At 64.8% G+C, this 56,584-nt stretch carries 51 protein-coding genes; 37 read left to right on the top strand and 14 right to left on the bottom strand.

Features of this window, described 5'->3' with window-relative positions; genetic code table 11:
* Window positions 1-302: 302 nt before the first annotated feature.
* The 4 genes from BM125_RS16600 to hemW form a co-directional block, all read right to left on the bottom strand.
* Entirely contained in the window at window positions 303-1,478 is a 1,176-nt protein-coding gene (locus BM125_RS16600) for a vWA domain-containing protein (RefSeq protein ID WP_092410038.1), read from the bottom strand.
* Window positions 1,479-1,485: 7 nt separating this feature from the next.
* On the bottom strand, window positions 1,486-2,334 hold the full coding sequence (locus BM125_RS16595) for an AAA family ATPase (RefSeq protein WP_092410036.1): 849 nt from the start codon (window positions 2,332-2,334) through the stop codon (window positions 1,486-1,488).
* Window positions 2,335-2,617: 283 nt separating this feature from the next.
* Window positions 2,618-2,806, bottom strand: coding sequence for a CPXCG motif-containing cysteine-rich protein (locus tag BM125_RS16590; protein ID WP_092410034.1), 189 nt, complete (start codon window positions 2,804-2,806; stop codon window positions 2,618-2,620).
* A 4-nt stretch (window positions 2,807-2,810) separates the two neighbouring features.
* Entirely contained in the window at window positions 2,811-3,983 is a 1,173-nt protein-coding gene (gene hemW / locus BM125_RS16585) for a radical SAM family heme chaperone HemW (protein ID WP_092410032.1), read from the bottom strand.
* 149 nt (window positions 3,984-4,132) lie between these two features.
* Here hemW and BM125_RS16580 point away from each other — a divergent pair, with 149 nt between their 5' ends.
* A complete protein-coding gene (locus BM125_RS16580) occupies window positions 4,133-4,978 on the top strand; it encodes an arginase family protein (protein ID WP_092410030.1) in 846 nt (281 codons plus the stop codon).
* Between the two features lie 40 nt (window positions 4,979-5,018).
* Here BM125_RS16580 and rdgB read toward each other — a convergent pair whose 3' ends face one another.
* Together rdgB and rph are read right to left on the bottom strand one after the other, a co-directional pair.
* Window positions 5,019-5,624 carry an RdgB/HAM1 family non-canonical purine NTP pyrophosphatase gene (rdgB, locus tag BM125_RS16575; protein ID WP_092410028.1) on the bottom strand — a complete coding sequence of 202 codons (606 nt, stop codon included), beginning with the start codon at window positions 5,622-5,624 and terminating at the stop codon, window positions 5,019-5,021.
* Window positions 5,621-6,346 carry a ribonuclease PH gene (gene rph / locus BM125_RS16570; RefSeq protein WP_092410026.1) on the bottom strand — a complete coding sequence of 242 codons (726 nt, stop codon included), beginning with the start codon at window positions 6,344-6,346 and terminating at the stop codon, window positions 5,621-5,623. Before rph ends, rdgB begins: the two co-directional genes overlap by 4 nt.
* A gap of 72 nt (window positions 6,347-6,418) precedes the next feature.
* Here rph and BM125_RS16565 point away from each other — a divergent pair, with 72 nt between their 5' ends.
* The 7 genes from BM125_RS16565 (at window position 6,419) to BM125_RS16535 (ending at window position 11,132) form a co-directional block, all read left to right on the top strand.
* On the top strand, window positions 6,419-7,282 hold the full coding sequence (locus tag BM125_RS16565; RefSeq protein WP_092410024.1) for a YicC/YloC family endoribonuclease: 864 nt from the start codon (window positions 6,419-6,421) through the stop codon (window positions 7,280-7,282).
* A 2-nt stretch (window positions 7,283-7,284) separates the two neighbouring features.
* On the top strand, window positions 7,285-7,902 hold the full coding sequence (gene gmk / locus BM125_RS16560) for a guanylate kinase (RefSeq protein WP_092410022.1): 618 nt from the start codon (window positions 7,285-7,287) through the stop codon (window positions 7,900-7,902).
* Between the two features lie 113 nt (window positions 7,903-8,015).
* Window positions 8,016-8,870 (top strand): ABC transporter ATP-binding protein, encoded by an 855-nt coding sequence (locus BM125_RS16555; RefSeq protein ID WP_245778962.1) that lies wholly within the window; start codon window positions 8,016-8,018, stop codon window positions 8,868-8,870.
* Window positions 8,867-9,634, top strand: coding sequence for a lipid asymmetry maintenance ABC transporter permease subunit MlaE (mlaE, locus tag BM125_RS16550; RefSeq protein WP_092410018.1), 768 nt, complete (start codon window positions 8,867-8,869; stop codon window positions 9,632-9,634). Before BM125_RS16555 ends, mlaE begins: the two co-directional genes overlap by 4 nt.
* A gap of 13 nt (window positions 9,635-9,647) precedes the next feature.
* On the top strand, window positions 9,648-10,169 hold the full coding sequence (gene mlaD / locus BM125_RS16545) for an outer membrane lipid asymmetry maintenance protein MlaD (RefSeq protein WP_092410016.1): 522 nt from the start codon (window positions 9,648-9,650) through the stop codon (window positions 10,167-10,169).
* A 10-nt stretch (window positions 10,170-10,179) separates the two neighbouring features.
* On the top strand, window positions 10,180-10,821 hold the full coding sequence (locus tag BM125_RS16540) for an MlaC/ttg2D family ABC transporter substrate-binding protein (protein WP_092410014.1): 642 nt from the start codon (window positions 10,180-10,182) through the stop codon (window positions 10,819-10,821).
* Window positions 10,818-11,132, top strand: a complete 315-nt coding sequence (locus BM125_RS16535; protein WP_092410012.1) for an STAS domain-containing protein — start codon at window positions 10,818-10,820, stop codon at window positions 11,130-11,132. Before BM125_RS16540 ends, BM125_RS16535 begins: the two co-directional genes overlap by 4 nt.
* Here the strand turns inward: BM125_RS16535 and BM125_RS16530 are convergent, their stop codons facing one another.
* Window positions 11,133-11,963, bottom strand: a complete 831-nt coding sequence (locus BM125_RS16530) for an MlaA family lipoprotein (RefSeq protein ID WP_245778961.1) — start codon at window positions 11,961-11,963, stop codon at window positions 11,133-11,135. It lies immediately after the preceding gene.
* 222 nt (window positions 11,964-12,185) lie between these two features.
* On the opposite strand from BM125_RS16530, the gene rpoZ reads away from it, so the two are divergent.
* The 7 genes from rpoZ (at window position 12,186) to BM125_RS16495 (ending at window position 20,261) form a co-directional block, all read left to right on the top strand.
* Window positions 12,186-12,479 carry a DNA-directed RNA polymerase subunit omega gene (gene rpoZ / locus BM125_RS16525; protein ID WP_092410010.1) on the top strand — a complete coding sequence of 98 codons (294 nt, stop codon included), beginning with the start codon at window positions 12,186-12,188 and terminating at the stop codon, window positions 12,477-12,479.
* Window positions 12,480-12,548: 69 nt separating this feature from the next.
* Entirely contained in the window at window positions 12,549-14,711 is a 2,163-nt protein-coding gene (locus BM125_RS16520; protein ID WP_092410008.1) for a RelA/SpoT family protein, read from the top strand.
* A gap of 14 nt (window positions 14,712-14,725) precedes the next feature.
* Window positions 14,726-15,112: a RidA family protein gene (locus tag BM125_RS16515; protein ID WP_092410006.1), complete on the top strand. Its 387-nt coding sequence runs from the start codon at window positions 14,726-14,728 to the stop codon at window positions 15,110-15,112.
* A 48-nt stretch (window positions 15,113-15,160) separates the two neighbouring features.
* Window positions 15,161-17,272: an ATP-dependent DNA helicase RecG gene (gene recG / locus BM125_RS16510; RefSeq protein ID WP_092410004.1), complete on the top strand. Its 2,112-nt coding sequence runs from the start codon at window positions 15,161-15,163 to the stop codon at window positions 17,270-17,272.
* A gap of 95 nt (window positions 17,273-17,367) precedes the next feature.
* Entirely contained in the window at window positions 17,368-18,294 is a 927-nt protein-coding gene (locus tag BM125_RS16505; protein WP_092410002.1) for a nucleoside hydrolase, read from the top strand.
* A gap of 196 nt (window positions 18,295-18,490) precedes the next feature.
* Complete coding sequence (locus BM125_RS16500; RefSeq protein WP_092410000.1) at window positions 18,491-18,733, top strand: type B 50S ribosomal protein L31; 243 nt, start codon at window positions 18,491-18,493, stop codon at window positions 18,731-18,733.
* 235 nt (window positions 18,734-18,968) lie between these two features.
* A complete protein-coding gene (locus tag BM125_RS16495; protein ID WP_092409998.1) occupies window positions 18,969-20,261 on the top strand; it encodes a citrate synthase in 1,293 nt (430 codons plus the stop codon).
* A gap of 324 nt (window positions 20,262-20,585) precedes the next feature.
* Here the strand turns inward: BM125_RS16495 and BM125_RS16490 are convergent, their stop codons facing one another.
* Both BM125_RS16490 and BM125_RS16485 read right to left on the bottom strand, forming a co-directional pair.
* Window positions 20,586-21,215 (bottom strand): hypothetical protein, encoded by a 630-nt coding sequence (locus BM125_RS16490; protein ID WP_092409996.1) that lies wholly within the window; start codon window positions 21,213-21,215, stop codon window positions 20,586-20,588.
* On the bottom strand, window positions 21,216-23,687 hold the full coding sequence (locus BM125_RS16485; protein WP_092409994.1) for a penicillin-binding protein 1A: 2,472 nt from the start codon (window positions 23,685-23,687) through the stop codon (window positions 21,216-21,218).
* Window positions 23,688-23,930: 243 nt separating this feature from the next.
* Between BM125_RS16485 and BM125_RS16480 the strand changes: the two genes are divergently transcribed.
* From BM125_RS16480 to BM125_RS16405, 15 genes are all read left to right on the top strand, one after another.
* Window positions 23,931-24,989 (top strand): pilus assembly protein PilM, encoded by a 1,059-nt coding sequence (locus BM125_RS16480; protein ID WP_092409992.1) that lies wholly within the window; start codon window positions 23,931-23,933, stop codon window positions 24,987-24,989.
* Window positions 24,989-25,726: a PilN domain-containing protein gene (locus BM125_RS16475; RefSeq protein ID WP_092409990.1), complete on the top strand. Its 738-nt coding sequence runs from the start codon at window positions 24,989-24,991 to the stop codon at window positions 25,724-25,726. Before BM125_RS16480 ends, BM125_RS16475 begins: the two co-directional genes overlap by 1 nt.
* A complete protein-coding gene (locus BM125_RS16470) occupies window positions 25,723-26,430 on the top strand; it encodes a type IV pilus inner membrane component PilO (RefSeq protein WP_092409988.1) in 708 nt (235 codons plus the stop codon). Before BM125_RS16475 ends, BM125_RS16470 begins: the two co-directional genes overlap by 4 nt.
* Window position 26,431: 1 nt before the next feature.
* Complete coding sequence (locus BM125_RS16465; RefSeq protein ID WP_092409986.1) at window positions 26,432-26,977, top strand: pilus assembly protein PilP; 546 nt, start codon at window positions 26,432-26,434, stop codon at window positions 26,975-26,977.
* Window positions 26,978-27,003: 26 nt separating this feature from the next.
* Window positions 27,004-29,265: a type IV pilus secretin PilQ gene (locus BM125_RS16460; RefSeq protein ID WP_245778960.1), complete on the top strand. Its 2,262-nt coding sequence runs from the start codon at window positions 27,004-27,006 to the stop codon at window positions 29,263-29,265.
* Between the two features lie 82 nt (window positions 29,266-29,347).
* The gene (locus tag BM125_RS16455; protein ID WP_092409983.1) at window positions 29,348-31,630 is read left to right on the top strand and encodes a hypothetical protein; all 2,283 of its coding nucleotides are present in this window, start codon (window positions 29,348-29,350) and stop codon (window positions 31,628-31,630) included.
* 155 nt (window positions 31,631-31,785) lie between these two features.
* Window positions 31,786-32,946, top strand: coding sequence for an EAL domain-containing protein (locus tag BM125_RS16450; RefSeq protein WP_092409981.1), 1,161 nt, complete (start codon window positions 31,786-31,788; stop codon window positions 32,944-32,946).
* A gap of 118 nt (window positions 32,947-33,064) precedes the next feature.
* On the top strand, window positions 33,065-34,051 hold the full coding sequence (locus BM125_RS16445) for an AAA family ATPase (RefSeq protein ID WP_092409979.1): 987 nt from the start codon (window positions 33,065-33,067) through the stop codon (window positions 34,049-34,051).
* A 226-nt stretch (window positions 34,052-34,277) separates the two neighbouring features.
* Window positions 34,278-35,225 (top strand): DUF58 domain-containing protein, encoded by a 948-nt coding sequence (locus BM125_RS16435; protein ID WP_092409975.1) that lies wholly within the window; start codon window positions 34,278-34,280, stop codon window positions 35,223-35,225.
* Window positions 35,222-35,704, top strand: a complete 483-nt coding sequence (locus BM125_RS16430; protein ID WP_092409973.1) for a DUF4381 domain-containing protein — start codon at window positions 35,222-35,224, stop codon at window positions 35,702-35,704. The genes BM125_RS16435 and BM125_RS16430 overlap by 4 nt, the downstream gene beginning before the upstream one ends.
* The gene (locus tag BM125_RS16425; RefSeq protein ID WP_092409971.1) at window positions 35,697-36,701 is read left to right on the top strand and encodes a vWA domain-containing protein; all 1,005 of its coding nucleotides are present in this window, start codon (window positions 35,697-35,699) and stop codon (window positions 36,699-36,701) included. The genes BM125_RS16430 and BM125_RS16425 overlap by 8 nt, the downstream gene beginning before the upstream one ends.
* The gene (locus BM125_RS16420) at window positions 36,698-38,662 is read left to right on the top strand and encodes a tetratricopeptide repeat protein (RefSeq protein ID WP_092409969.1); all 1,965 of its coding nucleotides are present in this window, start codon (window positions 36,698-36,700) and stop codon (window positions 38,660-38,662) included. The genes BM125_RS16425 and BM125_RS16420 overlap by 4 nt, the downstream gene beginning before the upstream one ends.
* Complete coding sequence (locus BM125_RS16415) at window positions 38,659-40,356, top strand: BatD family protein (RefSeq protein WP_092409967.1); 1,698 nt, start codon at window positions 38,659-38,661, stop codon at window positions 40,354-40,356. Before BM125_RS16420 ends, BM125_RS16415 begins: the two co-directional genes overlap by 4 nt.
* Window positions 40,357-40,499: 143 nt before the next feature.
* The gene (locus BM125_RS16410) at window positions 40,500-41,795 is read left to right on the top strand and encodes a dicarboxylate/amino acid:cation symporter (protein ID WP_217647900.1); all 1,296 of its coding nucleotides are present in this window, start codon (window positions 40,500-40,502) and stop codon (window positions 41,793-41,795) included.
* A 25-nt stretch (window positions 41,796-41,820) separates the two neighbouring features.
* Window positions 41,821-44,616, top strand: coding sequence for a serine/threonine-protein kinase (locus tag BM125_RS16405; RefSeq protein ID WP_092409965.1), 2,796 nt, complete (start codon window positions 41,821-41,823; stop codon window positions 44,614-44,616).
* A gap of 133 nt (window positions 44,617-44,749) precedes the next feature.
* On the opposite strand, the gene BM125_RS16400 is transcribed toward BM125_RS16405, so the two are convergent.
* On the bottom strand, window positions 44,750-45,346 hold the full coding sequence (locus BM125_RS16400; protein WP_092409963.1) for an outer membrane protein: 597 nt from the start codon (window positions 45,344-45,346) through the stop codon (window positions 44,750-44,752).
* A 399-nt stretch (window positions 45,347-45,745) separates the two neighbouring features.
* Here BM125_RS16400 and tkt point away from each other — a divergent pair, with 399 nt between their 5' ends.
* Together tkt and BM125_RS16390 are read left to right on the top strand one after the other, a co-directional pair.
* Window positions 45,746-47,743, top strand: a complete 1,998-nt coding sequence (tkt, locus tag BM125_RS16395; RefSeq protein ID WP_092409961.1) for a transketolase — start codon at window positions 45,746-45,748, stop codon at window positions 47,741-47,743.
* Window positions 47,744-47,936: 193 nt separating this feature from the next.
* Entirely contained in the window at window positions 47,937-48,713 is a 777-nt protein-coding gene (locus tag BM125_RS16390; protein WP_092409959.1) for a ferredoxin--NADP reductase, read from the top strand.
* Window positions 48,714-48,763: 50 nt separating this feature from the next.
* On the opposite strand, the gene BM125_RS16385 is transcribed toward BM125_RS16390, so the two are convergent.
* Together BM125_RS16385 and BM125_RS16380 are read right to left on the bottom strand one after the other, a co-directional pair.
* Window positions 48,764-49,528 carry a S1/P1 nuclease gene (locus tag BM125_RS16385; RefSeq protein WP_245778959.1) on the bottom strand — a complete coding sequence of 255 codons (765 nt, stop codon included), beginning with the start codon at window positions 49,526-49,528 and terminating at the stop codon, window positions 48,764-48,766.
* 98 nt (window positions 49,529-49,626) lie between these two features.
* Window positions 49,627-50,514 (bottom strand): MBL fold metallo-hydrolase, encoded by an 888-nt coding sequence (locus tag BM125_RS16380; protein ID WP_092410040.1) that lies wholly within the window; start codon window positions 50,512-50,514, stop codon window positions 49,627-49,629.
* A 342-nt stretch (window positions 50,515-50,856) separates the two neighbouring features.
* Between BM125_RS16380 and gap the strand changes: the two genes are divergently transcribed.
* Complete coding sequence (gene gap / locus BM125_RS16375) at window positions 50,857-51,870, top strand: type I glyceraldehyde-3-phosphate dehydrogenase (RefSeq protein ID WP_092409955.1); 1,014 nt, start codon at window positions 50,857-50,859, stop codon at window positions 51,868-51,870.
* Window positions 51,871-52,074: 204 nt separating this feature from the next.
* Here gap and BM125_RS16370 read toward each other — a convergent pair whose 3' ends face one another.
* Window positions 52,075-52,899 (bottom strand): universal stress protein, encoded by an 825-nt coding sequence (locus tag BM125_RS16370; RefSeq protein WP_092409953.1) that lies wholly within the window; start codon window positions 52,897-52,899, stop codon window positions 52,075-52,077.
* Window positions 52,900-53,079: 180 nt separating this feature from the next.
* Between BM125_RS16370 and BM125_RS16365 the strand changes: the two genes are divergently transcribed.
* Both BM125_RS16365 and trhA read left to right on the top strand, forming a co-directional pair.
* Window positions 53,080-53,514, top strand: coding sequence for a hypothetical protein (locus BM125_RS16365; protein WP_092409951.1), 435 nt, complete (start codon window positions 53,080-53,082; stop codon window positions 53,512-53,514).
* A 47-nt stretch (window positions 53,515-53,561) separates the two neighbouring features.
* Window positions 53,562-54,215, top strand: a complete 654-nt coding sequence (gene trhA / locus BM125_RS16360) for a PAQR family membrane homeostasis protein TrhA (RefSeq protein WP_092409949.1) — start codon at window positions 53,562-53,564, stop codon at window positions 54,213-54,215.
* 18 nt (window positions 54,216-54,233) lie between these two features.
* Here trhA and BM125_RS16355 read toward each other — a convergent pair whose 3' ends face one another.
* Window positions 54,234-54,719, bottom strand: coding sequence for a DUF456 domain-containing protein (locus tag BM125_RS16355; protein WP_092409947.1), 486 nt, complete (start codon window positions 54,717-54,719; stop codon window positions 54,234-54,236).
* 474 nt (window positions 54,720-55,193) lie between these two features.
* Between BM125_RS16355 and BM125_RS16350 the strand changes: the two genes are divergently transcribed.
* Both BM125_RS16350 and BM125_RS16345 read left to right on the top strand, forming a co-directional pair.
* Complete coding sequence (locus tag BM125_RS16350; RefSeq protein ID WP_092409945.1) at window positions 55,194-55,517, top strand: hypothetical protein; 324 nt, start codon at window positions 55,194-55,196, stop codon at window positions 55,515-55,517.
* The coding region (locus BM125_RS16345) for a collagen-like domain-containing protein (protein WP_483862688.1) at window positions 55,514-56,584 on the top strand (1,071 nt) is incomplete at its 3' end. The genes BM125_RS16350 and BM125_RS16345, both read left to right, overlap by 4 nt.

The raw sequence follows: 56,584 nt of genomic DNA, 5'->3' as shown, positions 1-56,584 counted from the left end.
GATCAGGATCGATCGCAAGGACAACGTACCGGCTTCCCGTTTCACCCGATCGAACCGATCAGGCACCTGTGGTGGCGCGCAGTGTAGCTTAAGGGCGCGGGATTCGGGATTCGGGATTGGGGATTCGAAATAGCCCGGTATCCCGCTCCAGTCCGCAAGATTGGATCGGTCGGGTTCCGACGAACGTATTCGCAAAAGCGCGCATGCTCTCCGAATCTCGAATCTCGAATCTCGAATCCCGAATCCCGAATCCCGAATCCCGAATCCCGAATCCCGAATCCCGAATCCCGAATCCCGGCCCGCTAGCGCGCCAGGAAGCGCATCGCGTCGGCCAGTCCATGCGGCGTCAGCGGATACATCCTGTCCTCGACCAGTTCGCGCACGAGATCGGTGGAAGGTGTGTAGCGCCAGCGCTCGATCGGCGTCGGGTTGATCCAGACGAGCTTTCGGAAGTGGTTGCGCAGGCGGTGGAACCAGGCCGAACCGGGTTCCTCGTTCCAGTACTCGACGCTGCCGCCGGCGTGGGCGATCTCGTAGGGGCCCATCGCGGCATCGCCGACGAACACGACCTTGTGATCGGGGTTGTAGCGGCGCAGCAGTTCCGCAGTCGGCGTCGCTTCGTTGCTGCGTCGCAGGTTGTCGCGCCAGACGTGGTCGTAGATGAAATTGTGGAAGTAGAAATGCTCAAGGCGCTTGAACTCGGACCTGGCCGCGCCGAACAGGGCTTCGCAGGCGTAGACGTGCTCGTCCATCGAGCCGCCAACATCGAGGAACAGCAGCACCTTGACCGCGTTGTGCCGTTCTGGGCGCAGGCGGATATCGAGCATGCCGCCTTCGCGCGCGGTAGCCGAGATCGTGCCGTCCAGGTCGAGTTCCTCGGCCGCGCCCTCGCGGGCGAAGCGGCGCAGGCGACGCAGTGCGATCTTGAGGTTGCGCGGACCGAGTTCGGCGTCGCTGTCGAGATTGCGGTAGAGGCGCTGCTCCCAGACCTTGGCCGCCATGCGGCCACCGCCCTTCGACCCGACCCGAATGCCACCCGGGTGGTATCCGCCGGCGCCGAAAGGGCTGGTGCCACCGGTGCCGATCCAGCGGTTGCCGCCACTGTGACGCTCCTTTTGCTCCTCGAGACGCTTGCGGAATTCCTCCATCAGTTTTTCGAGCCCGCCGAGCGCTTCGATCTGCGCCTTCTCCTCGTCCGTGAGCAGGCGCTGCATGCCTTCACGCAGCCAATCCTCCGGGATCGCGGCGAGCTGCTCGGGCAGGATCGTGTCGACTCCGTTGAGGTAGTTGCAGAAGGCGCGATCGAAGCGGTCGAAATGGCGTTCGTCCTTGACCAGGATCGTGCGCGCGAGGCCATGCAGGGCTTCGCGATCGGCAAACGCAAGGTCGGCCTGCAGCGCCGCCATCAGGTCGAGCCATTCGCGCAGGGTCACCGGCACGCGCGCGCTGCGCAGGGCTTCGAACAGGCCGATCAGCATGGCGCCATCAGCTCCGGTTCTGGCGCCGGTGCATGAAGGCCAGGCGCTCGAGCAGCTGCACGTCCTGCTCGTTCTTGATCAGGGCGCCGTACAGCGGCGGAATGGCCTTGGCCACGTCGCGCTCGCGCAGCGCGGCGGCCGGGATCTGGTCGGCCAGCAGCAGCTTGAGCCAGTCGATCAGTTCCGAGGTCGAAGGCTTCTTCTTCAGGCCCGGCACCTCGCGCAACTCGAAGAACATTTCGAGGGCTCGGGCGACCAGGTCCTGGGCGATGCGCGGATAGTGCACGGCGACGATGCTTTCCAGGGTGGCGCGGTCCGGGAAGGCGATGTAGTGGAAGAAGCAGCGGCGCAGGAAGGCGTCCGGCAATTCCTTCTCGTTGTTGGAGGTAATGACGATGATCGGCCGATGGCGGGCGCGCACCGTCTCGCCGGTTTCGTAGACGTGGAATTCCATGCGATCGAGTTCGAGCAGAAGGTCGTTCGGGAATTCGATGTCGGCCTTGTCGATCTCGTCGATCAGGAGCACGGCGCGGCGCTCGCTGGCGAAGGCCTCCCACATCTTGCCGCGCTTGATGTAGTTGCCGACATCCTGCACGCGGGCGTCGCCGAGCTGCGAATCACGCAGGCGGCTGACCGCATCGTATTCGTACAGCCCCTGCTGGGCCTTGGTCGTCGACTTGACGTGCCAAGTGAACAGCGGCGCATCGATCGCGCGCGCCACCTCCTCGGCGAGCAGGGTCTTGCCGGTACCCGGTTCGCCCTTGATCAGCAGCGGGCGTTCTAGCGTGATCGCCGCATTGACCGCGAGCTTGAGTTCGTCGGTGGCGACGTAGCGGTCGGTGCCGGAAAATTTCATGGACAGGTTTCCCTCGTTTGCTTGACGGCAGGAGAATCGATGGAGCCGCACCAACCCGGGTTGCATCGCCATCCCGGTGCAGCACAATCATGCCCGAATCCCGAATCCCGAATCCCGAATCCCGAATCCCGAATCCCGAATCCCGAATCCCGAATCCCGAATCCCGAATCCCGAATGACACGCCGCATCCTGCGGCTTGCCCTGCGGGCCAGCTTCGCTGTTCGTTCCGACATCCTGTCTCCACAGTCCGAATCCCGAATCCCGAATCCCGAATCCCGAATCCCTATTCCCTATCCGTCGCCGTCTGCACGTCGAGCAATTCGCCCGCGTCGTCGACGCGGATGCGCACTTCGATCGGGCGGCAGCAGATTGCGCAGTCCTCGATGTAGGCCTGCGAGCCGGCCGAGCAGTCCACCGGGGATTCGAAGGTTTCGCCGCAGTAGGGGCAGTGCAGGGCGACGAATTCGAGCATGACGTCAGGCAGCCTCGGCAAGGAACAGCGATATCACGTCGTTGAGGAAGCGTTGGCCGGTCTCGGTCGTGCGCAGCATCTGGTCGGACTCGATCAGCCATCCCCTGCTGCGCGCATCGGTCAGTATCGGGGCGATGGCGGCCATTCCAAGACCGGTGCGCTCGGTGAATTCGACTGCCGGTACCCCCTCGACCAGGCGCAGGGCATTCATCATGTACTCGAACGGCAGGTCCAGCGCGGCCAGTGTGGCCTCGCTGGCAATGGCGCGCGGCTGGCCGGCGTTCTCCAGGTAGGCGCGTGGCGTGCGCTGCTTGGCCCGGCGTCGGATGCTGCCGGTGGCGGGGTCGGTGAACTTGCCGTGGGCGCCTGCACCGATGCCGAGATAGTCGCCGAATTGCCAGTAGTTGAGGTTGTGCCGCGATCGTCGCCCGTCCCTGGCGTACGCGGAAATCTCGTACTGCGCATAACCGGCAGCGGCGAGCAGTCGCTGGCAGTGCTCCTGCATGTCCCAGGCGGCGTCGCTGTCCGGCAGGATCGGCGGTTGCGACGCGAATGCGGTATTCGGTTCGATCGTCAGCTGGTAGTGCGAGATGTGGGTCGGACCCAGGGCAATGGCCTGCTCGATATCACGACTGGCGCCGGCCAGGTCCTGTCCTGGTAGCGCGTACATCAGGTCGATGTTGAAGTTGTCGAAGCCGGCATCGCGCGCCTCGCCAACCGCGTGGATCGCGTCGCTGGCCGAATGGATGCGGCCGAGCCGGTGCAGTTTCCCGTCATCGAAACTCTGCACGCCGAAACTGATGCGGTTGACTCCGGCCGCCCGATAGCCATCGAACCGGCCATGCTCGACCGTGCCAGGGTTCGCCTCGAGGGTCGTCTCAATGCCCGCTTCGAACGGCAGACGCTGGCGCACCCCATCGAGGATCCGCGCGATCGAAGCCGGGGAAAACAGGCTCGGCGTGCCGCCGCCGAAGAAAATGCTGTGCAGGGGGCGGGTCCTTGTGGCGTCGCCGAAGTCGGCAAGATCGCGATCGAGATCGGCCAGCAGGGCCGCGACGTAGTCAACTTCGGGCAGGCCACCGACCTGGGCATGCGAGTTGAAGTCGCAGTACGGGCATTTCTTCACGCACCAAGGGATGTGGATGTAAAGCGCAAGGGGAGGAGGAACTAGGGGCATCGGCAGTATTGTAAGCGCTGTCGGCATCTTCGATCGCACGGACACCGCAATTGCCACGGAAACCGCGACGGCGCCCGAGTCGCACGGGTCTCACCCGCTGCGAGGCGTGTCCCAGATCATGGATCTTCTTGGGTAGCAGGGGAGTCTCGATGAAGGTCGTCTACGACGAGCGAATGGTTGCCGATGCACAATCCTTTTCGCCGAGCGCGCGCAAGCCGCGCGAAGTGATGGCCTCGTGGCGGCGGCGGTTTCCCGTGCTCGAAGTGGTCGCACCGGTGCCGGTGACGATCGCGCAGTTGTGTCTTGCCCACGATGCGGAGTATGTCGGCGGCGTGCTCGCCTTGCGCAAGGCCAACGGCTTCGGCAACCATCTGCCGGAGGTGGCGGCCAGTCTGCCGTGGACCAGTGGGGCGATGCTCGGCGCGGCCCGTCTGGCCCTCGAGGACAGCTGCGCAGTGGCGCCGGTCTCGGGCTTCCACCATGCCGGCTATGACGAAGGCGGCGGCTTCTGCACGTTCAATGGGTTGATGGTGGCTGCGCGGGTCCTGCGCGAGGAACGGTCGGTGCGCCGGGTCGGCATCCTCGATTTCGACCAGCACTATGGCAACGGCACCAGCGACATCATTCGCCAGCTCGGCCTGCACTGGGTCGAGCACTACTCCGCCGGGGCCTGGTGGGATCGGCCGGACCAGGCACAGGCGTTTCTCGATGAGATTCCGACCGTTCTGCAGCGCTTTGCCCGCTGCGACCTGCTGCTCTACCAGGCCGGTGCCGACCCACACTTCGATGATCCGCTCGGCGGCTGGCTCGACACGGCACAGCTGCGCGAACGCGACCGGCGTGTCTTCAGCGGCTGCGTTGCGATGGGCCTGCCGGTGGCCTGGAACCTGGCGGGTGGCTACCAGACCCCTCTGCGTCGGGTTCTCGACATTCACGACAACACGATGCTTGAGTGCCTGTCTGCGTTTGCCGATGGCGCGGAAAATTCGAACTGATCCGGCAATGGTCGGGGTCACGAGTCCTGCGGTGGCGCGCCTACAGCGGGGCGATTTCCGTATGGCCAAGTGCTTCGCGCAATCGGGCCAGGGCCTGGCCGCGATGGCTGATGCGGTTCTTTACTGCGGGGTCAAGTTCGGCGGCACTGCATTCGTGCTTGGGGTCGAAGAACACCGGATCGTAGCCGAAGCCGCCGTGGCCGCGCGGGGTTGAAAGGATGCGCCCGTGCCAGCGGCCCTCGGCGACCAGCGGCATCGGATCCTCGGCGTGCAGCAGCAACACGATGACACAGAAGAAGTGCGCGTTGCGGGCGGACTCGGGGATTCCTTCGAGTTCGGCCAGCAGCCTCGCGATATTGGCCGCGCTGTCCCCATGGCGCCCGGCATAACGAGCCGAATAGAGTCCGGGCGCGCCATCGAGCGCGTCCACACAGAGGCCCGAGTCGTCGCCAAGCGCGGGGAGGCCGCTCTGGCGCGACGCATGGCGTGCCTTGAGGATCGCGTTCTCGACGAAGGTCGACGCGGTTTCCTCCGCATCGGCGATGCCGAGCCCGGCTTGGGCGACCAGCTCGATATCGAGGTCGCCGAGCAACTCGCGCATTTCAACGAGCTTGCCGGCGTTGCCGCTGGCGAGGACCAGTTTCATGTCGCCAGGGCTTGCCGCTGCATTTCGCATAGATCGGCCACACCCTTGCTGGCGAGCACGAGCAGGGCATCGAGCTCTTCGCGCCGGAACGCGTGGCCTTCGGCGGTGCCCTGGATCTCGATGAAGCCGCCACCTTCGTTCATGACCACGTTCATGTCGGTATCGCAGGTCGAGTCCTCGGCGTAGTCGAGATCGAGCACAGGGACGCCGTTCCAGACGCCGACCGAGACCGCGGCGACGGCGCCAACGACCGGATCGCGTTTGAGCAGGCGCCGCTGCTTGAGTCCGTTGATGGCGTCGATCAGGGCCACGTAGGCGCCTGTGATCGCCGCCGTACGCGTGCCGCCATCGGCCTGCAGCACGTCGCAATCGAGGGTGATCGTGCGTTCACCGAGTGCCGCACGGTCGATGCAGGCTCGCAGGCTGCGACCGATCAGGCGCTGGATTTCCATGGTCCGGCCACCCTGGCCGCCGCGGGCAGCCTCGCGCTGGGTGCGTTCCTGGGTCGCCCTCGGCAACATGCCGTACTCGGCCGTGATCCAGCCCTCGCCCTTGCCGCGCAGGAAGCCCGGGACCTTCTCCTCGACGCTGGCCGTGCAGAGGACGCGGGTGTCGCCGAACGAGACCAGTACCGAGCCTTCGGCATGGCGGGTGAATCGGCGTTCGAGGGTAATGGGGCGCAACTGATCGGGCGCGCGGCCGCTGGGGCGCTGCAGGTTCATCAACAGAATGGGCTTTGGCAATCGGGCCGCGCAGTTTACCATTGCCGGCCCTGTCACCGATGGACCGGCACCATGATTCGCAGCATGACGGCCTTCGCCAGCGCAGAATGCGAGACCGCGCATGGCAACCTGAGCATCGAACTGCGCTCGGTCAATCATCGCTACCTGGAACTCAGCCCGCGCCTCCCGGACGACCTTCGCGGCTTCGAACCGCAGTTGCGCGAGACCCTTGCCGCCCGGCTTTCCCGCGGCAAGGTCGACATCAACGTGCGCCTGAAGACGACGGCTACGCGCACCGCCACGCTCGATGTCGACGAGGATCTGCTGGGCCGCCTGGCCGAGAAGGCCCAGTCCCTGGCTGGCCGTTTCCCGGCCCTGCGTGTCGATTTTTCCGGCTTGCTCGGCTGGCCCGGCGTGCTACGCGAGCAAACCGCCGACGCCGAAGGCCTGCAGACAGCGGCGGCCGCCGTGCTCAAGCAGGCCCTGGATGGCCTCGTCGCCACGCGCGAGCGCGAAGGTGCGCGTCTGGCCGTGTTCCTGCGCGAACGTCTGGACGGCATCGAAGCGATCGTCGCTGCGGTGCGCGAACACCTGCCCGAAGTGCGGATCGCCGCGCGCGCGCGCCTCGACCAGCGCCTTTCCGAAATCAAGCAACCAGCCGATCCTGGGCGCATCGAGCAGGAGATCGTGCTGCAACTGCAGCGCATGGATGTCGACGAGGAACTCGATCGGCTGGCTTCGCACATCGCCGAAGCGCGGCGCATATTCGGCATGAGCGAAGCGGTCGGGCGGCGCCTGGATTTCCTCATGCAGGAGTTCAATCGCGAAGCCAATACGCTTGGCTCCAAGGCCGCCGACCCGCGCACGACCCAGGCTGCGGTCGAGCTCAAGGTGCTGATCGAGCAAATGCGCGAACAAGTGCAGAACCTGGAATAGCCGTGTCAGGCACCCTGTACATCATCGCTGCACCGTCCGGCGCCGGAAAGACCAGCCTGGTCAAGGCCCTGCTTGAACGCGAACCGGATATCGCGCTGTCCGTGTCCTACACGTCGCGCATGCCACGGGCCAGCGAAATCGATGGCCAGCATTATCATTTCGTCTCGCGCCAGGTTTTCGAGCACATGGCCGAGGCCGGCGCATTTTTTGAGTACGCCAATGTGCACGGCGACTACAAGGGCACCGCGCGCGCGGCCGTCGAGCCACTGCTGGCGGCCGGCCGCGACGTACTGCTCGAAATCGACTGGCAGGGCGCCCAGCAGGTACGTGCGCAGTGGCCGGAGTCGCTGAGCATCTTCATCCTGCCGCCCTCGCGTGCCGAGCTCGAGCGGCGCCTGCGTCATCGTGCTTCCGACAGCGCCGAGCAGATCGCCCGCCGGATTGCCGACTCGAGGATCGAGATCGGCCACGCGGCGGAATTCGACTTCATTGTCATCAACGATGATTTCGCCACCGCGATCAACGATTTGCGCTCGATATTCGCGGCGCGTCGGCTGCGCTGCGAAGCCCAGTTGAATCGCCACGCAAGCCTGCTCGACGATCTGCTGAAGCCGGCCTGAGCAGCCTGGCGGGGCCCGCTGGTGGAGCAAGCATCGCTTCGGATAAGGTAGCCGATTGCCTCGCTGCGCCGGCTCCACCCGAGCTTTCACCAACGACCTCGACATACCATAGCGTGAACGCCAGACCCGACCATAACCCCGACCAGCCCCCGGCGACCGACAGCCCTGCCTACGTGCGCGTGCGTGGCGTCCGAACAGTGCTCGGGGGCAAGACCATCTTCGATGGGCTCGACCTCGACATTCCGCGTGGCAAGATCACGGCCGTGATGGGGCCGAGCGGCACCGGCAAGACCACCTTGTTGCGACACATCACGGGACAGTTGCCTGTCGATGCCGGCGAGATCCGGGTCGACGGCCGCAATCTTGCCGAGCTGTCGCGCAACCAGCTCTTCGAACTGCGCGAGACGATTGGTTACCTGTTCCAGAATTCGGCCCTGCTGACCGATTTCAGCGTATTCGAGAACGTCGCGTTTCCGCTGCGCCAGCACCTGCGCCTGCCCGAGGAGATCGTGCGCAATATCGTCCTGACCCGGCTTCAGGCGGTCGGCTTGCGCGGCGCCGCCGAGTTGATGCCGGCGGAGCTTTCGGGTGGCATGGCGCGTCGTGTCGCCCTGGCCCGCGCGATCGTGCGCGACCCCGGATTGATGATCTACGACGAGCCCTTTGTAGGACTCGACCCGATCGCCCTGAACCAGGTCCTCAAGCTGATCCGGACCCTGAACGACACGCTTGGCATCACCAGCGTGCTGGTCGCCCATGAGTTCGCGGCCGTGCGCCGCGCGGCCGATTGGGTCTACCTGATCGCGGGTGGCAAGGTGGCCGCGCAGGGCCATCCGGAGGAACTGGCCGAACGCGACTCGCCATGGACCCGCCAGTTCTTTGGTGGCGAGGCGGACGGGCCGGTGCCCTTCCAGTACCCGGCGCGCGACTATGCCGCCGATCTCGGCTTCCAGGCAGGTGGCGCATGAGCCAGGCACGCAAGCAGCTTGCAATCGGCGACGCCCTGGCCCAGGTCGGCGCGGCCGGGCTGTTCCTGTTCTCGATTCTGGCGGCGATTCCGGGGAGCCTCAGGCACGTCCGGGAAACCCTGCGCCAGATCTGGTTCGTTGGCGCCATGAGCCTGGTCATTATCATGACCTGCGGGCTGTTCGTCGGCATGGTCCTGTCCCTCCAGCTCTACTACACCCTGGCCAAGTTCGGCGGTACCGCCGCGCTCGGCACGGTTGTCGCACTGTCGCTGTTCCGCGAGCTCGGGCCGGTCGTCACGGCGCTGCTGTTCGCCGGTCGCGCGGGCACGTCGATTACCGCCGAGATCGGCCTCATGCGCGCCACGGACCAGCTCTCGGCGATGGAAATGATGGCCGTGGACCCGCTGGCCTACGTGGTCGCCCCGCGATTCATCGCCGGCGTCGTGGCCATGCCGCTGCTGGCCTGCATCTTCAACGCACTCGGCATCCTCGGCGCGCACGCCGTCGGGGTCAGCTGGCTGGGTCTCGACAACGGCACGTTCTGGGGCAACATGACGGCCAACGTCGAGGTCTGGAGCGATCTCGTCAATGGCGTCTGGAAGAGCGCCGCATTCGGCGCCGTAGTGGCGCTTATAGCCACCTTCCAGGGCTACACCACGCCGCCAACCAGCGAGGGCGTCGCCTATGCCACGACCCGTACCGTCGTTTCATCCTCGATCACCGTGCTCGCCCTCGACTTCGTGATGACCGCTTTCCTGATGTGACCGGACCCGACCCATGACCCAACCCAGACGTTCTTTCCAGATCGGCACCGGCCTGTTCATCCTGCTCGGCTTTGCCGCGTTGGCTTACCTGGCCACGCAGACGACCTCGGTCGCCAACTACAGCCAGGGCGACAGCTACGCGATCAAGGCCAAGTTCAGCAATATCGGCCAGCTCAAGGTGCGCGCGCCGGTCAAGCTGGCTGGTGTGCGCATCGGTTCGGTGCAGTCGATCGAGCTCGACCAGACGACCCTTGATGCCGTGGTCCGCATCGGCATCGAGCGCCGGTTCGATGAAATCCCCGACGACTCGGCGGCGGCCATATTCACCAGCGGTTTACTCGGCGATCAGTACGTTGGCATCCAGCCAGGCGGTTCGCCGGTCATGTTCAAGGACGGCGATGAAGTCATCCTGACCCAGTCCTCGATGCAGCTCGAGGACCTGATCGGCAAGTTTCTGGTCAGTGGCGACAATTCGAAGAAGTCGCCTGCCACGGACGCCTCGTCGCCGGTGCAGGCGCAACCTGAAAATCCCTAGGAGATCCGCGATGCGGCGTTTCAATTCATGGATGTTGGCCCTGCTGGCCGGCATGGTGTTGGCCCTCCCGGCCGCGGCGGCGGAAATGGCCCCGGCAAAAGTCGTGCAGAAGATCGCCGACGACCTCGCCAACAGCATCGGCGCGCAGCGCGAGGAGCTCAAGAAGGACCACGAAAAGCTGATCAGCGAGATCGATGCGATCCTGCTGCCACATTTCGACATCGATTACGCATCCCTGCTGGTGCTCGGGCGCAATGCGCGCGCGGCCAGCCCGGAACAGCGCTCGCGCTTCGCCAAGGCGTTCTACAACTCGATCGCGCACCGCTATGCCGAAGGCCTGCTCAACTACACGCGTGGCAATGTGCGCGTGCTGCCTTTCAATGGCGAGCTCAATGACAAGCGCACGATCGTACGCACGGAAGTCGTGCTGGACGACGGCAAGACGGTCGCGGTCGACTACGCGTTCCGCAAGACGTCCTCGGGCGAGTGGAAGGCCTACGACGTCATCATCGAGGGCATTTCGTACATCACCAACTATCGCAATCAGGTGACCGCCGAAATCCAGGCGAGCAGTCTCGACTCGCTGATCACGCGGCTCGAGACCCAGGGTGAGAAGGCCCTGGAGAGTCTCGAAAAGAAGGGCGGAGCGTGAGCGAACGCTTCACCCTGGAGCATCGATCGGACACGCAGGCCCGGGTTTGCGGACGCATCGATGTCGACAACGCGGCGCGCGCGCTGGCCGCCGGAGAGCCTCTCTCCGTGGCGCGCGGACGCCTCGAGATCGACCTCAAGGACTTGCAGAGCGCCGACAGCGTGACCCTCGCCGTGCTGCTGGCCTGGTCGGCGCGGGCCCGCCGCAGCGGCGGCGAACTGGTTTACCGCGATGTCTCCCCGCGCCTGCGCTCGATCGCGCACCTGAGCGACGCCGAGGGCCTGCTCGGTATCGAAAGCCGGGACAACTGATCAGCGCGTCTGCTGGCCGTCCGATTCGTTCTTGTTTTTCTCGTATTCCCGCTGCTGTTCGAGCAGGGAATCGATGTCGTCCTGGTCGATGCCCTGCAACTGGTCGATGGCCTCGATCGGCGGTTCGCCGTCGTAGATCAGGTAGAGGCGGCGCTGGCGGTAGGCATCGCGGTAGAAGACGTAGGGGTCATAGGCGCCCTCGACGAGATTCTCGGCGTCGATCGCGCTGGCCCGCAGGGTGACCAGGAACATCAGGTTGGGCCAGTGCTGCTGGCCATATTTGAAGTCGTGGTTGCGCGCATAGCGCGACATCGGGTCGAAGAAATAGCTGTCGACCGGCATGCGCCAGATGTCGCGAGCCGTCGTCGATCCGATCAGCGGCAGGACCAGGTAGGGGCCTTCACCGACCCCCCATTTTGCCAGGGTGGCGCCGAAATCCGTTTCCTGGGGCGGCAGACGCATCTGGCTGGCCGGGTCGAAGAAGCCGAGGAATCCGACGGTGGTGTTGATCACGAACCGACCGGTGCCCTTCAGTGCATCCTTGAGTTCGCCTTGCAGCGCGTCATTGGCGATCGTGATCGGCATGCGGATGTTGGCGAAGAAGTTGCTCAGCACACGGCGCACATTGGGCGTCGTCACCTTGCGATAGGCCACTGCAGTCGGCCGGATCACCGCATTGTCGACCTTGACATTGAAGGCGTAGACCTTGCGGTTGAACTTTTCCCAGGGGTCGTCCGTTCGCGGCTTGCCGATCGTGCAACCGGCCAGGGCCAGCAGGAAAACGCCAAGCAGTCCCTTGCGGAGCATGGCCTTGTTGGGGGCGTGACGCATCGTGGGTTTTCCTGTCCAGCCTTCCATGTTCACCGGTGCCCGGTTGCCGCCATCGGTGCGGATGGCCAATTCGCGCAGGGTATGCGAAATGGGGCAACTCGTCACGGATGCAAGGGCAGGATTCAGGTTCCGGCCCGATCCTTGTTTGCACTGCACAATTCGGCACCGCTACAATACCCGCCAAACCGGTGTTGCATCGATTTCTCAAGAGGCTAGGCAAAGATGGCGCGTATTACCGTAGAAGATTGTCTTTCGGTCGTGGACAACCGATTCGAACTCGTGTTGATGGCGACCAAGCGAGCGCGTCAATTGGCCAAGGGTGCGGACCCCACGATCGACGCGCTCAACGACAAGCCGACCGTCGTCTCGCTGCGTGAGATCGCCGCGCGCAAGGTCGACCAGGGCATGATCGACGAGATCGATCGCCAGACCCGCGAGCGGGCCGAGCGCGAAGCGCTTGAATGGGCCGCGGCCGAGGTCGACGACGATCTGGCCAAGGTGGGCGACGACCTGTAACTTTTCGGTGTCCCGCTGCCGATTCCGCCTTCCCGCGGCGGATTGACCCGACGCGACAGCGAGGTGGCAATGAAGGCAGCGGCGGATTCGCGAACGACCCGGCGAGGCAAGGTTCCCGCCTACCTGCTTGCGCTCGAGGACAAGTTGGCCGGCTACCTGACCGATGAGCAGGTGGCCCGCGTTCGCCGCGCCTACGAAGTGGGCGCGCTCGCCCACAAGGGCCAGACCCGCAAGAGCGGCGAGCCCTATATCACCCATCCCGTTGCCGTGGCCGGCATCCTCGCCGAACTCGGCATGGATGCGGAAACGATCATCGCCGCGATCCTGCACGATACCCTCGAGGACACCCAGCTCAAGGCCGACGAGCTGACCGCGGAATTCGGCGAAACGGTCAGCGAACTGGTCGATGGCGTCACCAAGCTCGACAAGCTGCATTTCAAGAGCCGCCAGGAAGCGGCGGCCGAAAGCTTCCGCAAGATGCTGCTGGCCATGGCCCGCGACCTGCGCGTGATCCTGATCAAGCTGGCCGACCGCCTGCACAACATGCGGACGCTCGGATCCATGGAGGCGTCGTCGCGGCGGCGTATCGCGCTGGAAACGCTCGAGATCTATGCGCCGATCGCCCAGCGTCTCGGCATGAACCGGTTCAAGGCCGAATTGCAGGATCTCGGCTTCCGGGCCATGTACCCGGACCGTCATCGGGTCATTTCCGCGCGCATCCGGACCGCCCTCGGCAACCGACGCGAAGCCATGGCCAAGATCGAGGCGGCCCTCGACGCGCGTCTCGAAGCGGAAGGCATCCCGCACCGCACGGTCAGCAGGATCAAGTCGGCCTACAGCATCTATCGCAAGATGCGCACCGAACAAAAATCCTTCGCCCAGGTCATGGATGTCTACGGATTTCGCGTCGTCGTGGATACGGTGATGCAGTGCTACCAGGCCCTTGGCGCGGTGCATTCCCTGTACAAGCCGCTGGATGGGCGCTTTCGTGATTTCATCGCGATACCCAAGGCGAACGGCTACCAATCGCTGCACACGGTGCTGTTCGGCTCGTTCGGCGAGCCGATCGAGATCCAGATCCGAACCGAGGACATGGATGCGGTGGCCGATCGCGGCGTCGCCGCGCACTGGGCCTACAAGAGTGATTCGGCGCCGGCCAACAGCGCGCAGAGCCGGGCCCGCGAATGGGTGTCGAGCCTGGTCGACACGCAGAACCGCACGCCGTCCTCGCTCGAGTTCATCGAGAGCGTCAAGGTCGACCTGTTTCCCGATGAGGTCTACCTGTTCACGCCGCGCGGGCAGATCCTCGCCCTGCCGCGTAACGCGACGGCCCTGGACTTCGCCTACGCCGTGCACACCGATGTCGGCAGCCACGCCGTGGCCGCGCGCATCGACAAGAAGCTCGCTCCGCTGCGTACGCGCCTGAGCAGCGGCCAGTCGGTCGAGATCATCACCGCACCGTCCGCCGTGCCAAGTACGCAGTGGCTGGAATGGGTGGTCAGCGCGAAGGCGCGCACGGCGATCCGCCACTTCCTCAAGCGCCTGCAGCACGAGGACGCGATCGAGCTCGGGCATCGCATGCTCGATCGCGCCATGGATGCGCTCGGCGCATCGCTCGAAGTGCTGCCGCCGAACCAGTTGACCCGCTATCTAGAGGAGAACAAGCTGCGGGCGCTGGAGGACCTGCTCGCCGACATCGCGCTGGGCAACCGGACTGCCGATCAGGTCGCCCGCTCGCTCTTGCAGCTGCACGACGAAGCGCTGGCCGGCCTGCGCGCGCACGCCGTGGAAAAGATCCTGATCACCGGCGCGGAGCGCGGTGTGCTGAGCTTCGGCAATTGCTGCCATCCGGTTCCGGGCGATGAAATCATGGGTTACCTGTCGGCTGGCAAGGGCATCGTCGTGCATCGCCTCGAGTGCCCGAACATGGCCGAATTCCGCAAGTCGCCCGAGCGCTGCGTCGAGATCGCCTGGGATACCAGCGTCAGCGGCGACTACCGGGTGGAGTTGCGCATCATCGTCGCCAACAAGCCGGGTGTGCTGGCCCAGGTCGCCGCCGCGGTCGCCCAGGCCAACTCCAATATCGAAAACGTCGAATACAAGGAGCGCGACCTGATGAGCGCGACCCTGCTGTTCACGATCGAGGTCACCAGCCGCAAGCATCTGGCCGATGTCATGCGTGGCGTGCGCCGGCTGGCGGTCGTCAACGCCGTCTATCGCCATCCTGTCTGATCGAGGAACCGTCCATGTCAAACCGTCGAATATTCCATTCCGAGCGAGCGCCAAAGGCGATCGGCCCCTATTCCCAGGCCGTTCAGGCCGGCAACACGGTGTATCTGTCCGGCCAGACGCCACTGCATCCGGATACCGGCGAATTGGTCGCGGGCGACATCAGTGCGCAGGCGCGCCAGGTATTCGAGAATCTCAAGGCCGTGCTCGGCGCAGCCGGCCTTTCGTTCGAGCACGTCGTGCGGGTCGGCATCTATCTGACCGATCTGGGCGATTTCGCCGCGGTCAACGAAGTCATGAAGCAGTACTTCAGCGAGCCCTACCCGGCGCGATCGACGATCGGGGTGGCCGCCCTGCCGCGCGCCGCGCAGGTCGAGGTCGATCTGGTCGCAGTCATCGACTGATCCCGCGACGTCCTTCGCGAACGTCGCTGCGGCCGGTATCCTTGGCGGATGCCCCGCAACCTGACCAGCACCGGCGAGCAGAACATGGCAGACGCCGGCCTGGCACCGGTTTCGGCGTTGCCCGGGGTTGGTCCGGTACTCGCCGCGGCACTTGAGCGGATCGGCATAACGCGCATCCAGGATCTCTGGTTCCACCTGCCGCTGCGCTACGAGGACCGCACCCGGCTGACCCCGATTCGCGACCTGCGCGTCGGTGAGTCGGCCCAGGTCGAGGGCACGATCGAAGCGGTCGAGCGCGGGTTCCGCTTCCGGCCCCAGTTGCGCGTGGTCATCAGTGATGACAGTCGTTCGATGCTGTGTCTGCGCTTTTTCAACTTTCGCCGGGCCCAGGTTGAACAGCTCCAGCCCGGCACCCGCCTGCGTTGCTACGGAATGGTTCGCCACGGCGCCCACGGCGCGGAGATCGTGCATCCGCAATACCAGCGTCTCGCCGCTGCCGGAGTGGAGGTCGCCGAGAGCCTGACGCCGATCTATCCGACCACCGAGGGGCTCGGCCAGAAGCGCATTGGCAGCCTCATCGCGCTGGCCCTCGAACGCTTGCCTGCGGATGACGAACTCGAGCTGATCCCGGCGTCGTTGCGCGCGCCGCTGCACATGATCTCGTTGCGCGAGGCGCTGCTCCGCGTCCACCAGCCGCCCGCCGATTCGGATGTCCAGGCCCTCGGTGCCGGCCGGCATCCGGCGCAAATCCGGCTTGCCTTCGAGGAACTGCTGACCCATCACCTGAGCCTCAAGCGCCTGCGCGCGAGTGTTCGCGAGCACGGTGCGCCGCGCCTGGCTGGCGACGGATCACTGCGCAAGGCGCTGCTCGATGCGTTGCCTTTCGCCCTGACCGGCGCGCAACGCAGGGTCAGTGCGGAAATCGCCCACGACCTCGCCCAGGCCGAACCAATGCTGCGGCTCGTGCAGGGCGACGTTGGCTCGGGCAAGACCATCGTTGCCGCCTGGGCGGCCATGGCTGCGGTCGAATCGGGCTTCCAGGTGGCGCTGATGGCGCCCACCGAACTGCTCGCCGAGCAGCACCTGCGCAACCTGGCGGCCTGGCTGGCCCCACTCGGCATCGAGCCGGTCTGGCTCGCCGGCAAGGTCAAGGGCAAGGCGCGCAGCGCGGCGCTCGAGGCGCTGGCCAGGGATGCGCAGGTCGTGGTCGGTACGCACGCCTTGATGCAGCAGGGCGTGGCTTTCCGCAATCTCGGCCTCGTCATCATCGACGAACAGCACCGGTTCGGCGTGCACCAGCGCCTGGCCCTGCGCGACAAGGGCAGGGAGGGCGCCCGCGTGCCGCATCAGCTGGTTCTCACGGCGACGCCGATTCCGCGCACGCTGGCCATGACCGCCTATGCCGACCTCGACGTGTCGGTGATCGACGAGCTGCCCCCCGGACGCACGCCGGTGGCAACGGTCGCGCTATCCTCGGCTCGTCGCGAGGAGGTCATCGAGCGCATCCGCCTGGCCTGCGCCGAGGGTCGCCAGGTGTACTGGGTCTGCACCCTGATCGAGGAAACCGAACTCCTCGAGGCGCAGGCCGCCGAAGTCGCCCATGCCGAACTTTCGTCGCATCTGCAGGGCCTCGAAATCGGGCTCGTGCATGGTCGGCTCAAGCCGGCCGAAAAACAGAAGGTGATGGACGCGTTCCGCGCCGGTCGGTGCGCCTTGCTGGTGGCGACCACGGTCATCGAGGTCGGCGTCGACGTGCCCAACGCGAGCCTGATGGTGATCGAGAATGCCGAACGGCTCGGCCTCGCCCAGCTGCATCAATTGCGTGGCCGGGTAGGGCGCGGCAGTCAGGCCTCGACCTGTGTGCTGCTCTATCAGCCGCCGCTGTCCGCGCTGGCCCGCGAACGGCTCACGGCCATGCGCGAAACCAGCGACGGATTCGTGATTGCCGAAAAGGACCTGCAATTGCGGGGTCCGGGCGAGTTGCTCGGCACGCGCCAGACCGGCCGCCTCGAGTTCCGGGTCGCCGACCTCGCCCGCGATGCGTCGATGCTGCCGCAGGTGCAACAGGTCGGATCAGCCATGCTGGCCGATCACCCGCAATCCTGTGAGCGCCTGGTCAGTCGCTGGATCGGTGGCATGGCGCGCTTTGCCGGAGCCTGAGCCGGGCGCCGCCAGCCCGCGCGGCCATCGGCCAAGCGCGGACACCCGAGCGTGTTTCTGGAACAATCGCGTTCCTTGCCGCCGACGGTGAATGCATGAGCCTTAAGCTGCTGATTGATACCGATCCCGGCGTCGACGACGCGCTGGCGATCCTGATGGCCTACCGGCAGGCGGAGCCGACCGCGCTGACCATCGCAGCCGGAAATGTCGGCCTGCGCCACACGGTCGGCAATGCGTTGCGCCTGGTCGAACTGGTTGGCGCGCAGACGCCGGTGTTCGCCGGCTGTGCGGGTCCGCTGGTGCTGCCGGCGGCCGACGCGGCGTTCGTGCACGGCGCCGACGGTTTCGGCGATACCGGCTACGATGCGCCGACGCGACAGGCCGAGGCCGAGCATGCCGCCCTGGCCATGATCCGCCTCAGCCACGCCCATGCGGGTGCCCTGGTCCTCGTCGCGCTCGGCCCGTTGACCAATCTCGCCCTGGCCCTGCGCCTCGATCCGACCCTGCCCGAGCGGATATCCCGTCTCGTCATCATGGGCGGCGCCGTCAACGGTCGCGGCAATACCGAGCGGGTGCCGAGCGAGTTCAATATCGGCTTTGACCCCGAAGCAGCCCATATCGTCTTCTCGAGCTGGCCGACATTCGAACTGGTCGACTGGGAGGCCACCCTTCGGCATGGCCTGGCCTACGCCGACATCGAAAGCTGGCTCCGGGCCGACTCGCCGCGCGCCCGTTTCTACGCCGCCATCTCGCGACGGACGCGGAGCTGGGCACGCGCGCACGGTCGACCGCGTTTGCTGACGGCCGATGCCCTGGCGATGGCGGTGGCGGTCGAGCCGGGCATCGTCACGTCGGTGGCGGAGCATCATGTCGGCATAGAAATGAGCGGCCAGCTGACCCGCGGGGCGACCGTGGTCGACTGGGAAGACCGCTTCGATCGACCGGCCAATGCCCGCATCGTGCTCGGCGTCGATCAGGCACGCTTCGAGGCCCTGGTCAGGGATGCCCTCGGCGTTGTCTGATAATCGCTCCGCGCTGTGGAGGGCAAGACTAATGCGCGCGGACTCCGGATCAGGCAACTGATCTACAAGCATTTTCGAGCCCGATACCGGTCCTTGGACGGGCGCGCCTGACACCCGGCTTGCGTGCCGATCGGGTCAACCGGTACAATCGCGCTCTTTTTCTTCCGGCCCTTCGGCCGGCAAACGGTACCTCCCAATGAAGCCCGATATCCATCCCAAATACCAGCCCGTCGTTTTCCAGGACCTGTCCAGCGACTTCGCCTTCCTGACCCGCTCGACCATGTCCAGCAAGGAAACCGTGAAGTGGACGGATGGCGAGGAATATCCCCTGGTCAAGATCGATATTTCGAGCCATTCGCATCCGTTCTACACCGGCAAGCAGAAGGTTGTCGATTCGGGTGGCCGCGTCGACAAGTTCCGCCGCCGCTACGCCAAGTAAGGATTCCCGCCTCGCAGGTGGATGACGACGCCGGCCTCGCGCCGGCGTTTGCATTTGCACGGAGCGAACCGCCTTCGGCGATGCCCTGTTGCTATGCAATAATTGGCCCTGGGTACGGGTCCCGTTGTGGCGAGCCATCGGCTCGACCACGCAGCGGCCAGGTGCCGCGAATCCCCGTTTCCGCAGCTTCCGGTGCGCAAGCCGGAGGCACGAAACCCGTCACAAGGAGTCCGTCGTGTCCGACAAATCCGTCAAACTCACCGATACCGCGAACGATCGCACGACGACGCTTCCGGTCGTCTCCGGCACCCTGGGTGATCCCGCGCTCGACATCAGCAGGCTGAACAAGGACACCGGCTACTTCACCTACGACCCGGGCTTCGTCTCGACCGCGAGCACGCGCAGCGCGATCACCTACATCGATGGCGACAAGGGCGTGCTTCTTTACCGCGGCTACCCGATCGAGCAGTTGGCCAAGCATTCGACCTTTCTCGAGACCTCCTATCTGCTGATCAATGGCGAGCTGCCGAGCGCCGCAGAATTCAGCGTCTTCGAGCACGAGGTCACGCATCACACGATGATGCACGAGGCCCAGAAGAACTTTCTCAACGGTTTCCATTACGACGCGCATCCGATGGCGATGTTGTGCGCCTCGGTCGCTTCGCTGTCCGCGTTCTATCATGACACCCTCGACATGGATGACCCGGAACAGCGCAGGCTGGCCGCAATCCGGCTGATCGCCAAGGTGCCGACGATCGCGGCGGCCGCCTATCGTTCCTCGATCGGCTGGCCGGTTCGCTATCCACGCAACAACCTCGAATACGTCACGCGTTTCCTGCACATGATGTTCGAAGTGCCGAGCGAGCCGCTGGACCTGAATCCGGTCGTCGCCAAGGCCCTCGACCTGCTCTTCATCCTGCACGCCGACCACGAACAGAACGCGTCGACCTCGACCGTGCGCCTGGTCGGTTCGACCGGGGCCAACCCCTACGCCTGCGTGGCCGCCGGCATCGCCGCGTTGTGGGGGCCGGCCCACGGCGGCGCCAACGAGGCGGTGCTTTCGATGCTGACCGACATCGGCGATGCGAAGAACGTCGCCTCCGCCGTGACCCGGGCCAAGGACAAGGATTCCGGCTTCCGCCTGATGGGCTTCGGCCATCGCGTCTACAAGAACTTCGATCCGCGCGCCACGATCATCCGCGAGATGACGCATAAGGTCCTCGCCGACCTCAATATCAAGGATCCATTGCTCGATGTGGCCATGGCCCTCGAGGAGGTCGCGCTCAAGGACTCTTATTTCGTCGAGCGCAAGCTGTATCCGAACGTCGATTTCTATTCGGGCATCATCTACAAGGCCCTGAAGATCCCGACCGAGATGTTCACGGTCATGTTCGCGATCGCCCGGACCGCCGGCTGGGTTGCGCACTGGCTCGAGCAGCAGGTCACCCCGGATTCGAAGATCGGAAGGCCGCGCCAGGTCTATACCGGATCGGCCGAGCGCGACTATGTCGCGCTGAACAAACGGTAGGGAAGGTCTGAGCTAGCCGCACAGTCGTCATGGCGTTCACAAGGTTTTCCGCATGCGCCGCGTGGCGAGTGAAGGCTGGTTGCCTTGACGAGGCGCGCGGTGCATGTGGGGAGCCTTCTGGACGCCACCTTTTCAGCATTCAATCAATGCGTTAGGGGACGCCTGCCTGCACGCAGGTCCTTGTTGCGTCGACTTGAAAGACGGCCCGTCTGTCTGCGTCGACGCGTCGCGATCTGCGCACAGGCAGGCGTCGTGACGATTTTGCTGATTGATCAGACCCTCCCTGGAAGTCGGCGCCGCCCCGGTGCCGGTCTCCCGGCCGGGTCAGGCGGTCGACGGCGGTTTCGCGAGGTCGAGCAGCGCGTCCAGTGTGGCGCGCCGCATCGGGCGCTCGCTGATGCGGTCCAGGGGCGCCTGTCGCAAGCCGTCTAGCGGAAACACGGTCGCGTCGAGCGCTGTGTCGCCGGCGAGAAAGCGCAGGGCCGGAAGGTCCGCGCTTCGCCCACTGTCGAGTCGCAGGTTTCGATCCTGCTGCTCGAACGGGATGCCGTTTTCAGCGAGGAAGGACGTCAGCTCGACGAGGTTGTCGGTGAACACGTGCAGGCAGACCGCCGAATGCGCATCGGCCGTGCCCTCCAGGACCGCGCCGACCAGGCGCGGCTCGAAGCGCGAGAAGAAGCGCATGGCGTCGATCGCGGCGGCGCGCAGCCGGGCCAGGTGCCGGGGCTGGGAATCGGCCTGGAACAGACGCTGGTGCTCGCGCAGCGCCTCCTCGATTTCCCCATTGCGCGGGAGCGGCAGCGAATCCGGCGGACCGAAGTGGGCGGCGGCCTTCAGCTTGGCCGCGTGGTAATCACGCAAGCCCTGCTCGGCGATCAGGCGTGCTGCCTCGACCGCGATCCGACGACGCAGGTCGCTGGCATTGCCCCGATTCGACTGGCGCGGCGAGCGCATTCAGAACACGTCGTAGGCTTCGCGCTGCTCTTCTTCGCGCTGGTCGGGACGCGCCGCAAGCTGGTTCACGTCCTCGGTCTTGAAGAACTCGATCATCGAGTCGGGGTCACCGGCCGGCGCGAGCAGACCGCTGTCGCGGTCGATCCGGGCCGTGGTGATCCCGGGCGGCATGTCGAACGGCTGTTCGGGCATGTCCTTGAGGGCGGCGCGCATGAATCCAATCCAGATCGGCAACGCCGACTTGGAACCGAACTCGCGGCTGCCGAGCGTGCTGAAATCGTCGAAGCCGACCCAGGCCGTGGCCACGATTCTGGCGTTGAAACCGGAGAACCAGGCATCGCGGTATTCGTTGGTCGTGCCGGTCTTGCCGGCCAGGTCGCTGCGCTTGAGCACCATGGCCCCCGAGCCGGTCCCGCGGCGGACGACGTCGCGCATCAGTGAAGTGACCAGGAAGGCGTTGCGCGCATCGATAACCCGCGGCGCAAGGCGAGGCTCGGCCGGATTCGGCGGCACTTCGGTCGAGGCGTTCGCCGTGGCGATCGGGCTGAAGCCACTGGATGGCTCCTGTGCTGCGCGTTCGCGCTCACGTTGGTCCTCGAGCTGCCGCTGCGGGCAGTCGCGGCAGGCACGCGCCGGATCGGCCCGGTAGATCACCTTGCCGTCGCGATCGTCGATCTGGGCGATGAAATACGGGTCGACGAGAAAGCCGCCGTTGGCGATCACGGCATAGCCTCGGGCCATCGCCAGCGGCGACACCGCTGCCGTACCCAGGGCCATCGACAAGTTTTCCGGCACCTGCTGCGCCGAGAACCCGAAGCGCGTCACGTACTCGTGTGCGTAGTGCACGCCGATCGCATCGAGCAGCCGCACCGAGACCAGATTCTTCGACTGCACGAGCGCTTCGCGCAGGCGGATCGGCCCATCGAACTTGCCGTCGTCGTTGGATGGCGTCCACAGACCGTTCGGTCGGGACACATCGGGAAAGACCAGCGGTGCGTCGTTGACCACGGAAGCCGGAGTGAAGCCGTGGTCGAATGCCGCCGAGTAGATGAACGGCTTGAAGCTGGAGCCGGCCGAGCGACTCGACTGGGTGGCCCGGTTGAACTTGCTGCGCGAGAAATTGAAGCCGCCGATCAGTGCGCGGATCGCGCCGTCATCGGGATCGAGGCCGACCATCGCCGCTTGCACGGCCGGGATCTGCGCCAGTTTCCAGGCGCCTTCATCGTCGAGGGCGACACGAACGATGTCGCCGGCCTTGAGCACGTCCTCGACGCGCTTGGGCGCCGGGCCGCGACGGCTGTCGTCGAGGTAGGGGCGTGCCCACTCCACGGCGGTCAATCCGAGTGCCGCGATCTGGCCATCGCCGAGCTGGACGAGCGCCTCGTCGGTGCCGACCTGGCTGACCACGCCGGGTACCAGTCCGTTGAAGGTCCGGTAGCCGTCGATCAGCTTGATCAGGACCTCGGGGGTGGCCGCCGCCGGCAGTTCGACATGCGCCTCGGCACCACGATAGCCATGCCGTGTGTCGTAGTCGACCAATGAGTCACGCAGGGCCTGGTTGGCCGCTTCCTGGTCGCTGGAGTCGATCGTGGTATGGATGACGTAGCCGTTGTTGAGCGCTTCGTTGCCGAGCTTTTCAATGGCTTGCTGGCGGACCAGTTCGGCGACGTAGGACGCTTCGACCTCGATCGGCGGCTCGTGCGCGAACGACTGGTCGGGTTCCGCCATGGCCTGGTCGTAGACGGCCTTGTCGATATGACCCAGTTCGAGCATGCGACCGAGCACGTACGCCCGACGCAGCAGGGCGCGCGGTCGATTGTTGATCGGGTTGCCGGTGGACGGGAATTTCGGCAACGAGGCCAGCATCGCGCACTCGGCCTGGGTCAGCTGGTCGAGGGTCTTGCCGTAGTAGAACTCGGCCGCAGCGGCGATGCCGTAGGCGCGATTGCCGAAAAAACTCTTGTTCAGGTACAGGGCGAGAATCTCGTCCTTGCTCAACGCACCTTCAATGCGGAAGGCCAGGAAGATTTCCGAGAGTTTGCGTGTGTAGGTGACCTCAGGGCTCAGGAAGAACTGCCGCGCCACCTGCTGCGTGATCGTGCTTCCGCCCGCTACGTGTTTGCTGCCCGTGGTCGTCACCAGCCAGACTGCACGCAGGATGCCGGTGATGTCGATGCCCGAATGGCTGTAGAAATCGGCATCCTCGGCCGACAGCACCGCGTACTTGAGCCGATCCGGCACCTGGCTCATGTCGATCGGGATACGCCGGGTCTCGCCGAAGGTCGCCATCAGCTTGTTGTCGGCCGAAAGTACCTTCAGCGGCACTTGGAGCTGGACGTCCTTCAGGTTCTCGACCGAAGGCAGGCGTGGCGAGATCAGCCAGTAGGCGATGCCAAGGCCAAGGCAGCCCAGGAGCGCACCGCCCACAGCGAGAAAAAGGGCGTAACGGGCCAGACGAAGAAAGATTCTCATGCAGCAGGCGCGACTTGTGATGGCATTCAAGGAAGGGATGGGGTGCAATCGACAGAGTATAGGTCGAATGCGGGTTGCGGGCAGCCTCGGGGGTCCCAGGAGGGCCCAGAAGGGCGAATTTCAGGCCGATTTAGCGACGGGATCGACTATTTGAGCGCTCCCTGTTGCCAATTGGTTAAGTTTTAGATTTAATGTGAAAACACATGTTTCGCTCGTAAGGGCGCGTGGGAAGGGGAAAAAGTAGTGGGACTCTTCACTCCTAAGGCACCGGTTCTGATCGGAGTCGACATCAGTTCAACAGCCGTTAAGCTGCTGCAACTGGGTCAGGCAGGCGGTCGTTACCGCGTTGAACACTACGCCGTCGAGCCATTGCCGCCGAACGCCGTCGTCGAAAAAAACATCGTCGAAGTAGAGGCGGTGGGCGATGCGATCCGTCGAGCCTTGACCCGTTCTGGCGCCAAGACCCGGTTTGCAGCGGCCGCGGTGGCCGGTTCGGCCGTGATCACCAAGATCGTCCCCATGCCCGCGGACCTGTCCGAGGAAGACATGGAGGCGCAGATCCAGATCGAGGCCAACCAGTACATTCCCTACCCGATCGAGGAAGTCAGCCTCGATTTCGAGGTGATCGGCCCGGTCAAGGACAATCCGGACATGGTCAACGTCCTGTTGGCCGCGTCGCGAACCGAAAACGTCGACCTGCGCGTGGCCGCGCTCGACCTCGGCGGCCTCGGCGCGAAGACCATGGACGTCGAGGCGTTCGCCATGGAGAACGCGTTCCGCCTGATCGCCGACCAACTGTCCGTTCCGAAGGACGCCGTTGTCGCTGTCATCGACGTCGGTGCAACGATGACCACGCTGATCGTGCTGCGCAACCAGCGCACGATCTATTCGCGTGAACAGGTCTTCGGCGGCAAGCAGCTGACCGATGAGGTCATGCGTCGCTATGGCCTGAGCTACGAGGAAGCCGGGTTGGCCAAGCGCCAGGGCGGATTGCCCGAATCCTACGAAATCGAGGTGCTCGAGCCGTTCAAGGAGGCAATGGTCCAGCAGATAAGCCGGCTCCTGCAGTTCTTCTTCGCCGGCAGCGAGTACAGCCGCGTCGACCAGATCGTGCTGGCCGGCGGTTGCGCATCGATCACCGGTGTCGCCGACATGGTCGAGGAACAACTCGGCGTGCCATGTGTGGTCGCCAATCCGCTCGCCAACATGTCGCTCTCATCGCGCGTGCAGGCGCAGACACTCGCCCAGGACGCGCCGGCGCTGATGATTGCGTGCGGCCTGGCGATGAGGAGTTTCGACTGATGGCCAGAATCAACCTATTGCCATGGCGAGCCGAGCGGCGCAAGCAGCGCGAACGCGAGTTCTACATGATGCTTGCAGCCGCGGCAGTGGCTGCGATCTTCGTCTTTCTCTGTGCAAGCTACTGGATGTCCCAGCGCATCGAGAACCAGGGCGACCGCAACAAGTACCTGACCGACCAGATCAAGCTGCTCGACAAGGACATCGAGACGATCAAGGATCTCGAAAAAGTCCGGTCCCAGTTGTTGGCGCGCAAGGAGATCATCGAGGACCTGCAGTCGAACCGCTCGCAGATGGTGCATATGTTCGACCAGATGTCCAAGACCATTCCCGAGGGTGCGCGACTGACCTCCCTGAAGCAGAGCGGCGACAAGCTCACGCTGGAGGGCGTTGCCGAATCGAGCACGCGCGTTGCCACCTACATGCGCAGCCTCGAGGAGTCGCCACAGTTCGGGCGTGCTGACCTGGGCAAGATTGAAAGCAAGGAAGGGACACCTGGAGTCGACAAGAAAATGCCCTACGTTTTCTCGTTGACGGTGCAGACCAAGAAGTCCGAACAGTCGACCGATGGCCCCGCAACGGAAGGATCGGTTGCCGATGCATCCGCAGCAAAACCTACCGATGCCAACGAGGTCGCTTCGAAACCCGCAGACCTCGGCTCGCAGCTAAATAGTGCGGCCAGCCAGCTGTCGGACAAGGCCAAGACCGAGCCCGCGCCAGACAAGGGGAAGAAGCCATGAGTTTCTTCGACGATCTTCGAAACCTCGACCGCAACAACGTCGGCGGCTGGCCAAAGTCGATCAAGGTGTTCTTTGCCTTGCTGATCGTGGCGGTCATCCTGTTCATGGGCTGGTGGTTCCAGATCAGCGTCCAGCAGGAGGAGCTCGAGCGCGCGGAATCAAAGGAAAAGGAACTGAAGGCCGACTTCGTCAAGAAGCAGGCCCAGGTCGTCAACCTCGAGGCCTACCAGAAGCAGCTCAAGGACATGACCGACGAACTGCAGCAGATGATCAATCAGCTGCCCGGCAAGACCGAGATGCCGAAGCTGATCAATGAGATTTCCAACGCGGCCCTCGGTGCCGGCATCACCAACGAGCTGTTCCAGCCCGGTGCCGAAGTCATGAAGGGCTTCTACGCCGAGAAGCCGATCCAGCTGCGCATGGTCGGCACCTATCATGAGTTCGGTGCGTTCATCAGCAAGGTCGCGTCATTGCCGCGAGTCGTCATCCTGACCATGCACGATGTGTCCCTCCGTCCCAGCGACGGTGGGCCTTCGAAGGGCAAGGGCGCGACGCCCGCCGCCGGCGGCACACTGACACTCGAGGGGACCGTCAAGACTTACCGCTACATGGACAATGACGAGATTGCCGAATACGAGGAAGCCAACGCACCCAAGCCCAAGGGTCGCCGGGGCGCCAAGCCCGCTGCGAAGGGAGAAAAGTGAGATGACGAGTCAAAGCACTTTCGCTCTCCGCTCCGTCGCCCTGGGCATGCTGATCTTCGGAGTGGCTGGCTGCATGTCCGGTACCGGCGAAGTTCAGAAGTGGGTCGCCGAGGAAAAGGCCAAGCCCGGTCCGCCGATCGAACCCAAGCCTGCGATCAAGACTTTTGAAACATTCGAGTACACGCTGAAAGCCCCGGATGACCGCGATCCGTTCGATCTGCCGAGTAGCGATGAAGAGGAAGAGGCCGCTGCATCCGGGCCCAGGCCGGACCAGAACCGCACGCCCGAGCCACTCGAATCGTATCCGCTGGATGGCTTGAAGATGGTCGGCACCCTGGGGCCGCCCTCGGCGCCGGAGGGCCTGCTGAAGGATCCGGAAGGCGTGATTCGTCGCGTCCACATCGGCAATTACGTGGGGCAGAACTACGGACGCATCACCGCAATCAACGAGGGCCAGATCGATCTGGTTGAGTTGGTTCCAAACCAAACTGGCGGCTGGGTCGAGCGCCAACAATCGATTTCGTTGGCGGACGCCAGCAAGAAATGACCGACCCGTTGGGGGTGAGCAAAATGATGACTACAGCTACCGACTTCCATGGGCGCAAGCCCGCCAAGAGGACAGGACTGACCCTGATCGGGGGCTGGGTCATGTTCCTTGGGCTGCTCCTCGCCTTGCCGGTCCATGCCGAAAACGTCCTAGAGGACCTGACCTATACCGCCCAGCCGGGTGGCCGGGTCGAGGTCACCATGCGTTTTGCCGAACCGGTCGCGGTGCCCCAGGCCTTCACCACGGAGTCGCCTCCGCGCATCGCCCTGGATCTCGCCGATACCCGCAGCGCACTGACCCAGCGGCGCATCGAGATTGGCGCCGGGGCCACGGCAGGAATCTCCACGGTCGAGGCAGCAGGACGCACGCGGATCGTGGTCGACCTGTTCCGGCCGGCCAGCTACGAAACGCGGATCAATGGAAACGAGCTGATCCTGTCCATCGGCGCCAACATCGCCGGCTCGAGTGTCGCTGCGACCGCGGCCGCTAACAAGAACCCAACCAAGACCCTGGCCGCCCAGGGGGTCGAACTCACCAATGTCGATTTCCGTCGCGGCAAGACCGGCGAGGGACGCATCGTGGTCAGTTTCTCGGGCCCCGGCGCGGCCGCCGACCTCAAGCGCGAAGGCGACAAGGTCGTCCTCGACATCCTCAACGTCAAGTTGCCGCCCGACCAGGCGCAGCGTCTCGACGTGCTCGATTTTGCAACACCCGTGCAGTACATCGAGACCCGATCGCGCGGAAACGGCGTGCGCATCGACATCACGGCCCAGGCGCCGTTCGAGCAGCTCGCCTACCAGACCGGCAGCGAGTATGTCGTCGAAATTTCGCCCAAGCGTGAGGATGAGAAGCTCAAGAAGAATGCGGAACCCGTCTTCAACGGCAGCCGGGTGACGTTCAATTTTCAGGACATCCCGACCCGTTCCGTCCTGCAGCTCATCGCCGACGTCTCCGACCTCAACATCGTCGTCGCCGACAGTGTGCAAGGCAACGTCACCCTGCGCCTGATCAACGTCCCGTGGGACCAGGCGCTGCATATCGTCCTGCAGGCCAAGGGTCTCGATCAGCGCAAGCAGGGCAACGTGATCTGGGTTGCACCACAGAAGGAAATCGCGGATCGCGAGCAGGCGATCGCCGATGCGCGCCTGCAGATGGAAGACAAGGTCGAGCTGGTCTCGGATTTCATTCCGATCAGCTATGGCAACGCCAAGGACATTGCCGCCCTTCTGACCAAGGAAGTGAGCGGTGGGCAACAAGGTGGACAAGGCGGCACGGGGGCCAAGCAGCAGCGCGGTTTCCTGTCCCAGCGCGGCACCGTCAGCTATGACGACCGCACCAATACGCTTCTGGTCAGCGACACGCCGCAGAAGGTCCTGGAAATCCGGCAATTGATCGCTGTTCTCGATCGACCTGTGCAGCAGGTGTTGATCGAATCGCGCATCGTCATCGCAACCGACACCTTCGCGCGTGAGCTGGGCGTCAAGTTCGGCATCAGCGGTGGCTATGAGGACAACAACGGCAACGTGGTATCGACCGCAGGCACGGCAATTGGCACCGACCGCATGAGCAATATCGCCCTCAACAACCGATTCGGTGGCGGGCGAGGACTGCCGGTGTTCAACCCGGGAGTCATTCCCAGCACACCGACCGGCGGCGGTATCGCCGTTCCAAACCTGAACGACCGGCTCAATGTCAACTTGCCCGCTTCATCGCCTGCCGGCAGCTTTGGCCTGGCAATTCTGGGCGCGGACTACCTGCTCGATCTGGAACTCTCGGCAGCGCAGACCGAAGGCCGCGGCGAAGTGGTTTCCAGTCCGCGAGTCGTCACGGCCAACCAGAAGGAAGCCGTGATCAAGCAGGGCCAGGAAGTCGCCTACGTGACCTTCCAGAACTCCGGTGGCGGCGGCGTTGGTACGGCCACCGTCCAGTTCAAGGAGGTCGTGCTCGAGCTCAAGGTCACTCCGACGATCACGGCTGACGATCGCGTTGTTCTCAATCTCGGCGTGAAGAAGGACGCGGTCGCGCGCTTCATCGACAATCCGGGCGGTGGCCAGGTACCGATCATCGACAAGCGCGAGATCAACACCTCGGTATTGGTCGACAACGGGCAGACCGTGGTTCTCGGCGGCGTTTACGAGGTCGAGAAGCGCGACGATCTCACCAAGGTTCCGTTCCTCGGTGACGTGCCGATCCTGGGCAACCTGTTCAAGAAGACCGGTCGAACCGACACCAAGGCCGAACTGCTGATCTTCGTAACGCCACGAATTCTTAGTGAAAGTCTGAAATAAAGCGTCCAGGGGCAGGCAGCGCCGAAAGGTGCAGGCCGTAGTGACGTATGAAGAAAACCTATTGCGATCCTGGAGAAACTACATGAAATTCCCGTTCAAGACGCTCGGACTGCTGCTCGCCAGCCTGGCAGTCGCCAGTTGCGGTGGCGGTGGTGGAAACGGCGGAGCCACATCGGCGCCCCAGCCCGGTTCGATCACGCTCACCGCGACCCGAACCCTGCTGCCGCTTAACCCGAACAATATCCTGCCGTACCCGGGCTCCCCGTTCATGTCGGAGGTGTCATTCACCTATCGCAACAATGCGGGCGTCATCACTGCGTTGACCAGCGATGCGACTTTCACGACCAGCTCGCCGAGCACGGTCAGCCTGTCGCCGCCAGACGATCCGTCGACGGACGACATCAATGAGCTGGCCACGCGCGTCGTTTCATTCCCGGCGACGACCAACAACGGCTCGTACGTCTTTTTCGCAACGTCCTATGACGTCGCTGGCACCTCCACGGTCACCGCCTCGGCAACCGATCCGGCAACCGGGTTGACCATCAGCCGTACGCTGACGTTCACCGTTCAGGGCACGACGCCCCTTCCGGCGGCACTCGATATCGCTCCGAGCCCGACCAGCGTCTATATCCCCGGCTCCGGCGGCTCGACCAACTCCGTGATCAACATCCAGGTCCGTGACGGGGCCAACCAGCCCGTGCCGAACCCGGGGTCCGTGGACAACGTCAAGGTCGAAATCATCGGCAATGCAGGCGGTTCCATCCTCTCGGCCACTTCGGCAGGCGGACCCAACAGCGGTGTAAGCGTGCTGACGAGCACCATCAACGGCATCGCCGCGGCGTCGTTCCAGGCCGGTACCGTGCAGGGGCCGCTGCAGGTGCGGGCAACCGTCGATCGTTCGGACAACAATGTCTCCAACGGCATCGCGGATCCGATTTCGGCAACGACGACGGTGGTTGTTTCCGACGGCAAGCTGTTCAGCCTTACCCTTACCTCGCCCATCATCAACGCCCTGCGCGTGAACCGGGTTTCCGATGGCGTGGTTCCGCCGGATGAAGTGGTTCCGGTGGACGATACCGGCATTCCGATCGATCCAGATGCGACCTACAGCCTGACCGTCAGCGCGTTGGCCAAGGATCGGCAGGGCAATCCGGTTGTCCCCGGAACCGTCATCCGCTTTGGCGTGGTGGACGAACCCTTTGACGTCGCCGCGGATTTCTTCTCCATCTCCGGTTCCGATGGCGACGCACAGGAAGGCGGAACGCTGTTCACTTCCCAGTCGGGCCGATTCGTCACCGGCGGTGGCGGCGCAGGCCCGGGCGATGTGCTCGCCGTGTTTGGCAAGGAGGTCCAGGGAAACAGCGACCTCGAGAGCGCCTTGACCGTGCAGCAAATCAATTCGCAGACGAGCCTGAGGACCAGCTCGAACTTCAATCTCAACAACACCACGGGCACCACCGTAAACTATGGTCCGGTACTGCCATACGTGGTTGCGCGCGCGGAACACGGAAACATCACCGCGACAGGCGTGACGAATGACATCGGTCGTGCTTCCGCTACCCTCAACTACACCATTTCGACCCTTGGCTATCTGAACGTGATCTGGGCCCAGGGCGAAAGCGTGGATCCGGTCACCGGTGGTGCCAAACGCGTGTCGGACGTCGAGATCGGGTCGTATCCGGGCCTCGCGCCGGCGACCATCGTCGCTTCACCGTCTCCGATCATCGGCAACTCCACCCAGCAGGTCCAGGTCTGCTTGTACGACGCCATGCTTGCCCCATTGCAGCGCGTCCGTCTCGGCTTTGCGTTCCAGTTGAGCCAGGGAACGGGCTCCGTCGATGGAGTCAGCGGTTCGGGTTACCTCGGCTCCAGCACCGGGGCCAACGGATGCGCCATCGCCAACGTCGTCACCTCGGGCCTGGGCGCAAGTACGGACAGTGCACCGAGTGGCGTGCTGACGTTTGGACTGGGCGATCTGACGGCCAGCGTCGATATCATCGTCAACCTGGCAACCTTGCAGGTCAGCCCGTCCTACGTGCTGGTCGCACCCGATCCGGGCGGGAGCAACTTCAACATCACGATCACCGCGCGCGATACGGGCGGCAATGCCGTCTCGGGCGTGGCCATCTCCGGAGCCTGCACGGTGCAGGGAACCGCGAGCATCACCCCGGCCAGCTTCTCCGGAATCACCAATGGCAGCGGAAACACGGTTCATTCGGGCACGGCCGTCGGATTTACCATTGGCACTCCGCCCGCGCTGACCCAGACCGGATCGGGCCAATGCATCTACACCACACAGCAGGGACTGAGCGCGACCGTGCGATTCAGCGGAAGCGGCGAATGCGGTTTCAGCCCCTGCGGTTGATGCGGTAGCCAGCCGATTGGCTTGACCCTTCAAGGGCCGCGAAAGCGGCCCTTGTTTTTGGGCGACTTCCGATCGAAGTGAGCAATTGGGCGACTGGGTGCCGTCGTGCTTGAGGTCTGAGACAATGCGCCAAAGGGGCCACGAGTTGCCGATCCATGGAATTTTCCAGCACGCGACGCTCGATTCCGGCGGGTGAAATCATCTTTGCGGAAGACGATGCGCCAACGACGGCTTTCCTGATCGAGTCGGGACGGGTCGTCATCAGCACCGTGCAACACGGCGAGACGCGCAATCTTGGCGAACTCGGGCCGGGTTCGCTGCTCGGAGAAATGGCCGTCATCGATTCGGCACCGCGATCAGCCACGGCCCGCGCCCTGACCGATTGCGTACTTACCCCGATCGACCGCAATCAGTTCGCCGAGCGCCTGGCTTCGGCCGACCCGGTCGTTCGCGCCTTGCTGATGAGCCAGCTGACGCGCTACCGCTCCGCTCTGGCGACGTTGACCGGCGATGCAGCGGGAAGCGGCGCAATGGAAGGACGGGACGAATCCGGCGCATTCGACAAGATCCGCCTCGAGAGCGAGTTGCGCTCAGCGCTGGATCGCGACGAACTGGAAGTGCGCCTGCAACCGATCATGCAGATCGCCACGGAGCGGATCGCCGGCTACGAGGCCCTCATCCGCTGGCAGCATCCCGAGCGCGGCCAGGTATCGCCGACCGAATTCATCCGGCTTGCCGAGGAGACATCGCTGATCGTTCCGGTCGGTGACTATGTGCTTGGCAGGGTCTGCGACATGCTGGTCGAACTGCGTCGGCGCGGCCGTTCCCCGCTGCCGTTCATTGCGCTCAACGTTTCGGCCAGGCAACTCGATGACCCGGCGCTGATCGATCGCATGCTCGCACAACTGGCCAAACGATCACTGCCGGCCGATCGCCTCGAGATCGAGATCACCGAGAGTCTCGTCTTCAATCATTCGCAGATCGCGGCGCTGCTGGCGCGCTGTCATTCGGCCGGCATGCTGGTGGCGCTCGACGACTTCGGCACTGGCTACTCGAACCTGGGGCCCGTGCTGACCCTGGACTTCGATCGTATCAAGCTCGACCAGGGATTCACGCGGGCGCTGGGAACACCGCGCGGCCTGGCCCTGGTGCGTGCGATCGTGGCGATGACGGCGGCCCTGGACTGCGAGATGATCGCCGAAGGCGTCGAGGACCCCGCACAACTGCAGGCGCTGCGCGAGCTCGGTTGCGACTACGCCCAGGGCTGGCTCGTCGGCAAGCCGGTATCCCTGCAGGAGGTCCTTGAGACGGGCTGAATCGCCCGCGGATCGGCCGCGGCCGATCCTCCGCGATCGCAACTTTCGGCCGCATGCGCGGTCACACACTGCGCGCGCCGAGGCGCTCATTTTCCGATACCTGCATAGCTACCGACCCATGGACATGCCCGAAAAGACCACGTCCGCCGACGCATTCAAGCGACTGCGCGACGAACTCGCCCAATGCATCATCGGCCAGAAGGCCCTGATCGACCGGTTGCTGATAGCGCTCCTCGCCGACGGCCACCTGCTGGTCGAGGGCGCACCCGGCCTGGCCAAGACCACGGCCATCAAGGAACTCGCGGCGCGCATCGAAGCAGATTTCCATCGTGTCCAGTTCACCCCCGACTTGTTGCCCGCAGACTTGACCGGCACCGAGATCTACCGGCCGCAGACCGCCGCATTCGAGTTCCAGAAGGGCCCTCTTTTTCACAATGTCATTCTTGCCGACGAAGTGAACCGCGCGCCAGCCAAGGTGCAGTCGGCCCTGCTCGAAGCAATGGGCGAGCGCCAGATCACCGTCGGCAGGAACACATTCGCGTTGCCGCCACTGTTTCTGGTCATGGCCACGCAAAACCCGATCGAGCAGGAAGGCACCTATCCGCTGCCCGAAGCGCAGCTGGATCGATTTCTTCTCCACGTGCGTATCGGCTATCCCGATGTCGCCGCCGAAACCGAGATCCTCGCGCTGGCGCGAGGCCGGGCTCGTGATGGACTCAAGGCGCCGAAGGTGCCCGAGCGCCTGCTCAGCCAGTCGCAGGTATTCGCCGCCCGGGCCGAGGTGCTCGACACGCATCTGGCACCTGCGCTGGAGAACTACATTGTCCAACTGGTCCTCGGCTCGCGCACACCCCCGGCCTATGGCGAGGAATTGGCGCGCTGGATCGCATTTGGCGCAAGTCCGCGCGGGACTATCGCACTCGACCGATGCTCGAGAGCCCATGCCTGGCTCTCGGGGCGCGATTTCGTGACACCGGAAGATGTCCATGCCGTGGCTGCCGACGTGCTGCGCCATCGCATCCTGCTGACCTATGAAGCGGAAGCCGAGGGCGTCAACAGCGATCAGGTGATCGACCGCCTGCTCGAACGCGTGCCGCTGCCCTGAATTCCTTCGGAGTCATGGCAATCAGGGCACCCCAACAAGGCCTCCTCGGCCACGGCCATGCGACGGGTCCGCATCTTGCGGCACCGCCGGCGACCGCATCCGTGTCGAAGCGCTTCGCCGCCGACACCGAAACCGGCGACGGCATGCGCGCAGTGACTCGAGGCAGCAGCGCGGACAATCCCGATCAAGGGTCGATCCGACCCATCGGACCGGAATCGACCCAGAAATGAACGGCACCCGCCACCAGAACGACACGACATCCGGCATCAGGGTCTCGCTGACCGAGCTGCTGGCTCTGTCCGCTCTGGCGCGGGGCAGCAACCTCGCCGAAGTGCGTCGAAGCGCGGCCGCCCGCACCGGGCAGCACGCGTCTCGTTGGCGTGGGCGCGGCGTCGACTTTCGCGAATCGCGCGTTTATCAGCCCGGCGACGATATTCGCCACATGGACTGGAGGGTGACCGCGCGCAGCGGGCGTCCGCATACCAAGCTGTTCGAGGAAGAGCGCGAGCACGGCCTGCTGCTCATGATGGATTTCAATGCGGGCATGCGCTTCGGCACCCGCGTTCGCTTCAAGAGCGTACAGGCGGCGCGAGCCGCCAGCCTGCTGGCCTGGATGGCGATCCAGGCCGGCGATCGGGTCGGCGTCCTCGGCTATGGCGGTGGAATCGTGGATGAAGTAAAGCCCGCCGGCGGTCGGCGCGGCGTGCTGCAGGTATTGCGCGCCTTGCGCGACTGGGATCGCGATGCCGGCGGCCAGCGTGAATCGCTGGGCGAGGCATTGCAGCGTGCGCGGCGACTGTTGCGCCCAGGCACGCGACTGATCGTCATCAGCGATGGCTACAGCGCGGGGCCCGATGCGTGGCCGATCCTCACGCGCTGCGCCGGGCGCCACGAACTGGGTTGCGTACTCGTGTCGGATCCGCTCGAGCAGAGGCCACCTCCGGCAGGGCGCTATGCCGTAAGCACGCAGAACGGTCGACGCATGCTCGACTTCGGCGACCGACAGCTGCGCGACGACTGGACCAAGCCCTTCGCAGCCATTCGCGATCGCACCCGCGCGGAATTCGTCCGCCTTGGCGCACGCGTGGTCGAACTGACGACCGACGCGGATCTGCGCAAGGCCATCATGCCGTTCACCGATCGCGCCCTGGGCCCAAGGGATTCCTCGGCATGAAAGCGGACGGACCTGAGCTTCGCGACATCCATTTGCCGGCGGACCCGTCGTGGTGGCCGCCTGCGCCGGGTTGGTGGGTGCTGCTGGGAATCGTGCTCGTTCTCGTTGCGGTAGCCTTGATCCTGCGGCGCAAATGGCAGCGCCGCCGGCGCTGGCGAGTCCGGGTCATGTCGGAACTGGACTCGATTGCCGCACATCAGCAACGCGAGACGGATCCAGTGCGCGTGGTTGCCGAGGTATCGCAGCTGCTGCGCAGGGCCAGCCGTCTGCTCGACACGGCAGCGCCTTCTTTGCATGGAGAAGCCTGGTTGCGCTTCCTCGACGGGCCACTGGAAGGAACCGATTTCTCCGACGGCATCGGTCGGGTGCTTCTCGAAGGCCCGTACCGGCGCGACCTTGAAATGGATACAGACGCCCTGCTTGCCCTGGCGCGCCGCTGGCTGCAGCGCGTCGTTGCCGAAAGGAGCGAGCATGTTTGAGCTGGCCTGGCCCTGGATGCTGCTGGCCATGCCGCTGCCGCTGCTGGTTGCGCTTCTGCTGCCACGCGCGCGCCAGTCGATCAGCGCGGCCTTGCGCCTGCCGCATGGCGGCCTGCACTGGCCGGACACCGCGCGCGTTTCGCCCGTATCCAACTGGCGGCGCGCGCTCGCCCTGCTGGCCTGGTGCTTGCTCGTTCTTGCGGCGACGCGCCCGCAGTGGCTGGGTGAACCCGAGGATGTTCCGCGCAGTGGTCGTGATCTGCTGCTTGCGGTCGATACCTCGGGCAGCATGAGCATCCAGGACATGCAGATCGGCAATACGGCCGCGGACCGATTCTCGACGGTCCAGATGATTGCCTCAGACTTCATCGAGCGCAGGGCAGGCGACCGTGTCGGCCTGGTCCTGTTCGGCTCGCGCGCCTATCTGCTGACTCCCTTGACCTTCGATCTGAAAACCGTGGCCAAGCAGCTCGACGAATCGGAGATCGGCCTGGCGGGTCGCGAGACGGCGATCGGCGATGCGGTCGGCCTTTCGGTCAAGCGCCTGCTCGAGCGGCCGCAGGACCAGCGCGTGCTGATCCTGCTGACCGATGGCGTCAACAATGCCGGTGCACTGGATCCACAGAAGGCCATCGAGCTCGCGGTGGCCAACAAGGTACGCATCTATACCGTCGGTATCGGCGCCGAAGCGGTCAGCGTCGACAGCCTGTTCGGCAGTCGCATGATCAATCCCTCCGCCGACCTGGATGTCGCCATGCTCACCGAGATGGCGGACAAGACCGGTGGTCGATTCTTCCGTGCGCGCGATACCGCAGAGCTGGCCGGCATCTATCGCGAAATCGACAAGCTCGAACCTGTCGCCGAAAACGCCGAGACGCTGCGTCCGGTCGAGGAGATCTACATCATGCCGCTGGCGGGTTCGATGTTGATCACGTTGCTGGCAGTGCTGTTACCGTGGCTGCGTGCGCGGCGACTGCACGAGATCGTGGCGACATGAGCGCTTTTGCCGAGTTTCATTTTCTGCGCCCGGGCTGGCTGTTCGCACTGGCCCTGATCCCGCTGGCCTGGTGGTTCTGGCGCCACGTGCGTGGCGAGGCGGGCAACTGGCGGGCGGTGGTCGATGCGCATCTGCTCCCGCATCTGGTCGAGACAACGAACGAGCGGTCGCAGCAAGGTGGCATATGGTTGGCTGTCGTGGCGTGGATGCTGGCCAGCCTGGCCCTGGCCGGCCCGGCCTGGGAACGTGAATCCTTGCCCCTGTACCGCAACGAGTCGGCCCGCGTGCTGGCCATCGAACTCGCGCCAACCATGCTCGCCGCCGACCTCAAGCCCACGCGCCTGGCTCGCGCCCGGTTCAAGCTCAACGATGTCCTTGCAGCCAGCCGCGACATGCAGACTGCACTGATCGGCTATTCCGGCGATGCCTTCGTCGCCGCACCGCTGACCGACGACGTCAATACCGTGCGCAATCTCGTCGACGCGCTCGATCCCGGGGTCATGCCGGTGGTCGGCAACAACACCGAGCGCGCCATCGACGAAGCCGCCCGACTCATCGAGCAGGCAGGACTGAAAAGCGGTGAACTGATCCTGCTGGCCGACAGCGTCAGCTCGCGAGCACTGGCCGCGGCCCGCGCCGCCCATCGCAAGGGCCTTGTCATCTCGGTCCTCGGCGTCGGCAGCGAAAGCGGTGCGCCGGTGCCGTTGCCGCAAGGCGGATTCCTGCAGGATGCCCAGGGCAATATTGTGCTGCCACGGCTCGATGAGCAGGGCTTGCGCGCGCTGGCCGAAGCCGGTGGCGGCCGCTACGCCCGGCTCAGCGCCGATCGTAGCGACCTTGGCATCGTGCTGCGTTCGAACAACGCCAGTCCGGAAACGGCGAAGGCCTCCGACAGCAAGGCCCTCAGCGCACGCTACCGTGACCGCGGTCCCTGGCTGGTGCTGGCCTTGCTGCCGCTCGCCATGTTCGCGTTTCGCCGCGGCTGGCTGATGGCTCTGGCGCTGGCGCTGCTGGCACCGGCGCCGCCGGTCCAGGCCATGGACTGGATGGATCTCTGGCAACGCCCCGATCAACGCGCCGCCAGGGCCCTGGCCGAAGGCGACGCAGCGCGCGCGCAGACGCTCGCGGAGGATCCGCAATGGCAGGGCAGTGCGGCTTATCGGGCCGGCGATTTCGCATCCGCGAGCGCCGCCTTTGCCCAGGCCGAGGGTGCACAGGCGCTGTACAACCGCGGCAATGCGCTGGCCCGGGAAGGCAAATACGAGGAGGCCATCGACGCGTACGGCAAGGCGCTCGAGGCCAGTCCCGGCATGGAGGACGCCGAGGCCAACAAGCGCTCGGTCGAGGAATGGCTCAAGCGTCAGCAGGATCAGCAGCGGGACAACAAGCAGCAGAACCAGCAGGGCGGCGGGCAGGACAAGCAAAACCAGCAGGGCCAGAACGACAATTCGCAGTCCGGCCAGTCCAGCGACCAGCAACACGATGCGGGCAAGCAGGGCCAGCAGCCACCCGACCAGGAAAAGGGCGACGAATCGCCGGAGGATGCTGCCGGGAAAAAGGACAAGGACGGACAGGAAGATTCGTCGAAGGATTCGGGCAAGAACTCCCAGGCCGAGCCCGAGGACGACAAGGGCGGCCGCGACGTTTCATCCGACTCCAATGATCGGCAGAAGCCCGGGGACGCCAACAGCAAGAGCGCGGCAGAAACCGCGCAGGAAAAACAGCAACGCGAACAGCAACAGGCGCAGATGGCCAAGGCCATCGACAAGGCCCTCGACGGCAAGCCGGAGGGCGAGCAGAAATCGGCGAGCGAAGCGGCAGCGATGAGCGAATCGGAACGCGAACAGCAGCAGGCACTGAACCAGTGGCTGCAGCGGGTGCCCGACGATCCGGGTGGCCTGCTGCGGCGGAAATTCCAGCTTGAATACGATCGACGCCAGCGCGACGGAGGTGGTCAATGAACATTCGTCGGATGGCGGTCGTGATGCTTCTCCTGCTTTCGTCCACCCATGCGTTCGCGGATTCCACGGCGCGCGCCTGGCTCGATCGCAACAGCATGCAGCTCGGCGAGACGGTCACGCTCAATGTCGAGACCGATGACAGCAGCGCCGGCGAGCCCGACTTCAGCGCGCTGCTCGGCGACTTCAATTCACTCGGGACGCAATCCAGCCGGCAGATCAGCATGACCAATGGCAGCACCAGCGCCAAGACGGTCTGGGCGATCGGCCTCGAACCCAAGCACGCCGGTACCCTGACCATTCCTGCGTTCACGGTCGGCGGCGTTCAGACCGATCCGCTGACCCTGACCGTGTTGCCGGCACCGGCCGGCGCGCAGGGCAAGCCCGGCGACAATGTCTTCATCGAAGTCACCGCCGACCCGCTGACGCCGTATGTCCAGCAACAGGTGCATTACACGGCGAAATTGTATTTCTCGGTTGATCTCAGCGACGGCTCGCTCGACGAGCCTGCGACCTCGGGCGCCGTCGTGCAGAAGCTCGGTCGCGACAAGCGCTATGTCGCGACCGTCGGTGGCAGCCGCTACCAGGTGCTCGAGCGCAACTATGCGCTGACCCCCGAGCAGAGCGGATCGCTGGAAGTCCCCGCCCTGGTCTTTCGCGGCAGTGCGGTCGACAATTCCGATCCGATCGGGTTCTTTCGCCGTGGCCGCACGGTCAGTGCCCGCTCCGATGCGATCCAGCTCGAGGTGCGCGCCAAGCCCGCCAGCTGGGGCAGCCAGCCGTGGTTGCCCGCCGCGTCGCTCAGCCTGACCGAAGAAACGCCATTGCCGAGCCAGGCCACGGTCGGCGAGCCGCTCACGCGGACCATCCGACTGCGCGCACAAGGCCTCGGCTTCGAGCAACTCCCGGAACTGGAACTGGAGGAGAAGCCCGCCGGTACCGAAATCTACCCGGACAAACCCGACACCCGGACCCGGGACGATGGCAACTGGATCTACGGAGAGCGCACGCGCAAGTTCGCGATCGTGCCGACCAAAGCCGGAAAGCTGGTCCTGCCGGAGGTGGCGGTGGTCTGGTGGAATACGGCGAAGGAGCAGATCGAACGGACCGTGCTGCCGACACACGAGATCGACGTCCTGCCCGCGGCCACGTCGGCAAGCGCTCCTTCGCCGGCCGATTCCGCGTCGACATCGGCACCTGCGGTGGAATCCGCGGCCCCCGCCACGGTTGTCTATCCTGCCGCCGACACCGGTGCGGCGGCGCGAACCTGGCGCGGGATTTCCGCTGTCCTCGCCATGGCCTGGCTGATCACGCTGGTCCTTTGGTACAAGTCACGACATGCCGACACCGGCTCGAGCACCGGACCAGCGGCGTCCAAGCAGGTGCCTTCGCGCAGCACGTTCATGCGCGCCTGCGCAATGGGCGATCTGGTGGGCGCCGAGCGCGCTCTGGTCGCGTGGGCGAAGAGCGAACGACCGGGCGTGCGCAATATCGGCGAGCTCATCGCCCAACTCACCGATGAGGGGCAACGGGATGCGCTGGAAGAACTGGTCCGCATGCGTTACGCGGGTGCCAGCTCGGAAGGCCTCGGTGCCCGCCTGAGCCGCTCCCTGCGCGGTGGATTTGCGTGGGACAAGGCGCAGCCGGACGCGGCCCGTTCGGAGGCATTGCCGCCGCTCTATCCGGACCGGCGCTGAGCGCAGGCGCCGTGGGCCGCGGTTTCACCCTGCCCGGGCATGCGGCACACTAGGGGACCATCCGCATTCCGGAGCGTGCCGCGCATGAGCCTTTCCCGATCAGCCTCGATGACACTCCGCGTGGCAACCAGGGGTCGATCGGCATGAGTCCGCGTCCAGCGATGGCCTTGCACACCAAGATGCTGATCGGCTTCGTGTTCGGCCTTGTGGCCGGGCTTATCGTGCATCGTTTCATCGGCGGTGAAACCGCTTGGGTGCAGGGGCTGATGACCTGGATCACCCAGCCGGTCGGCAAGGTCTTCCTGCGCCTGTTGTTCATGCTGGTCATTCCGCTGCTGTTTTCCGCCCTGGTCGTCGGCGTGGCGGAAATGGGGGATATCCGCTCGCTCGGTCGGGTCGGCTGGAAGACCCTTGGTTATACCGTGGTCGTTTCCTCGATCGCGGTCGTCATCGGCATCACCCTGGTCAACCTGTTCCATCCGGGCGCCGGCGTCGATCCCGAGGTCGCCCGCCAGTTGCTCAGCGATGCCAGCGAGAACGCGCAGAAGATCGCCGCGAGTGGCGCGTTGCAGGGATCGGGCATCGACCTCGTCCTCAACATCGTGCCGACCAATGTGATCCGGGCCGCCGCCGACAACGACATCCTCGCGGTCATGTTCTTTGCCCTCATGTTCGGTGTCGGCATCGTCCTGACCCGGTCGCCGCTGGCCGTGAAGACCAAGGAAGTCATCGAGGGCGTCTTCGAGATTTCGATGTCGCTGATCCACCTGGTCATCCGCTTCGCGCCGTACGCAGTGGCTTGCCTGGTCTTCAACCTGGCCGCGGTGTTCGGCTGGGACCTCCTGTCCAAGCTGGCCGGCTATGTCGGCGTCGCCCTGCTCGCCATGGCGATCCATTTCTTCGTCGTCTATTCGCTCAGCGTGCGCTGGCTCGGTGGCATGTCGCCGGTGAAGTTCTTCCGTGGATCGCAGGAAGCGATCGTCATGGCCTTCTCGACCGCTTCGAGCAACGCCACGCTGCCCACCGCATTGATGGTGGCCGAGGAAGAGCTCAAGCTGCCGAAGCGCATTTCCCGCTTCGTCCTGACCATTGGTGCGACCGCCAACCAGAACGGCACGGCCCTGTTCGAGGGCGTCACGGTTCTGTTCCTCGCCCAGTTCTTCAATGTCGACCTCAGCCTGACCCAGCAGGTCGTGGTGATGCTGGTCTGCATTCTCGGCGGCATCGGCACGGCCGGCGTTCCGGCCGGCTCGCTGCCGGTCATTGCAATGATCTGCGGTATGGTCGGTGTGCCGCCCGAGGGTATCGGCCTGATCCTCGGTGTCGACCGTTTCCTCGACATGTGCCGGACCACGCTCAACGTGACCGGCGATCTGGCTGCTGCCGTCGTCGTCTCCAACGGTGTTGAAGACATTGGCGAGCCGAAAGCGGTTTCGTGACAAGCCCGGAGCCGTCCTGCCAACGATGAATGACTCCGGCCGTGAAGCACTGATTCAGCGGATATTTTCCGAAGTGCGCCGGCTGTCGGAGGTCGATCGCCGGCCGCGCATGGTCGAGCTCGGAGCCGACTCAGTGCTGATCGCCGAAATCGAGGCCCTCCTGCTCGGCGATGCGGAAACCTCGGCTCTCGGAGCGAGTCCCGCTGCCCGCGGCGCCACCGGTACGGGTGCCGAGCTGGGCGAGGGCGACACGCTCGGCGCCTGGCGCCTTCTCGAGGAGATCGGCAGCGGCGGCATGGGCGCGGTCTACCTCGCCGAACGCAGCGATGGACACTTCGACCAGCGTGTCGCGATCAAGCTGATCCGCGGCATCCCGGATGCCGAAACCTTCGTCCATTTCGCCCGCGAGCGGCAGATCCTCGCCAATCTGCAGCATCCCAATATCGCCCGCCTGCTCGATGGCGGCGCGACGCCAGGCGGGCAGCCCTACCTGGCGATGGAATACGTCGAGGGCGAACCGATCGAACAATACTGCGCCGCGCATTCGCTCGGCCTCGATTCGCGCCTGCGCCTGTTCCAGAAGGTGTGTTCGGCCGTCCAGTACGCACACCAGCGCCTGATCGTGCACTGTGACCTGAAACCATCGAACATCCTCGTGCGTGCCGATGGAAATCCTGTACTGCTCGATTTCGGTATCGCACGTGCACTCGACCAGCAGGCCGGCCCGCGCGAGCTGAAGTCCGCCAGTTCCTGGGTCACTCCCTTGTATGCCAGCCCCGAGCAGCTGCGCGGAGAGCCGGTGACCACGGCCAGCGACGTCTTCTCGCTGGGCCTGATCCTGTTCGAATTGCTGGCCGGCCGTCGCGCCCGCCTCGACGCCGATGACCACACCATTACCCTGCTCGGCCAGTCCGCGGTAAAGCCGAGCGAACTGGCCGAAGCGATGCCCTGGGTTGCCCGCCTGCGGGGCGACCTCGATGCGATCGTGCAGCGAGCGACGGCCGCGGATCCGCGAGAGCGCTACGAATCGGCGGAGTCGCTGGCCGCCGACCTGCAGCGACATCTCGATTTCCGACCGATCAGCGCACGCAGGCAGGGCGCAGGCTATCGCCTCGGTCGCCTGCTGCGCCGGCGCTGGCCCGTTTTCGCCGCCGCTGCCTTGCTGCTGCTCGTCGCCGGCACATTCACCTGGCAGCTCGCGCGCGAGCGGGACCGGGCGCTGAGCGCCGAACGCGAGGCGATCACCCAGGCGCATACGGCCGAGCGGGTCAGCGAGTTCCTCGTTTCGGTGTTCAATGTGTCGAATCCGAACCTGAGCCAGAAGCGCACGCTGACCGCGCGCGAGGTGCTTGACCAGGGCGCCGAGCGCATCGAGGGCGAGCTGTCCGATACGCCTGCGGTGAAAGCCAAAATGCTGGCCGTGCTCGGCACCGCCTATCGCTACATCGGTGAATCCGCGCGTGCCGTCGACCTGCTCGATCGGGCGGCCAGCCTCTATCTCGACCCGCGTGTCGACCAGCCGCTTGCCGCGGCCGACGCGCTGAGCGCGCTCGCCGTCGTCTACAGCAACAACAACTATCCGGCGAGCAAGGCCGAGCAGGTGGCCAGCGAGGCCTTGCGCCTGCGTGAACGGTACGCGGAACCCGAGTCGCTGCCGATCGCCGATGCCCTGAACACGCTTGGCATCGTGCACGAATCCGAAGACCGGTTCGATGAAGCGGAAGCCCTGCTCCTGCACTCACTGCGCATTCGCGAGCGCCTGGCCGGCAAGGAGTCGCGTGCGGTCGCGAGCGTGCTGCACAATCTCGGGCTCGTCGAAACCTCGCGCGGTAGCGATCTGGGCAAGGCGATCGACTATTTCGAGCGCGCATTGGCCATCAAGAAGAAGCTCGAGGGGGATCGCAACCCCGATTACGAGACCTCCCTGGCGGACTACGCCAAGGCCTTGCGCAAGGATGGCCAGCGCGAGCGTGCCGTTGATATCCAGCGCAAGGATCTTGCGCTCAGTCGCGAGCTCTATGGGGAGCGCAGCGAATTGCTGGCCGGGGCGCATAACGAGCTGGGATATACCCTGCATGACATGGGCCGTTTTTCCGAAGCGGCGGCGGAATACCAGGCTTCCATGGATATTCGCCGCGAGCTGGGCGGCGACACCGGCGCGGCATTCGCGATTCCGCTGAACAACCTCGCTTCGGCCTACGAGGACATGGGCGACTATGCGGCGGCCGAGCCGATGTATCGACGCTCGCTGGAATTGCGCCGCTCGGGTCAGGACCCGGACAGCCCTTTGATCGCGAGTGCGGAATACAACCTGGCCCGACTACTGCTCAAGATGGGCAGATTGGAGGAGGCGCACGAGCTTGCCGACAAGGCGCTCTCGAGCTACCGCAAGCGCTACGGAGCGGACCATCGCAACGTAGTCAAGGTCGAAATGCTCGAAGTCGAAAGATTGCTCGATTCCCACGCGCTCGACGACGCAAGCGAACTCTTTTCAAAGGTGGTCGCATCACCGGTCGAACTGGGCGACACGTTCCTGGCCCGGCGCCATGCGCTGGCGGCCCGCATCGCCGAGCAGCGCGGCGACGCAGACAAGGCGCTCGAAGCCTCACGTCAAGCTTGGGAAGCGATCCGGCGCGCCTGGGGTGAGCATCATCCGCTGAGCCTCGAGTACGGCCTGGCCTATGCACGCCAGCTGTCGCGCAGCGGCGAACACCAGCAGGCTCGTGCCATCGTCAACTCGATCGCCGATCTCGCTCCGGCGTTTTCCCCGCGTTCGCCGCTACACGCCGAACTGGCCCGGGCCCCGGGCCGGGACGAATAGCCGCAACGCCAGCCTTCGGTTTGGGTTCACGAGCATGAGAAACCGGCCTGTTGCCAGGCCGGTCCGGAGTGGCTTCCCTGCCCTGTGGCTGGAAGTGTTTCGGGCCTCGGTCGGGCCCGAAACGGCGACACGATCAGAATCGCGCTTCGGCGCTGACCGAGAGCATGCCCGGGTCGAGTTTCAGCCCGTTCTTGTCCGCCTTGTAATAGTCGTAGTTGAGACCGACACCGAAGCGGTCGCTGAAGTCGTAGCCGACGCCGGCGCCGGCATACCATTTGGTGCTGGTTTCATCGACGCCGACCGGCACGCCGGCGACCAGAGAGTCACCCTTGATGTCGGCGCGGAACAGGCCGGCACGGCCGCTGAGGTACCAGTTGTCGGTCAGGTTCAGGTGCGCGTTGGCGCCCGCGGTCCAGCCCTTCAACTCACTGTCGAGCAGGAAGGACCCGTCCGGCAGGGCCGCGACCGCGCTGGCCTTCGGCGACCACTTGCCGAGATCGGTGTAGCCGCCCTCGACACCGATGGCGAAATTGGGCGCCACCGCCCAGCGATAACCGAGGTTGAGGCCATAGGCCGTGTCGGTGTCGTCGTAGACGCCCTTGCTCAGATCGGACTGGCCGATGCTTCCATTGACGAAGAATCCACCCTTGTCGTCGGCGGCGTGACTCGCAACGGGGAGCGAAGCGAGACCGGCAGCAGCAACAGCGAGGACCAACAGCGAATTTTTCATGACGTATTCAACTCATTTTGGGGGAGAGAGCCCGGGCTGCTGCGGAGCAACATTCCGGGGTCGGAGCTTGGATGCGCCTGGTACTTCGGCGTTCCTTCAGGTTCCGGCCCGGCTAAGCTGGGGTTCATTCTCGAAATACCAAACCATACGGTTCAGTAATTCTTCAGCTTGCCCTGCCAAGTCGGGTCTTGCCAAGGTGTCGGGCCACTTGCGGCGCCGACGTCCGAACCAGGCGGCGTTCGGTGCTGAACCCCGTCCGCCAGCGGCGGGAGGAGTCAGCGCGCATTGAGCGGCGCCGGCGACCCGGCGGAAAAGACAATTCGGCGTCGATCGGCGACAATGCGCGCCCTCTTGCGGTCACCTGCCGGTTCGGCCGCTTCACTGAGTCGAGACCGAAACATGTCGAGCCGTAAAGAACTCGCCAACGCGATCCGCGCGCTGGCCATGGATGCGGTTGAAGCCGCCAAATCCGGTCATCCGGGCATGCCGATGGGCATGGCCGACATCGCTGAAGTGCTCTGGAACGATTTCCTCAGGCACAACCCGGGCAATCCGAAGTGGTCCAATCGCGATCGCTTCGTGCTGTCCAACGGGCACGGCTCGATGCTGCTCTACGCGCTGCTGCACCTGAGCGGCTACGCCTTGCCGATGGACGAACTCAAGCACTTCCGACAACTCCATTCGAAGACCGCCGGGCACCCGGAGGCGAGCGAGACGCCCGGCGTCGAGACGACCACCGGACCGCTCGGCCAGGGACTGGCCAATGCGGTCGGCATGGCGCTCGCGGAAAAGGTGCTGGCCGCGCGCTTCAACCGCGACGGTTTCGAGATCGTCGACCACAACACCTTTGTCTTCCTCGGCGATGGGTGTCTGATGGAAGGCATTTCCCACGAAGCGGCATCGCTGGCCGGTACGTTCGGCCTCGGCAAGCTGGTTGCGGTCTGGGATGACAATGGCATCTCGATCGACGGCGAAGTCGAAGGCTGGTTCACCGACGATACGCCAGCGCGCTTCGAAGCCTATGGCTGGAACGTGATCCGCGCTGTCGATGGTCACGATCCCGTGGCCGTGAAGCAGGCCTTCGAGGCCGCCCTGGCCCAGTCGAAAAAGCCGACCCTGATCTGCGCGAAGACCGTGATCGGTTTCGGTGCGCCGAACAAGCAGGGCAAGGAATCCTCGCATGGCTCACCGCTGGGCAAGGACGAAGTCGCCGCGGCGCGTGCCCGGCTCGGCTGGAACCACGATGCCTTCGTCATTCCCGACGAGATCTATGCTGCCTGGAATGCCAAGGACGAAGGCGCCAGGCGCGAGTCGGCCTGGAATGCACTGTTCGCGCGCTATCGCGAGGCGCAACCGGCATTGGCCAGTGAATTCGAGCGGCGCCAGGCCGGCACGCTGCCCGAGGAATTTGCCGCACATGCCGAAGCCTGGATTGCCGGCCTACAGGCCGAAGGTCCGGCCGTCGCGTCGCGCAAGGCCTCGCAGATGGCGCTCGATGCCTTCGGTCCGCTGCTGCCTGAGCTGATCGGAGGTTCGGCCGATCTGGCCGGGTCCAACCTGACGATCTGGAAAGGATCCAGGGACGTCAATTCGAACGACGCCTCGGCCAACTACATCCACTACGGTGTGCGCGAATTCGGCATGAGTGCGATCGCCAACGGCCTGGCCCTGCACGGCGGCTTCATTCCGTATGACGCGACCTTCCTCGTGTTTTCCGACTATGCGCGCAATGCGGTGCGCATGAGCGCGCTGATTCCGACCCGCGCGATCCACGTCTACACGCATGATTCGATCGGCCTCGGCGAAGACGGCCCGACCCATCAGCCGGTCGAGCACCTGGCCAGCCTGCGCTACATCCCGAACAACGATGTCTGGCGACCCTGCGATGCAGTCGAATCGGCGGTCGCCTGGAAGCGCGCGATCGAACGCAGCAACGGACCTTCCTGCCTGGTTTTCTCGCGCCAGACCCTGGTTCACCAGCCGCGTGATGCCGTGCAAGTCGGCAGCATCGCGCGTGGCGCCTATGTCCTGTCCGATCCGCCGAGCGCGAAATTCGACGTGATCCTGATGGCCACGGGTTCCGAAGTCGAAATCGCCATGCAGGCCATGCGCATGCTGGCCGACCAGGGGGTCGGCGCACGCGTCGTCTCGATGCCGTGCACGAGCGTGTTCGATGCGCAGCCGGTCGAATACCGTGAGGGCGTGCTGCCGTCGTGGTGCCGTCGTCGTGTCGCCGTGGAGGCCGGCATCACCGATTTCTGGCGCAAGTACGTCGGCCTCGATGGCGACGTGATCGGACTGGATTCCTTCGGTGCTTCGGCACCCGCAGAAGCGCTGTACCAGCACTTCGGGATCACCGCGGAAGAGGTCGTCGAGCGGGTCAAGGCGCTGGCCTGAGGCTGGCCGCGGTTGGCATGACCGGTGCGGCGCAGTGTCGCGCCGAAGCAGCGGGGATGTCCCAGTTGCGCGCCCGTGCGGCTGCGACGGCGCGGCTTGATTCCAGTCAAGCGCGAACGTATCGGCGTGACCGATCATTCGCCCATTGCAGCGGTGCGCCTCGTCGCACCCGCATTTTCCGACAGGTGACTGCGTGGCCGCTTTCAACACCGAACGAGTGCTCAGTGTTCGACACTGGAACGAATTTCTCTTCAGCTTCACGACCACGCGTGATGCCGGACTGCGCTTCGAGAACGGTCAGTTCATCATGATTGGCCTGCCGGTCGATGGGCGACCGCTGCTGCGCGCCTACAGTATCGCCAGTGCGAACTACGAAGAGCACCTCGAGTTCTTCAGTATCAAGGTGCCGGATGGCCCGTTGACCTCGCGCCTGCAGCATCTGAAGTTCGGTGATGAGATCCTGATCGGAAGCAAGCCGACCGGGACCCTGTTGCTCAATGACCTGAAGCCGGGGCGCCATCTCTACCTGCTCGCCACCGGCACCGGCCTCGCGCCGTTCCTGGCCATCCTCGGCGACCCCGAAACCTGGGAGCGCTTCGACAAGGTCGTGCTCGCCCACGGCGTGCGTCATGTGGACGACCTTGCCTATCGCGACACGTTCGAGAGGATCCTGCCAGCGAATGAGTATTTCGGCGAGAGCGTTCGACAGAAGTTTCTCTACTATCCGACCGTGACTCGCGAGGCGTTCCGCAACCAGGGCCGCATCGACGCGTTGCTGGCCAGCGGCAAGCTTGGCCTCGATGTCGGCTTGCCGCCGCTCGACAGCGCCACCGACCGGGTCATGATCTGCGGCAGCCCGGCCATGCTGAAATCACTCAGTGCACTGCTCGATACGCGCGGCTTCGAGGTTTCGCCACGGATCGGCGTCCCGGGGGACTACGTGATCGAGCGCGCCTTCGTCGATCGGTGAGCGCGCCGGCGCGACGCGACTCCCATCCCGCTCACGTCGGCAGTCGAGGCTCAGTCCAGGGCCTGATTCAAAAGCGCGGCAAGACGCGCGGCTGCCCTCTGGACCTGCAGTTCCGCGATTGGTCGCATGCGCTCGAGATAGGCGACGTCGATGGTCCGACCCAGTGGATACACGCCGTCATCGCGGCTGATCCGGCACGATTGTTCCGCCCATGACCGTGGAGCCATGGGCCCCGCGGCGACGACCCGGCCATCCAGTCGGCGCGCATAGCGCTTCCAGCCGATGCGCAGACTGCCGAGCACGCGGGAATCCCAGATCGCATGCAGGTTGGTGCCATCTCCGTGGTAGCGGACCTGGAACAAATTGCCGCCGCGGTCGGGACGATAGCTTGCGTGCAGCGGTTGGTGGATATCGCCGACGAAGTGGACCAGGAAGCGCAGCGCCTGCGCGCGCTCGTGGTCCGACTTCGATTGATCCCCGAGCACACCTCCATAGGACTCGATCGCGGCGACCGCGCATTGGCCCCCCGCGCAGATGCGCGCCGATTCGAACCGGCAGCGTGAATCCGCGAAATTGACGAAATGCATGCGTCTCGTCTGGCGCGACAGCTCGCCGCCGTTGGGGTCTTCGCGTACGTCATCGGCCCAGTTGGCGACGTCGGCGAGAGTTGATGCGCCGGACTCTCCGAGCAAACGATGGACCTGCGCGATCGCAGCCGGATCCAGTTGCCGTTCGGCCAGTTCGGCAATCAGCCGGTGGCCCATCGGGCCCCAGGCCCTGGCCGGAAAGGATGCGGCAAGCAGCAGCGCCGCCAATGCGATTGTCAGTCGCGACGCGGCAAGGAACGGGCAGGACGCACGCAAACGGGGACGGACATGGGCGAGGAACCCCCGCCAATTCGAGGAACTGTCCATCAAGCGTCGAACTCGCTGCTGTCGAGGGGAATCTTCAGGAACGCCTGTCCCGCCGCATCATGCGGCGGCAGGCGACCGCCGCGGATATTGACCTGCAGGGCGGGCCACAGCAGCCTCGGTACGGCCAGGGTCGCGTCACGCGCTTCGCGCAGGGCAACGAACGCCGCTTCGCTGGTCTGCGCCGTGACGTGGATGTTGGAAGCCTTTTCCTCGCCGATGCTGGTCTGGGCCAGTGGCTGCTCGTCCTCCGCGGGATAGTCATGGGCGAGAAAGACGCGGGTTTCATCGGGCAGGGAATACAGGCGCCTGATCGATCGGTACAGCGTAGCGGCGTTGGCTCCGGGAAAGTCGCAGCGGGCCGTGCCGCCGCGCGGTGAGAACAGCGTGTCGCCAACGAAGCAGGCATCTCCGACAAGATAGCTGATGCCATCCGGCGTATGCCCCGGGGTACCGATCACATGGACGTCGAGCTGGCCAATGCACAGCATGTCGCCGTCGTGAAACAGGCGGTCGAACTGGCGGCCATCGGCAACGAAGCGATCGTCGAGATCGAACGTCTTCTTGAACGTCTTCTGCACCTCGAGGATGCCGTGGCCGATACCGATGGCCGGCCCAGCTCCGTCCTTCGAGAGTCGGCGCTTGAGCCAGTCGGCAGCCGTCAGGTGATCGGCGTGGGCATGGGTTTCAAGGATCCACTCCACCGTGAGCCCGGTTGTTTCTGCATATTCGACCAGGCGCCGGGCACTTCCCGTGCCGATCCGGCCCGAGGCGAGGTCCAGATCCAGTACCGGATCGACGATCGCGGCATGCCGGGTCTCCGGATCGACGATGACGTGCGACCAGGTGCCCGTATCGGGATGATGGAAGCTGCGAACCTGCGGATTCATGGTCTGGGGGCTGCGATTGTCGGCGCGAGGTTCGGAATTTATCAGCTTTGCACGGACGTTCCTGCCTGGAAGGCCGAAGCCTTGGTCGAAAGTGCCGATGTTTGCGATGGGCGCTCCGGCATGCCGCACTGTGCTGACGACGGGCGGCGCTTGGTGGGAGGTGCGAGGGTGGGATGAGCCAAGCGGACGATGAAGAATTCGGCTTCGTTGCAGAGTTCGGGTCCGTCTGGTTTCAGGCGATATTTGGCCCCATCCCAATGGCGCTGTGCGGGCAATTGGCAGGACCGTTAGAATGGCGCGCCCAGCATCTCCCCTTTCCGTCCTGTTTCGAGGAGTCAGTCAATGTCAGTCAAGGTCGCCATCAACGGCTATGGTCGCATCGGTCGCAACGTGTTGCGCGCGCTGTACGAGGCCAGGCGAAACAACGAGATCCAGATCGTTGCCGTCAATGACCTCGGCGATGCGAAGACGAACGCGCACCTGACCCAGTACGACACCGCGCACGGAAGATTTCCTGGCGAGGTTGGCGTCGACGGCGGCGATATCATCGTCAACGGCGATCGCATCAAGGTGTTCGCCGAACGCGACCCCGGCAAGCTGCCCTGGGGCGACCTCGGTGTCGATGTCGTGCTCGAATCGACCGGATTCTTCACGAGCAAGGCCAAGGCCGGCGCGCACATCGCCGGTGGCGCGAAGAAGGTCATCATTTCCGCGCCGGGCGACAAGGACGTGGACGGCACCTTCGTGTTCGGTGTCAACCACGACAAGCTCAGCTCCAAGCACCAGGTCATCTCGAATGCCTCGTGCACGACCAACTGCCTCGCGCCGCTGGCCAAGGTGCTGAATGACAAGATCGGCATCGTGCACGGCCTGATGACGACGATCCATGCCTACACCAACGATCAGGTCCTGACCGACGTCTACCATTCGGACCTGCGCCGCGCGCGCTCGGCCACGCATTCGCAGATTCCGACCAAGACCGGCGCGGCGGCGGCGGTCGGGCTTGTCCTGCCCGAGCTCAATGGCAAGCTCGACGGCTTCGCCATGCGCGTGCCGACGATCAATGTGTCGGTGGTCGATCTGAGCTTCGTCGCTTCGCGCGCGACCACGGTCGAGGAAATCAACGCGGCCGTGCGCGCGGCTGCCGACGGTCCGCTGAAGGGGGTCATCGGCGTCAACGACCAGCCGCTCGTCTCAGTCGACTTCAACCACAATCCGCTGTCATCGATCTACGACGAAACCCAGACCCGCGTCATGGGCGGCACCCTGGTCAAGGTGCTGAGCTGGTACGACAACGAGTGGGGCTTCTCCAACCGCATGCTCGACATGACCCTGGCCCTGGTCAACGCCAAATAACGGGAATCGGGAATAGGGAGTCGGGATTGGGATGGAGACGGGATTCGAGATTCGGGATTCGGGATTCGCCAGAGCCAAGCAGCGCTTGCGACAAGCTCGTATGGTCCGGTTCCGATAGGCGGGCCTGGCGCAAGAACGCCTTTACCAATTCCCAATCCCGAATCCCGAATCCCGAATCCCGAATCCCGAATCCCGAATCCCGGCCTAGTGCGCCACCAGCATCGGCAGGTTGCTGTGCTGGAACAGGTGGCGGGTGACACCGCCGAGGACCAGTTCGGCGATGCGCGACTGACCCCAGGCGCCGACCACGATCAGGTTGGCGTCGGCCTTGTTGGCTGCTTCGAGCAGGTGGGGGCCATGGTCCTTTTCCGGCTTGAAGGGCTGGAATTCGGCAACGATGCCGCGTCGCTGCAGCCAGGCGCGGAGGTCGAGCGAGGGCAGGTTCTCGGCGCCGAGCGGACTCGCGATGGCCTCACCTTCGAGCACGGTGACCTTGCTCGCGCGCTTGAGCAGCGGCATCGCGCCATGGATGGCCAGCATCGCTTCGCGGCTGGCATTCCAGGCGACCAGCATGTGCTCGCCGACCTTGTCGACCCGCGCACCTTCCGGCACCACGACCACCGGCGACGAGGAACCGAACACCGTGCGCGATGCGATGCCCCAGCCGACCGGAGCATCGGGATTCGCGCAAGGGCGTTCGGCAACGATCAGATCCGACCAGCGTCCGGCATGGCACAACGCCTCCACGGCATCGCCCTGGACAACCTGGAATTCGCCCTGCAATCCGTGTCTGGCCAACTGCGCGCTCCACCATGGCGCGCGCTGGCGCGCTTCCTCGAGCTGGTGGCTCGATTCGTTGACCTGAACCGCAACCGCTTCGGGCGAAACGAAGGCCGCGGTCGACAGGGCGACCACGTGCAGTCCGAGGGTGTGCGCACCCAGCCGTGCGGCGAGGGCGAGGCCGGCCTCGGTGGCCGGCACGTCGTCGTCGAGGCGGCGCAAGTGGATCACGACATCGAATTCGGACATGAGGTCATCCTCGAATCGGCTGGAATGAACCCAAGTCTACGCCGGACATCGGCGACTGTTGCAGCGGATCGGGGACAACGGCGGGACTTTTCCGCTATGGTTTCGCCCCAATGGCGCCTGTGAGCAGCGCTATCGCGAATCGAGTTCATTCACCCGGGAGATGGGATCGTGCGCCTTTCCATGAAGCTGTGCTCTGCATTGTTGCTGATTGCAACGCTGGCCGTCGCGGGGTCTGCGGCGCAGGCGGCAGGTCCGATCGATTGCGAATTGCGCTTCTCGATGTCGGGCTGGTCGATTTTCTACAAGCGCGCCACCGGCGTGGGCACGGTGACCTGCGACAATGGCCAGTCGATGCAGGTGCGCATCTCGGCCAAGGGCGGTGGTTTGACCTTCGGCAAGTCGAGTATCGAAGGGGGGCTCGGCAAGTTCACCGAGGTCTACGCGATCGAGGACATCATTGGCGGCTATGCCACCGCGGAGGCCCATGCCGGCGCCTCGAAATCGGCCAGTGCACGCGTAGTCACCAAGGGGCCGATTTCACTCGCCCTTTCCGGCAAGGGCCGCGGCTGGGACCTTGGCGTCGCCTTCGGCAGTTTCATCATCAGCAAGCGCTGAAGCCGGTTGCGGCGATTATCGCCAACAGGCCCGAGCAGGGATTTTCCATGTCCGATCTCGCCATGCATTCACGTTACTCGACCGGCGAAGAAATCGCATCCAGCGTCAGCCACGCCCTTGGTATCGTGCTGAGCATCGCCGGTCTGGCCGTACTCGCTGCATTTTCCGCGCTGCATGGAGACGTCTGGCGGGTCGTCAGCGTCAGCATCTACGGTACGACCCTGATCCTCCTGTACACCGCGTCGACCCTGTACCACGCCGTCCCCATACCGAAGGTCAAACCGGTCCTGCGTCTGCTCGACCATGCCGCGATCTATCTGCTGATTGCGGGTACCTATACGCCGTTCACCCTGATCAGCCTGCGTGGCCCGTGGGGCTGGACGCTTTTTGCAATCGTCTGGATCCTGGCGATTCTCGGCATCGCGCTCGAACTGCGCCGGGTGCGCAATCGTCTGGTGGCCGCTTTGCTCTATGTCGGCATGGGCTGGGTCGGCCTGCTGGCGATCCGTCCGCTGATGGCCAGCATCGAACCGGTGGGTCTCTGGCTGCTTTTTTCCGGAGGTCTCTGCTACACCCTCGGCGTTCCGTTCTATCTCTGGCGTCGACTGCCTTACAACCATGCGCTCTGGCACCTGTTCGTGCTGGCCGGAAGCGTGCTGCAGTTCTTCTCGATCCTGTTTTTCGTGCTGCCCGGAGCGTGATGCACGTTCGCCCCGCGTTCAGAACAGGTAGGCCAGGGCGAATACCCCGAGCATCGTGAAACACAGGGCTATCTTGGCCAGGGTGCCGAAGACGAATCCCAGCCACGCGCCGACTCCCACGGTTGCCGAGCGTTTCAGGGTGCTGCCGGCGATCAGTTCGCCGAGTACGGCGCCGACGAAGGGGCCGAGAATGATTCCGATGATGCCGAAAAACAGGCCGACGATCGTGCCGATTGCGGCACCGACCAGGGCCCAGCCACTGGCCCCGACCCGTTTTGCGCCGAGCAGGCCGGCCAGCAGATCGACGAGCAACGCGAGGGCAGTGAGAATCCCGAGTACGGTCAGCGTGAGCCAGCCGATATGGGCGAAATCCCCGGCCCAGGCCGCGAGCAACATGCCGAAGAATACCAGTGGCACGCCGGGTAGCGCGGGCAGGATGGTGCCGGCGAGGCCGATCACGATCAGCAGCGCGGCCAGCACATAGAGAATGATTTGCGTCGTCATCGGTCGTCGAGGCGAGAGGGGTGGCGCAGTCTAGCGGGACGCTTCGACCGACGCAGGTCCAGTCGGCGGATGCCATGCCGGGTTGACGCCCAGGCGGGTCGATAGCTGCTCAAGGACACTGGCGGACCCGGCCCGCCGGGCTGGCGAGGTTGGTCGCTGCCTGAAACGAGATGTCTGTCACAAATTGACGCGTTCCGGCAGCGGGCGAGATGAGCCGGGCCGATCGCCGGCGCGCGCCGCAATCCTGCTTCCACGAAACCGATAGAGATCAAAAGCCATTGAAATCAGGGCTCTGGGGAGTGTGTCAATGTCTTTCCGGAGCGCTCCAATGTGCCAGCAGCCAGTCGGTGCCCCAGACTTGGCATAGGTTGTGCTGTGACGAAGTTCGCAGATTGACGTCAGGACGGATCCGGCGTCGATCGGAACCCGCATCGCCTTCTCGGGGCGAGCGACAAACCATCGGGGGAAATCCGAATGCTCTCTCAGCTTTTCCGGCTGCGTTCCGCAGCCGTGGTTACGGGCGTGATTGCGCTGACGATGGTCAGCGCTGCGTCCGCCGGCAGCGGAGGCTATGCGTTGCGCAACGGCACGGCCGCGAGTAGCGGCGACAGCGTTGCGAACGGCTGCATCACGCTTTCATCGACGGTCGGTGAGGCGGTTGCCGGGGCCGTGAGCAACGGTACCTACACCGTGACAGCCGGTTTCCAGGCCACCGTGGCCGCCGGCAACCAGGTCATCATCGCCGACAGGATCTTCCAGAACGGCTTCGACTCCCAGCAGGGGACTTGCACACCATGAAAACTCGTAACCTAGCCTTTGCCATTGCCCTCGTTCTTGGCGCCAGCGTCCTGCCTGCAGCGATCGCCGCTCCCCGCGAAGCCCAGCTCCCCGATTTTGTCTACCAGGGCAAGATCGAGCAGAACGGCGTGCTCGTCGATGGCAACTACAACCTGACCTTTTCGCTTTGGGATGCGCCCACGGGCGGAAACCAGTTCGGACCGACGATCAGCGAGCCGAACTATCCCGTCGTCGATGGCGTATTCAGCATCAATCTGGCGTTCCCGGGGGGATTCACCGGCAACCAGATGTATTTGCAGATCAGCGTCAATGGTTCGAACCTGCCGCGCCAGCCCATCGCAACCGCACCGGTTGCCCAGTACGCCCTGAACGGCGTGCCCGGCGAACAGGGGCCGCAGGGCCCTCAAGGCCCTCAGGGCCCGCAGGGCGTTCCGGGACCGACCGGCGCCGATGGTGCGATCGGTCCGGCGGGCGCGACCGGCGCGCAAGGTCCACAGGGCGATGCCGGTCCAGCCGGCGCCACCGGCACACAGGGTCCGCAGGGTGCCACAGGTCCGCAGGGGACTGCTGGTCCGACCGGCGCGCAAGGTCCACAGGGTGAAGTCGGCCCGATGGGTCCGACCGGTGCTCAGGGTGAAACCGGCGCGCAGGGTCCACAAGGCGATACCGGTGCGACCGGTGCCCAGGGTCCGCAGGGCGTGGCCGGACCGACCGGTGCGCAGGGTTCACAGGGCGAGACAGGTGCGACGGGTGCCCAGGGTCCGCAGGGTGTGGCTGGCCCGACCGGTGCGCAGGGCGAAACCGGTTCGATGGGCCCCGTGGGTCCGACCGGGGCGCAAGGTCTCCAGGGTGAGACAGGTGCGCAAGGTGCGCAGGGCGACATCGGTCCGGCAGGTCCGGCCGGTGCGCAAGGCGTTCAGGGCGAGGCAGGTCCGCAGGGTCTGCAGGGCGAAACCGGTCCGATGGGCCCCATGGGTCCGACTGGGGCGCAGGGCGCCCAGGGTGATACAGGTCCGCAAGGTGCGCAGGGTGACATCGGTCCGGCAGGTCCGGCCGGTGCGCAAGGT

Source organism: Dokdonella immobilis, from assembly GCF_900115085.1.
GTDB classification, from domain to species: Bacteria; Pseudomonadota; Gammaproteobacteria; order Xanthomonadales; family Rhodanobacteraceae; genus Dokdonella; species Dokdonella immobilis.
This window is presented reverse-complemented; position numbering and strand designations above follow the sequence as displayed.

What these genes read in the sequence shown, in the direction of transcription:
- BM125_RS16490 (WP_092409996.1), bottom strand. Translation starts at nt 21,215, where the DNA reads ATGCGCTCGCCGCGCCAGTCGAATCGGGGCAATGCCAGCGACCTGCGT.
- BM125_RS16435 (WP_092409975.1), top strand. Translation starts at nt 34,278, where the DNA reads ATGAACGGCACCCGCCACCAGAACGACACGACATCCGGCATCAGGGTC.
- BM125_RS16415 (WP_092409967.1), top strand. Translation starts at nt 38,659, where the DNA reads ATGAACATTCGTCGGATGGCGGTCGTGATGCTTCTCCTGCTTTCGTCC.
- mlaD (WP_092410016.1), top strand. Translation starts at nt 9,648, where the DNA reads ATGACCCAACCCAGACGTTCTTTCCAGATCGGCACCGGCCTGTTCATC.
- BM125_RS16450 (WP_092409981.1), top strand. Translation starts at nt 31,786, where the DNA reads ATGGAATTTTCCAGCACGCGACGCTCGATTCCGGCGGGTGAAATCATC.
- rdgB (WP_092410028.1), bottom strand. Translation starts at nt 5,624, where the DNA reads ATGAAACTGGTCCTCGCCAGCGGCAACGCCGGCAAGCTCGTTGAAATG.
- BM125_RS16600 (WP_092410038.1), bottom strand. Translation starts at nt 1,478, where the DNA reads ATGCTGATCGGCCTGTTCGAAGCCCTGCGCAGCGCGCGCGTGCCGGTG.
- BM125_RS16580 (WP_092410030.1), top strand. Translation starts at nt 4,133, where the DNA reads ATGAAGGTCGTCTACGACGAGCGAATGGTTGCCGATGCACAATCCTTT.
- BM125_RS16520 (WP_092410008.1), top strand. Translation starts at nt 12,549, where the DNA reads ATGAAGGCAGCGGCGGATTCGCGAACGACCCGGCGAGGCAAGGTTCCC.
- BM125_RS16475 (WP_092409990.1), top strand. Translation starts at nt 24,989, where the DNA reads ATGGCCAGAATCAACCTATTGCCATGGCGAGCCGAGCGGCGCAAGCAG.
- tkt (WP_092409961.1), top strand. Translation starts at nt 45,746, where the DNA reads ATGTCGAGCCGTAAAGAACTCGCCAACGCGATCCGCGCGCTGGCCATG.
- BM125_RS16445 (WP_092409979.1), top strand. Translation starts at nt 33,065, where the DNA reads ATGGACATGCCCGAAAAGACCACGTCCGCCGACGCATTCAAGCGACTG.
- BM125_RS16515 (WP_092410006.1), top strand. Translation starts at nt 14,726, where the DNA reads ATGTCAAACCGTCGAATATTCCATTCCGAGCGAGCGCCAAAGGCGATC.
- BM125_RS16420 (WP_092409969.1), top strand. Translation starts at nt 36,698, where the DNA reads ATGAGCGCTTTTGCCGAGTTTCATTTTCTGCGCCCGGGCTGGCTGTTC.
- rpoZ (WP_092410010.1), top strand. Translation starts at nt 12,186, where the DNA reads ATGGCGCGTATTACCGTAGAAGATTGTCTTTCGGTCGTGGACAACCGA.
- BM125_RS16500 (WP_092410000.1), top strand. Translation starts at nt 18,491, where the DNA reads ATGAAGCCCGATATCCATCCCAAATACCAGCCCGTCGTTTTCCAGGAC.
- BM125_RS16470 (WP_092409988.1), top strand. Translation starts at nt 25,723, where the DNA reads ATGAGTTTCTTCGACGATCTTCGAAACCTCGACCGCAACAACGTCGGC.
- BM125_RS16350 (WP_092409945.1), top strand. Translation starts at nt 55,194, where the DNA reads ATGCTCTCTCAGCTTTTCCGGCTGCGTTCCGCAGCCGTGGTTACGGGC.
- BM125_RS16505 (WP_092410002.1), top strand. Translation starts at nt 17,368, where the DNA reads ATGAGCCTTAAGCTGCTGATTGATACCGATCCCGGCGTCGACGACGCG.
- BM125_RS16380 (WP_092410040.1), bottom strand. Translation starts at nt 50,514, where the DNA reads ATGAATCCGCAGGTTCGCAGCTTCCATCATCCCGATACGGGCACCTGG.
- BM125_RS16355 (WP_092409947.1), bottom strand. Translation starts at nt 54,719, where the DNA reads ATGACGACGCAAATCATTCTCTATGTGCTGGCCGCGCTGCTGATCGTG.
- recG (WP_092410004.1), top strand. Translation starts at nt 15,161, where the DNA reads ATGCCCCGCAACCTGACCAGCACCGGCGAGCAGAACATGGCAGACGCC.
- hemW (WP_092410032.1), bottom strand. Translation starts at nt 3,983, where the DNA reads ATGCCCCTAGTTCCTCCTCCCCTTGCGCTTTACATCCACATCCCTTGG.
- BM125_RS16465 (WP_092409986.1), top strand. Translation starts at nt 26,432, where the DNA reads ATGACGAGTCAAAGCACTTTCGCTCTCCGCTCCGTCGCCCTGGGCATG.
- BM125_RS16460 (WP_245778960.1), top strand. Translation starts at nt 27,004, where the DNA reads ATGACTACAGCTACCGACTTCCATGGGCGCAAGCCCGCCAAGAGGACA.
- BM125_RS16430 (WP_092409973.1), top strand. Translation starts at nt 35,222, where the DNA reads ATGAAAGCGGACGGACCTGAGCTTCGCGACATCCATTTGCCGGCGGAC.
- trhA (WP_092409949.1), top strand. Translation starts at nt 53,562, where the DNA reads ATGTCCGATCTCGCCATGCATTCACGTTACTCGACCGGCGAAGAAATC.
- BM125_RS16370 (WP_092409953.1), bottom strand. Translation starts at nt 52,899, where the DNA reads ATGTCCGAATTCGATGTCGTGATCCACTTGCGCCGCCTCGACGACGAC.
- BM125_RS16530 (WP_245778961.1), bottom strand. Translation starts at nt 11,963, where the DNA reads ATGCGTCACGCCCCCAACAAGGCCATGCTCCGCAAGGGACTGCTTGGC.
- BM125_RS16590 (WP_092410034.1), bottom strand. Translation starts at nt 2,806, where the DNA reads ATGCTCGAATTCGTCGCCCTGCACTGCCCCTACTGCGGCGAAACCTTC.
- BM125_RS16565 (WP_092410024.1), top strand. Translation starts at nt 6,419, where the DNA reads ATGATTCGCAGCATGACGGCCTTCGCCAGCGCAGAATGCGAGACCGCG.
- BM125_RS16455 (WP_092409983.1), top strand. Translation starts at nt 29,348, where the DNA reads ATGAAATTCCCGTTCAAGACGCTCGGACTGCTGCTCGCCAGCCTGGCA.
- mlaE (WP_092410018.1), top strand. Translation starts at nt 8,867, where the DNA reads ATGAGCCAGGCACGCAAGCAGCTTGCAATCGGCGACGCCCTGGCCCAG.
- rph (WP_092410026.1), bottom strand. Translation starts at nt 6,346, where the DNA reads ATGAACCTGCAGCGCCCCAGCGGCCGCGCGCCCGATCAGTTGCGCCCC.
- gap (WP_092409955.1), top strand. Translation starts at nt 50,857, where the DNA reads ATGTCAGTCAAGGTCGCCATCAACGGCTATGGTCGCATCGGTCGCAAC.
- BM125_RS16405 (WP_092409965.1), top strand. Translation starts at nt 41,821, where the DNA reads ATGAATGACTCCGGCCGTGAAGCACTGATTCAGCGGATATTTTCCGAA.
- BM125_RS16400 (WP_092409963.1), bottom strand. Translation starts at nt 45,346, where the DNA reads ATGAAAAATTCGCTGTTGGTCCTCGCTGTTGCTGCTGCCGGTCTCGCT.
- BM125_RS16425 (WP_092409971.1), top strand. Translation starts at nt 35,697, where the DNA reads ATGTTTGAGCTGGCCTGGCCCTGGATGCTGCTGGCCATGCCGCTGCCG.
- BM125_RS16595 (WP_092410036.1), bottom strand. Translation starts at nt 2,334, where the DNA reads ATGAAATTTTCCGGCACCGACCGCTACGTCGCCACCGACGAACTCAAG.
- BM125_RS16540 (WP_092410014.1), top strand. Translation starts at nt 10,180, where the DNA reads ATGCGGCGTTTCAATTCATGGATGTTGGCCCTGCTGGCCGGCATGGTG.
- BM125_RS16365 (WP_092409951.1), top strand. Translation starts at nt 53,080, where the DNA reads ATGAAGCTGTGCTCTGCATTGTTGCTGATTGCAACGCTGGCCGTCGCG.
- BM125_RS16410 (WP_217647900.1), top strand. Translation starts at nt 40,500, where the DNA reads ATGAGTCCGCGTCCAGCGATGGCCTTGCACACCAAGATGCTGATCGGC.
- BM125_RS16485 (WP_092409994.1), bottom strand. Translation starts at nt 23,687, where the DNA reads ATGAGAATCTTTCTTCGTCTGGCCCGTTACGCCCTTTTTCTCGCTGTG.